This is a genomic window from Roseobacter sp. EG26, assembly GCF_049830555.1.
In the GTDB taxonomy this organism is placed as follows: domain Bacteria; phylum Pseudomonadota; class Alphaproteobacteria; order Rhodobacterales; family Rhodobacteraceae; genus Roseobacter.
In genome coordinates this window covers 173,015-229,443 of record NZ_JBNBLH010000005.1, presented here as the reverse complement: position 1 = coordinate 229,443, position 56,429 = coordinate 173,015, and the positions used below count along the sequence as shown (strand labels likewise).

The window sequence follows — 56,429 nt, the reverse complement described above, 5'->3', positions numbered from 1 at the left end:
GCAAGGTCTTGGCGCTGATGGGGGATGGGTCATTCGGGTTCACCTGCGGGGAGCTTGAAACCATCTGCCGGGCGCGCGCCAATATCACCTATGTCGTGTTTTCCAACAGCGCGTTCGGGTGGATCAAGGCCAGCCAGAAAGATGATAAGGGCGCGCGCTACCACAATGTGGATTTCACCCGTGTGGATCAGGCTGCGGTGGCTGCGGCCTATGGTGTCATCTCCTGGAAGGTGGAGGCCCCTCAGGACCTCGAGGCGGTGATGCGCAGGGCGATTGCTCATGAGGGCCCGTCTCTGGTCGATGTGGTGACCCAACCCCTGGAGGAAAGCAATGCACCTGTGCGCCGCTGGATGGGGTGATCTGCCCCCTATCAGAGAATCGATTGACGCTATGAAATCTGTGGTCAATGTGATCTCGGGATCGGTTCAATAGGTGGGGCATGGCTCAAAAAATCGTTATTATCGGCGCAGGCATCGTGGGGGTCTCCACCGGTATCTGGTTGCGCAGATATGGGCTGGATGTCACGCTACTCGACCGCGCAGCGCCAGGGCAGGGCACCTCTTATGGCAATGCCGGTGTTCTCGCCGCCTGTTCGATGGTGCCAGTAACCGCACCCGGTCTGATCTACAAAGGGCCTGGGATGCTGCTGAACCCGGATTTCCCGCTGTTTCTCAAGTGGCGATATCTGCCGAAAGTTGTGCCTTGGCTGATGCGCTATCTGAGCCATGCCAATGACGCGGATACGCGGCGCATTGCGCGGGGCCTCACGCCGATCGTCAGCGACGCTGTGGAACAGCACAAGGCGCTGACCCGCGGGACGGAGGCTGAAAGCTGGGTCACTGACAGCGAATACCACTTTGCCTACAAGGATACCGCCGCCTTTGAAGCGGACAACTATGTGTGGTCTTTGCGCCGTGATGCAGGGTTTGAACCGATATTGCGTGCAGGCAAGGAGGTGCAGGAACATGAACCCAATCTTTCCCCTGCGATTGGCTGTCTGGCCACAATGAAAAATCATGGGTTCATTCGCGACCCCGGCGGTTATGTGGCGGCGCTGGCCCGCGTTTTCCAGAGCGAAGGTGGGGTGATCAGCACAGCGGAAGTGGTCGATTTCGACATGGCCGACGGCGTGATCAAAGGGGTGGTCACCAAGGCGGGCCGACTGGTCTGCGACCGCGTTATTCTGGCAACCGGCGTGTGGTCAAAACCGCTGATGAAAAAGCTTGGGATTTCTGTCCCGCTGGAAAGTGAACGTGGGTATCACATCGTGTTTGAAGGTGCGGAAAATGGCCCCCGCGCCCCGATGATGGTCACCAGCGGTAAATTCGTGGCCACCCCCATGGCGGCGGGGTTGCGCTGTGCCGGTGTGGTGGAGTTCGGCGGGCTTGAAGCCGGTCCTTCGAAAGCGCCGCTTGAGTTGTTGCGCCGGAAGGTTGCCGAGGCCTTCCCTGATCTGAACTATGCAGGTCAGCAGGAGTGGCTGGGGCATCGTCCTGCGCCAGCGGACAGTCTGCCGTTGATCGGAGAAGTTGCCAATTCAGGCGTGCTCGCGGCCTTTGGCCATCACCACATCGGCCTGACGGGTGGCCCAAAAACCGGCCGTCTTGTGGCGGGGATGCTGACGGGACGTGGCGCAAACATCGACTTGGACATTTACAGCCCGAATAGGTTTTCGAAGGGCTAGACATCGGCTTCCCTATCTTCAAAAGTAGTTTGCAAAGTTTTGGGTGTAACTTTGCAAACCCATAATTCGTTGAAAATATTGAGAGTAACGTCTGGTCGGTTGCTCCTCGACCGCTAGGGCCGGGTTTTCGGGGTCGATAACGCGCAAATTGCCGCTTCAAAAAACACGCTGAAATTCAGGCGTTGACATACCTGATTAAATCTATCAGGTATAAGGGGAGTTCCAGCCACCCCAATATCATCAGGGGAAGCCCGACATTGTAGCGATGAAAGGACTTCCAGGATGGCTAGAGAAACTCGAGAATTGACTGATTTCCAGACAAGCCCAAGCCCACAGTTCGGCGGCACTTCGATTTTGGCGGAGCTGTTATGGCAGACGGATCGGCTGGCGGGCTTCAATATGGAATGGGTCATCGATCGGCTCGATCCGCCAGCGGGGCGTAAATGATGTCCTTTCATTCCGTCAATGAACGCCCGCATCCCCCTGCCCAGCAGGCACCGACATATGATGCAAGCGAACTGACCAAAGGTGGTGGATTGGCTCAAATCATCTATGAGGATAAAATCTACGTGTTGCGGATCACGCGCGCCGGCAAGCTGATCCTGACAAAATGAACGAAAACACAGAGAGACGCGGCGGCGCGGCGGTTGGCTTCCTGACAGAGCTAACCAGTATCGAGGCGGCTTCCATCATCTATCTCAGATTATGGAGCGAAGGGCCGCAAAGGCAGGCGGAGGTCTGCAGCGATCTTGCAAGATTTTTGGGGGACGCGCATGGGCTCAAAGCCATGCGGGTTTTCGAGCAACTGTTGGAACTTTGCGGTCGGCACGGACGTCGTCCGCTAATGCGGCACGCAGTGGAATGCCGTTGCATTGGCGCAGATGAGGCTTGTTTTGCCAATTTCGTGGCGATTGCTGCGGAAGGCGATCGTGAAGACGCATTGCTCATCGCCACGCTGCTGGTCCGTCCGGATGTCGCCCCGCTTGTTGCGTCATTGGCATCGGATTTCGGCCTTGCTTTGAAACGGATGGACATGAAATCTCCGCGCGACATGGCACCAGATGGCCACGCAGGGGTTACAATTCACTGACCTATTGCAAATGACTTGGGACGTTGGGTCACGCCCGGCTGCGGCGTTATCGACACGATTGCCGCCGAAAACCCTTCAGATCATCTCGGTGGGCGGTCCAAAACGATCCAGCAATCTTTCCTTGATCTGGTCGCGCGCCTGCCGATAGCTGACAAGCTTTGCTTCGCGGCTTTCTCCAAGCCCGGTCGGGTCGAGGATGGGCCAATACTCCACTTCAAGATGATAAAACCGCGTCAAATCGAGCGCCCTGCGTTGCGATGCAGGGCTCAGCGCGATGACCAGATCAAAAGAGCCAAGATCATCTCCCCAGTTTTCCATTTCGTCAAAGCTGCGGCTGCGATGGCGCGACAATTCCACATCCATCTCCTGACAGACCGCAATGGAAAACCCATCAATCTCCATGTCATTGGTGACGCCTGCAGATTGGACATAGGTGCCGGTGCCATAGAGCTTCTTCATGATCCCTTCGGCCATTGGCGAGCGCACTGCATTGTGATCGCAGCAAAACAATACCGACTGAGGAAGCTCGTTGCTCATTCAGCCCCCGAAGTGCAGGACGCAGATCAGCGTGAACAGGCGCCGCGCGGTGTCGACATCAACCTCCGCTTTGCCTTCGAGGCGTTCCTGCAGCACGCGGGAACCTTCGTTGTGAATGCCGCGCCGCGCCATATCAATGGTCTCGATCTGACTGGGGGGCAATTTCTTTACAGCTTCAAAATAGCTTTCGCAAATCTGGAAATAGTCCTTGACCACCTGTCTGAACGGCCCCAGCGAAAGGTGAAATTCCGCAGCCTTTTCAGCATCTTCCGTGTTCACGTCAAAGACGAGCCGCTTTTCCTTGATGGCGAGCCCCACATGATAGGGACCGGGCGGGATGTTGCGACCCTCACGATCGGGCAGCACAAAGGTGTTGTCTTCCAGCAGGTCAAACATGGCGACGCGGCGCTCTTGTTCGATTTCGGGTGTGGGGGGAGGCAGGCCGGAATCGTCGAGGATGATATTGGAAATACGGGACATGATGGGATTCTTTACACGAAAAGCGAACTGGCAATGCTTAGCGCAGGTCCTTGCCCAAGAGCAATGACCAAGGCGGCGGTCACGAAGGATCGTTCAGTTTGCGCAGCCTTGCGGTGACCGACAAACCGTGGGCTTCAAGGCTTTCGGTCTGCGCAAGCGTTTCAGCAGCCGGGCCAATGGCCCGCAGAGCGCCCGGCGTCATCCGCGCAAGCGTAGTGCGTTTCATGAAATCGAGCACGGACAAGCCGGAGGAAAAACGTGCTGATCGCGCGGTGGGCAGTACATGGTTGGGCCCGCCGATGTAATCGCCGATGGCTTCAGGCGTCCATTGACCCAGAAATATCGCACCTGCATGGGCAATCTGCGCGCTCAGAGCATCAGGATCGGCCACGCAAAGTTCGAGATGCTCAGGGGCAATCCGGTCCGACAATGCCGCCGCAGTTGGCAGATCGGGGACGATGATGACGGCACCGAAATCGCGCCAGCTTGCCGATGCAATCGCGCGTCGGTCAAGCGTTTGCAGGCGGGCCTCAATCGCATGCGCAACCGCTTGGCCGAAGTCGGGATCAGTGGTGATCAGGATCGACTGCGCGCTTTCATCGTGTTCAGCCTGGCTCAGCAGATCAAGTGCGATCCAGTCGGGGTCATTATCCGCATCGGCAATCACCAGAATTTCGGAAGGTCCGGCGATCATGTCGATACCCACCTTGCCAAAAACGCGCCGTTTTGCGGCGGCAACAAAAGCATTGCCGGGTCCGGTGATCTTGTCGACCGGTGCAATGGTCCGGGTTCCGTAGGCCAGCGCTGCAATCGCCTGCGCCCCTCCGATACGGTAAATTTCGTCTACGCCGGCCAATTGTGCCGCCGCCAATACCATCGGATTGAGCGCCCCGTCCGGGGTCGGCACCACCATGGCCAGCCGTGGCACTCCGGCGACCTTGGCTGGGATCGCGTTCATCAGCACTGATGAAGGGTAAGAGGCGAGCCCACCAGGCACGTAGAGCCCGGCGGCCGCCACCGGGGTCCAGCGCCATCCCAATGTGGCCCCTTCCGCATCGCTCCATTGCGCATCCTCGGGACGTTGCCTTTCGTGATAGGCCCGAATGCGGTCTGCCGCCAGCGTCAGAGCGTCGCGTTGTTCACGCGGTACAGAGGCCGCGGCGGCGTCGATTTCATCCTGTTGGATCTGCAATGTTTCACAGGTCAGCGAAAGTCGGTCAAAACGCTCGGTCAACTCTATCACCGCCGCGTCGCCCCGCGCGCGCACATCTGTAATGATCTGTGCAACCACGTCGTCGACATCGGGGCTGTCTTCCCGCTTTGCGCTGAGCAATTGCAGAAAAGCCGCCTCAAAATCAGCGTCATTTGCGTTCAGAAAGACGGGCATTGTCGGACCTCTGACGGGCCACCCCAAGGTTCATGGCAGGGGGCGGGAATGAGCAGGAAGGGTGGGGTTACTCCGGGTGGTGCGGGGCTTTTTTGGAAGGGGCCACATAAGGTTTGGTCACGTCTTTCAGGGAGGCTTCGAGCGCCTCCACGGATAAGCGGATCGCCCCGTCTCCTGCCAGTGTCAGCAAAACATGACCTGCGGGCGCGTCGATTTCTTCGAAGACCACGGACAGAACCGACAAGACGGTATCGGCGTCCTTGCGGTCGATCCCATTGCTGGCAACGGCGCTCACGTTCTCGAAAACCAGCAAGGATTGCACACGTTCGGGCGCCGCCGTCCGCGCGGGGCCTTCTTCCCAGCGAAACCGGTTGATCAGCAGGGCAAAGCGGCGGGTCGTGCGATCCCAGCGCATTTCAGTTGCGGGAAACACCGCATCCTGCGCCAGAGCCGAGAGGACGGAGAGGTCGTCGGTATCCAGAGCCCCAAGATTGAGCGGCGTCTCACGGGCGTCTTCAAAGCGTGCGTCTGTCATGTTTCGGTGATCCGTTCGATGTTTGCGCCCACGCCGGACAGTTTGGCGACCACATGTTCATACCCACGGTCAAGATGGTAGACCCGACCGACGCGGGTTTCACCTTCGGCAGCCAACCCGGCCAGAATCAGAGACACCGACGCTCGCAAATCCGTTGCCATGACGGGCGCGCCTTTGAGCTTCTTCACGCCCTTTACGGTGGCTGTGCCGCCTTGTACGTCAATATCCGCGCCCATACGCATCAATTCGGGCGCGTGCATGAAGCGGTTCTCGAAAATCCGTTCCTCCAGCACTGACGTTCCGTTGGCGGTACATAGCAACGCCATCATCTGGGCCTGAAGATCGGTGGGAAACCCCGGGAAAGGTTCGGTGGTGACATCCACCGCACGAATGTCGCCGTTGCGGCTTTTGACGATGAGCCCATTGTCGGTCTCGGCGACGTCGATGCCGGCCGCATCAAGCTTTTCGCAAAACGCTTCGACCAGCGCCATCCGCCCGCCCAAAAGCTCCACCTCGCCACCGCAGATGGCAGGGGCCAACATGTAGGTGCCCAACTCGATGCGATCCGTGACGACCGTGTGGGTCGCCCCGCCAAGACGGTCCACCCCTTCAACGGTGATGATCGACGTACCCTCGCCTGCGATGCGCGCGCCCATGGTGCGCAGACATCGGGCGAGATCAACGATCTCAGGTTCGCGGGCGGCATTGTTCAAAACGGTCGTTCCCTTGGCAAGCGTCGCGGCCATCAGAGCATTTTCGGTGGCGCCGACAGAGGCAAATTCGAAATCAACTTCGCCCCCTTTCAAACCGCCTGGCGCCTTGGCGTGAACGTAGCCATCCTTTAGCTCAAGCTGCGCGCCCATGGCCTCCAGCGCCTTGAGATGAAGGTCGACGGGACGTGCGCCGATCGCGCAGCCGCCGGGCAAGGAGACAACCGCATGCCCTTCGCGCGCCAACATCGGGCCCAGAACCAGTATGGAAGCGCGCATCTTGCGAACGATGTCGTAATGGGCGGTGTGGTTGCTGATCGTATGGCTTGAAAGCGCGATGACCCGACCTTCCTGCAAGGAGGTCACCTCCGCGCCCAGCGATTGCAGTAGCTGCGTCATCGTCCGGATGTCGCTGAGGCGCGGGGCATTGATCAATGTGAGTGGTTCATCGGTCAGCAATGTGGCCGGCATGAGTGTCAGGCAGGCATTTTTTGCCCCCGCAATCGGAATTTGCCCGCTCAGCGGGCCGCCGCCTCTGACAAGAATGGAATCCATACGCTTATGCGTCCTTATTGTTGCCTGCGCCAGCAGACGTGCCTGTATCCCGCGCTTGATCTTTGGCCCGTGCACGACTTTGGGCCTTGCGTCGGGCAAGATTCGCCTTCAGCGCGGCTTTTAGCCTATCTTCGCGTGTCTTACCCGATTTTGCGGGTCTGCCGGGTTGATCTTCCTGCGCCATGACGCTTGTCTAACGCAGGCTGCGGGGAGGGTCCAGATTAGGCTTGCACCGATCCGCTTTAGGGTCTAATCACCCGCCACGTCGGCGCTGCTGTAGCTCAGAGGTAGAGCACTCCCTTGGTAATGGGCAGGTCCATTCCAAGTTCGTGTGTTCGAACAGTGAGTTAGAGGGGCGTGGTGAAAATTAGTAGGGTATTAGTAGGGCGTATGTCCTGATGCTCTGAAATGGATAGGCTGCTGTAGCTCAGAGGTAGAGCACTCCCTTGGTAAGGGAGAGGTCGAGAGTTCGATTCTCTCCAGCAGCACCATAAGCCACTGATTTTTTAGTTAAAATTCCACGAAATCGACCGCAAGCTTTACCTAGTCGGCTTCCCAATCAGCGTCGCAATTGATCTGGATAGAAAGCACGCTCGTCTGTGCTGCAACTGTTCACCGTCGACATCGCGGCTTGCAATCAGTCCTTAGGTACTTTCATTTCCAGAATGCGTTCGGAAATGAGTTCAACGGGGCCGCGCAACCTATCGACGTTGATGATGATGTAACCGCCAGTCACGTCTGCGGATGAGCGATGGTTCAGCAACCGTTTGAGCGCGTAATGTGGAATGTCGAGGCTTTCAGCAATGGTGATGTAAGTTCTGCGCAGGTCGTGCAAGGTGAAAGTTACGCCTGAGGCTGCAGCCACCCGTTGTGAGAACTTCTTAGGCTCGACAATGTGACCTGCTGGGCCATTCCCGGGAAACACCCATGGCGATGAACCCGCGTTTTGTTTTCTTTCTCGGAGCAGCGCGAAGAGGTAGTCAGACACAGGAAGTATCAGTGGATCGCCGTTCTTGGTTGTCGGCAATTGCAGCTTGCGCTCGTCAAGGTCGATGTTTTCCCATCGCAGGCTTGCGACCTCGTTGCGGCGCATCCCGGTGAACAATGCGAGAAGCAGGAAGTCGCGCGCGTATTCAGGCTCTTGCATCACAGCGGCCCACCACGCTGGAAGTTGTTTGGCCTCGATAACCGTTTGACGTCGTCGTTCCTTGTTCCAAGCTCTTGCCTGACTCAGAATACTTACAGGATTGGGCGGTAGATTTTCTTCCGTTGCCGCGATGAAATTGTAGACAGCGCGAAAATGACGGAACGAGTCATTTGCAGTGATTTTCCCGTTATTGCGCGACATCTCTTGGTGTTTTTTCAACACCATCTGTCGAGTGATTTCGTTGATTGGCTTTTTCGCCCACGATCTGAGGTAAATGAATCCTGTGCGCGAGTAGTTCTCTACCGTCGCGTCGGCCAGATGTGGTCTGGCTTCAAAGAACGTGTTGAAAACCTTCTCAACTGTCATCCTTTTTACAGCTTCTTTGCGTTTCTCAGCCGTCGGATCAACGCCGTCTGCCATGTCGCCCAGAATGACCAGAGCTTTCTTGCGAGCGATTTCTGGCGCGAACACGTCGGCCCTCCCGATCGTCACGCGTCTTGTACGCCGGTTTACCTGTCCTTCAGCAAAAAACACCTTGGACTTTGCTCCAACTCTCAACCCAAAGCCGGAAAGCATAGTGTCACGATAGAAAACCTGCCCATTCTTGGGAAAGGGAACTTCATCAACAGCGCGGCGCGTAAGACGTAAACTTGGCATAGTGACCCTCCTTTTGGCCACATGTCATTATAAGCACATCCAAGGAAAAAGCTCGACTTTTCATCTGGTTATGTAATCGCAGGATACTGCGTCTGGTAAAATGAAAGGCTATCCAATTCTACGGCGATAAGAGAACGATACCGCCGTAGCTCAACTGGTGGAGCAATTGCTTCGAAAGCGATGACTTGGGGGTTCGAACTCCTTCAGTGGCACCACTCTTTCCCCCACTTCCAACAAAATTTAAACACTGGAATCAACGTCTTCGACAAGCCTGTAAGGTGACGATTACGCTTTCGATTTCTAGACATCCAAGCTAGGCTGCGCTCAGGATTGGCAAAATTGTCAATCTCGGGGCGTAGTAACCCCTCCCGTAGCGGTCGGTGCAGACCGTAATGCACCTCCTCGAACCTTATGGTCGGGGAGGCACTGGCGTATGTCCAGGGCTTCGGCCTAAAGGCCAGCGCGGTTGTCTACGGGCGGCTTACTAACTCCCCGGCTGCCAGAGGTAACTCTGGTGGCCGATTTCGTTAGTAGAGGAGCCATTATGAGCAGCAGTGATTTGAAAAAACCGGGAACAACCGTCGTCGGAACCTTTGTGCGTTCCCAGATTGTGATTTTGGAACTTTTTGCCTTTGGCTTTGCCCTGCATTTCCTCCAGCAGAGCAATGTGAACGCGCAAACCATCGTGGCAATGCTGCTGTTTTGTGTGTTCACTTTCACATTGATCACAGGCAAGGGCTTTCCGCACTTTCGTCATCGTGGCAAAGCACTGCTGTTTCTGATCATCGCCGGGTTTTTCTCGCTGCAAGGAGCGGTGATGTTTGGCGAACAACGTGAAACGCGCTGGGCCGAACTGCGCGAAAGCGATCCTGCCGCGTACCTCACTGAATTACACGACGCCGACGAAGACAGATGGTTCGCCGAACTGCGTGAACTCGACCCGGAATCCTATGCAGCAGAGGCAGCACAACGCGCCGCGCAAGCCCAAGCCGACCGCCTTGCCGAATGCTCGAATGAAAAGACCGCTCTTGCCTATGTCATGATCCAAGAAGATGTGCGTCGGTCACTGCGTGCGCCATCGACGGCAGAGTTTCCGGGTCGATATGGTGCAGGAACACGGAATATGGGAAACTGCGTGTATCAGATTGTCGGCCAATTCGATGCTCAAAATGGATTTGGCGCGATGATACGTGGCACATTCACTGGCACGACCGAGTATTTCCCAGATAGTGGCAGCTGGCGGACACTGACGCTGGATGTGCAAGGGTAACCATAAGCCCAAGGCACCGGCACACGTCCTCTGGCGTCCGTCGAGCGTCTTGGAGGGCCACATAGGCGCATACCACCAAATACTCAAACCAGCCCCCACAGCGTCGGTTTTGCATGCCTCCATTTGGCGCCAGGAGAAAAGAAAAAAAGAACAGATAGTATAGGTAGTATGGGTAGTATAGGGTGTATCGGCAATTTTGGTGACCACTAGCCCAGCACAAAAAAGGGGCAGCCGAAGCCACCCCGTTTGCATATTTCACCTATATCAAAATGGCGCTCCGCCCCCACCCTCAAAGCCGCTGTAGTCATGAGTTGGTTCGACATCGCCAAGCCACTCGTTGGTCTCCTCCGACCAAGGGATTGGCTGCCCGATATAATCTTCGAACATTTTTCGACAATCCAGCAAGGGCGGAAAATGGTAACGCATTGAGCGCTCAACCATCGGTTCGCCGAGTTTACTGTAACCTGTGATGAATTTTCCGCTTTGCACCTTTCTTAAGTTGGAAAACATTTTGCCAAGGTCGCGACCGAACAGGGTCTCATGTACGAATTGTGCACCCGGGTGGGTGCGTTTCATTTCCGAATACATGGCCGCAATGGTCGTGATACCGGGTCCGTTTCCGGGGGCATTCGGTTGCGGGAGGTATCCCGCGTCCAGTACTTGGTAGATGTATTTCTCCTCCGGTCCTTGGGCCTGAATAATTTGGTCGAACAATTCAGGCGTTCGGATCGTTTTCCGAGGATCCGGGCCTTCGGTAACATCCCGTTTCAGCAGTTCATGCAGCATTGCTTCGTAACCACCAGCTTTCATCTGTTTCATGATTTCAGAGAAGTAGGCTTTGTCTTCACGCCTTTCGTCAGATACTTCGAAAACTTGCCAGCGGCGGTCACCGATGTCCGCGGGGACTACCGAACTCTCGTTCGAAGTGACCATGAAAATCATGTGATTATCGAGCAAAAACGGATCTACTCCCTTCCGTTCGATCATGATCTGAGGTTCGGTCAACATGGTTTTGATAACCCCCGCATTTTTGCGATCACCACCGAATATAGCCTCATCAACATAGACAAACCTCCGCCCTTCTAGATGCTGATTAAAGCGGCCTCTTACATGGTCGTCTTTCGTGATCGACACAAAGTGCGGCTTCCATATGTGACCATAGGCGTTGGCAAGGACCCCTTTCCCAGTTCCCGGCAGGCCTTTGAGTACAGGGGCAGTTCCGATCACCAGAGAGGGCTCTTGGACCCCCAGCGCCATCCAGTTCAACATCCAGTTGCAGTAGTCATGATTGCCGCCGCAGACGTTTTCGAGAATGTGCGCTTTTAGATTGCTCCAGTCCCCAGGTTTGGGATTCACTGCGAAGCCGCGCCACATGTTCCATACATGCCCATTGTGTCCGGGAGGCAGGGAAGGATCAAAATCCATTTCGTGGTAATGTGCAGCAAGGCGATGTTGTAACCAGAACCGTGATTTCGGCCGCCAAGTCGTATTGCCGTTGTCGTCTGTTACAGGAAACTTTTCTGGTGCCAACCGGTCTTCAAAAGCTCCTTTGCCCAACCATGACAGCACCTCTGTGCTGGTGGTTTCCTTGAGAATAACTCTGGTCGAGGAACCATATGTCAGAATTCCAAACCGCGAGTTCATTTCCCTAACAATAGGATTGGAAGGGCCTTCCCAGCCGCCATCCTTGGCAAGCTGGAACACAGTACCAATCGTTAAACTGCCGTCAGGTTCAAGCCCGCCCCACGTTTCAACGGACTTTTCGTAACCGTCGTATTTGGCCGATGACTTCGACCATTCGTCCCAGATTTCGAATGCAGCGGCGCCGAGGCTGTTTTTGCCTGCGAAAGCAACTTTGATCCAGATTTCACGATCGTCCGCATCGATAAACTTCAGCGCCTCGCGAAATTCGCTCTCATCACCCGGCAACACTTCATTTGAAATTGGAATGGATGATTTCTCCTTTTTAGGTTTCGCCGGTTGTTCCTTCTTTGGCGCTGGCGGCTGGTAGATAGCAGACACATCAGGGTTAAAGAGGCTTTCAAGTGCGGGCGGGGTGAAATCCTCCCATGCTATCGGAATCAGATCGGCGCTCAGAGGCACGGATTTCCGCGCATAGGGTAAAGCAACAAGGTTACCCAAACTGCCGTCACGGACGCGGTCATTCTTGGGAAACACTTCAACTTCTGCATCCAGCACACCTTTTGTGCCATGCTTATAACCGCACGTTGACACAAGATGACGAAGGAATGACTTCATCAACAATGCCGATTGCGGCGCTTGCCATACCAACCAGATGTGGAGCCCTGCACCACCGCCAGAACGGCAGCACAAAGGTTTCAACCCCATGCCAATCAACTTGTCCACGACGGGTTTCGCAGCCTCTACCATATCATCCCAATTCATGGATTTGTCATGATCGTCGAAGTCGATAACCGCAACTTGTGTTTGCTCTCCCAAAACGAAATAGCAGCCAATCGGTTGGTCGCCAGTCAGATGTGCTATTATCACCTCCGAAGACGAGGCTGCCTCTCGCGGTTGGTATTTTGCCTTGCCCTTGTGATTGTAAATTGCGTGTACAGTCGGGTTTCCAAGTTCAGCAATTCCTTGAACGAGTGTCACGACGCCGGGGAGAGTTTTTTTCGTCTCAGACATCTGCGCCTCCTTTCGGATCGCAGGTCATATCGGCCATCCAGCTTTCGACATCGATACGGCGATACAAAATCTTGCCCGTGCGCCCACCGGATTTGAAGCGCATAAAGCGCGGCCCGTAACCAAGTAAACGGCCCTTATTGAAATAACTTGTGCTGAATCCGGTGATCTCCGGCAGCTCTTTTGTAGTCAGAAATTCTGATTGCGCGGACATGGTGTCCTCCTTTGTCATTTGTTGATGACGAGGACATTGAGAACATTTAGGCGCAAATTCTTGCGGACGAAAAAAACAAATCTCCGCAAGACCAAATGGTAATATTATTCATTCAACTTGGTTTTGATTCCGTGTTTGGCTAGTTCAGCACAGATACTCTCAAGAGATTGAGCTTCCTGAGAATCAACCACATCGTCGTGCTCTACCGCCATATATTTGTAGGTCATACTGCTGTTGATCTTTGGCCGGTTCATTGAGCCTTTATGGTATGTTCCGTTGAACTTCTCTCTCAACCTATTGGCCGTCCGAATGATGTCATCTTCATCATATGTGCTTGGGGCAAAGTTCTTTGCTGCTTCGTAAGCCAATGCGTGAGGTTTACGAACCTTTGGGGCCTCTGGAGGGTCAGGGTTCTTGTAATGCGTGATTCTGTGCATGTCCCGAAAGCACTCATCTCTATGCTGCAATGCTCCCATATACCGCAAAGACTCAAAATCAGAGTCACTTGTCACTGCATACTTCGAAACGCCCTTCCCGACTAAAGCGTGCATGGCCTTGTTCACGCGAGTCGTCTCGCTTTCTTCGCCGAAAGTGTTTGCCTTAACAATCGCGCGCAATAGCTTTTCTAAAATATCCGGGTCACCTGATATACCATAAAACTGTTCCCCGTCATTTTCAGATTCATCATTATTTTCATTCTTGGGCATGTGGTCGTACAAGTCGCTTCTGCTGATTCATCAATGCGCCATTGTACTACACGCGCGCGCGCGTGAGGGCGCAACCGGATGATCACCGGTTAAACACATAAATTTCGTCTTTTCTATGGTCAGGGATGCGCCCGGCCTCCTTCGGAGTGGGTTGATCAACGCGCCCATTGCGCTGTGGGCCGTCAACGAGCCCGATGACCCCGCCCGTCAGTCACGCGGCTCTTTCAGTCCTGGGATGCGTTTGCCACCAACTCAACCGGTTCACTCAGACGCTCGGCGTTCACCACGATATAACCGCCAATCACATCGCCATTGGTCCAGTGGTTCAGCAGGCGCTTTTTCCACTATATCATCACCGAACCAAGCAAATCACTTTTCTTTTCCATTGCCCTGAATCCCTTTGCCATACATAACAGCTAAAATAGCCATTTTGGATCAAAAGCTGCATGAAGACCCTATCCGCTCGCGAAGCAAAAAACCGCTTCGGATACCTGATCGATACGGCAAGACAGGAACCTGTATCCGTCGAAAAGCACGGCAGACCAGTCGTCGTTGTTCTGAGTATCGAGGACTATCTGCGTCTTACAAACGGTGCTTCTGACCAAAGCGTTGGAGAGTCAGGATGACGAGCAAGGCCGCTTATCCCTTAGTTGACGTCTTCGCCGGGCCGGGTGGTCTTGGCGAAGGCTTTTCCTCGCTCATACGCGGGACAAAAGATGCTTGCTTCAGAAGCGTGATTTCGGTTGAACAGAATGAGTTTGCACACAAGACCTTGTTGCTCAGGCACTTCCTAAAGAACTTCAAGGGGAGTGAGCCGCCAGATGACTATTACAACTATCTAAAAGGCAGCATCAGCTTGGAGGAGCTGTACGAACTGCATCCAAAACAGAAAGAACATGCGGAACGGTCGGCAATTAGGATTTCACTCGGTCCAGACAACCATGAGCGTGTCCGAAAGCTGATTTCTGACAGGCTGCAAAAAAATAAAAAATGGGCGCTGGTTGGTGGCCCGCCATGTCAGGCTTATTCACTGGTGGGCAGATCAAGGATGATGGGCGATCCGGATTTCGAAAAGGATGCACGTCACTTCCTATACAAAGAGTACCTCCGCATCATCTTCGATCACGCGCCTCCCGTTTTTGTCATGGAAAATGTCAAAGGTTTGCTCTCAGCCCGCGTCAATGGCGAACTGGTTATCAACCGAATTGTTTCCGACCTTACTTCACCAAAGGATGCCCTTGGGATATCGTCCAACGGGCTTGGCTACCGGCTCTTTTCTCTTTCAGAAGAAGAGCTGCCAGGTCTTGGAGCCGATCCTCGAATGTTTCTGGTTCGTGCAGAGGAATTCGGTGTGCCGCAAGCAAGACACCGGATGTTCATCGTTGGTATCCGAAATGATATTGATGTGCGGCCCGGGCAGCTTATCCCACACAAACCGCCGACACTGAAACAGACAATTGGCAATCTTCCAAAAATCCGCAGCGGAATCTCGAAGGGCGGTGATAGCTATAGCAAGTGGCGGGGAGAGATCGAAGGGCTTAATCTTGCGTTAGTCCGAAAAGAACTTAATGGTCATGAATTTGCCAGTGATCTGGCGGAACGAATGGCGATCGACCTTGCAAAGCCTCTCATGGCGCTGGAAAAGTCCTCCTCTATATATCCAGCTCGCCCAAGTTTCTCCCATGAAGTTCTGGACAGTATCTACGATCGTGATCTTCCGGTGCTTACCAGCCATGAATCCCGTTCGCATATGCCGTCAGATCTCCGGCGCTATGCCTTTGCCGCATCCTTTGCGTCTGTCTCAGGGAAAAGCCCGAAACTGTCCGATTTTCCAGGCAACCTTTTGCCCGCTCATGCAAATGTCGAGGATGGTAGAGCCGGGAAAATGTTTTCCGATCGTTTTCGAGTGCAGTTACCAGATCAGCCATCAACGACGGTGACCTCCCACATCTCAAAGGACGGGCACTATTACATCCACTATGATCCGAAGCAATGCCGAAGTCTGACAGTAAGAGAGGCAGCACGCCTCCAAACATTTCCTGACAATTACCACTTCGAAGGTCCACGCACTTCACAGTATCACCAAGTCGGTAATGCTGTGCCGCCCTACCTCGCTCGACAAATTGCTGCGCTCATCGCAGAAGTTCTTGATCAAATGAAAGACGAGGATGCGTGACGGACCGGATTACGAAGGAACTACGCAGCTGGAACATGTCCCGTATCAGGGGCAAGGATACCAAGCCTGAAATTCTCCTCCGAAGCCTTCTCCATCGCGAAGGTTTCCGTTTTAGACTTCACGCTCCGGGTCTTCCTGGCAGGCCTGATATCATTCTCCCAAAATATCGGACCGCTATCTTTGTGCATGGATGTTTCTGGCATCGCCATGAGGGATGCTCAAATGCGACGATGCCGAAGACCCGCACAGATTTTTGGACAGAGAAATTCCGCCGCACGGTAGAGAGAGATCAAGTAAAGCAGTCTGAACTGGAGTCGCTAGGCTGGCAGGTGCTAACGGTTTGGGAATGCGAGTTAAACGCCGATCCAAGTCGATTATTGAGCGTGCTTGTCAAGCAGTTACCTGACGCAAGCTACGACAAATAGATATGTACATTTCACGTACATTTTAAAAATGTAGCTGACAGTGGATTGACTCACATATCGTGTATATTTATGTAATGTACACGAAAGAGGGAGTCTCAAATGCGCGATAAACGCAAAAAATTCATTGACCTGGCAGAGTCGCGGGTAAACCGAGCGATCAAAGACCTCCGTTTGATCGGCAATCTCGCCAACAAGAACTCGTATGAGTATTCGGAGGACGATGCCCGTAAGATTGTGCGTGCGCTCCAGAAGGAACTGGATTCAGCAAAAGCCCGCTTTCTCGGTGACTCAGGTGGAAAAGACACAGATTTCAAACTGGAAAAATAATTATGACAGCGACGTGGGAATTCAATAAGGCAGATCCTTCGAGTGTCCGGATAGGCGTGACGCAGCGGGACCAGTTTAACAACGACGATGTCGGACTAGCCGAAGCGCTGGTTCGGGAAGTCATCCAGAACTCTTCGGATGCAGGCAGCGAAGATGCGCCTGTGAAAGTCAGCTTTCGGCTAAAGACACTGAGCAGCGACCAGTCAAGTCAGCTTGATGGGCGGTTTCAGGATCTACTTCCGCACCTAAAAGCTTGCGGACTTGGCGTGCCGGAAGAGGATCTGACCCGCGTTCTAGTTATTGAAGATTATAATACAAGAGGTCTGACTGGCAGCTTCGTGGAGCTCGACAAGGGTAACTTTGACAATTTTTGGCGAGCCGTGGGAGAGTCCGAAAAAACTGGGCAGAAAGGTGGTCGATGGGGACTGGGAAAGCTGGTGTACTCATCTTCATCAAAGATCAGCACATTTTTTGGGCTAACAGTACGCAGCAATGACAGCGGCCCGTCAGTGATGGGACAGGCTGTCTTGAAGAACCACTCAATCGATAATGTCTTTTTCCCGGCGCACGGCTTCTGGTTTGACGGACGCTCCGACAACGGGCTCCAACTACAGTTGCCTGTGCAGAATATTAAAGAGGTCGCTCAATTCAAGGCGCTCTTTGGAGTAGAGCGCACTGATCAAAAAGGTCTCAGCGTTGCCATCCCCTATCTGATTGACAGCATTACGGATGCCACAATTCTCGCTGGCGTGGTCAACAACTATTACTTCCCAATACTCGCAGGGCGGCTGGAAGTTGAGGTGGGCGATGTCCTTGTGAATTCCGCCACTTTTATGGATGTCGCGGCGAACGTCGGGAAAACAGGCCCCTCTGTTCCGTTTGAATTTGTAAATGAAATCAGCAACGGGCTTGGATCACAGGAGGTGACTGAAGCATTGGCCACAATAGGAGATACCAGACTTTCTTCCCAACACCTTTCCACCGAACAGGTCGAGACAATGAAAGCGGCGTTCTCCGGAGGCGGTCTCGTCCACCTTCGTGTGCCCGTCGTCCTGAAACCAAAGGGGAATACAGAAAAGACAGGGAAAATCGATCTTTTCGTGCGGGCGCTAGCTGAAGAGGAAGCTCCGTTCTCTCTGTTTGCCCGTGGTCCTATTACCCTTCCCGGCGAACGTCATTTTGCTGGTGCAGTGGCACGCGGCGCGATGATCGCAAATGACGATGTAGTGGCAGAATTTCTGGGAGACGCTGAAAATCCGGCCCACACGGCCTGGAACTCCAATGCGGAGAAACTCAACGCAAATTGGGATCATCCGAAGAAAACACTTTCGGCAATCAGACAATCGCTGCGTGATCTTTACAACATGATCGCCGATCAGAAGGAAACACAAGACGACGACGCCCTGATTGACTTCTTTTCAATAGCTGACAAAGCTCAGGCATCAACCGGCAAGAAGAAGCGCATAAAAAAGCCTACGGTCGACATAGAACCACGCGAAGCGGCCATCCGCATTCGACCGGTGACGGGAGGCTTTGAAATCCTTTCGGGGCCAGGAGCTCAAAAGTGGACTTTTCCAAAGCGTATTCGTGTTCGGATGGCCTATGATATGATCGGAGCTGATCCATTTAAAAGAGTCAGCGTCTTCGATTTCGATCTGAACAACACAAAAAAACTGACATTTGAAACAACAAATGGCGAGATAAAGATTGCTAAGGCCAACATCCTATTCTTTGATGTTACCGAGGCTGATTTCCTTTTGAAAGCCAGCGGTTTTGATGTGCAGCGTGACCTGATCGTAGATGCGAGGGCGTCGTAATGAGTACAGCAAAGCGGCGCATCAACTCTACTGGACGGAAGCGCATCGGTCGAGAGTGCATAGAAATCAGCATGCTGGAAACCGGCGCAGATGAACCGCTGAAGGCGAAGATCGACCTGAAGCTCGTGGATCAGGGGTTTCCAGCAGATGCGCGTATCGCGGTTGAAGCCTATCATCGATCTTCCGGAATGCGCTTCGACTGTGGAACCGTAAGCGCGCCCAATGTCCCGGATGTGCTGGTTCTAAGCGAGGTGGAACAGAGCGCGTCCGTTCTGTTCCGTTTGAAGGTGGTTGATAACGGGGACGACCCAGGAAAGCTGCTTGGCTCAGCTGAACGACTAAAGCCCCGGGATGAAAACGACAGCGAAAATCGTCGCAGCATCTTTCCAATACGGTATCGGAATCTTCGGCACGATGTTTGGAAAGTCCAGATTGAACAGGGAGATAGCCCGGTCCTTATCGTAAACAAAAGAATTCCAGGATTCTCTCACAAACTCTTAGAAAGCCCGATGATGCAGGGTCTGTTGCTTCCGGCAGCTTTACGGATTGTTCTCAGTGAACTGGTCCGAGCTTCGGAGACTGGCGAAAGCGAAGACGAACCCGGTTGGAAGGAAGAATGGCTGGAATACTGCCGCGGAGAACTTGGGGCTGAAGGTGATCCACGCGAATTTACCGACGAGAACTCTAAGGCCGACTGGATTGACGATGTTGTAATGAGGTTTTGTGAAAATCTGTCTTTGATTGAAAAAATAAGAAACGCGCCGGAGGAATAAGATGAGTAAGAAGTTCAGAAAGCTCAATGAAGCCGGAATTGCCGCGTTCAATGATTACATCAGAGAGGGTGCAGAAGGTTCACCGCCGATTCAGTTGCTGGACAATCCCGAGACATCTGCTCCACTTCCGTTCACGATCCAGCCCGGCACAGCTGAGTTTGATGACCGGTACTTGTTTGGCGTTTATCTCAACACGCTTCTGAAGGAGTCTGATCCAACTGCAATCACCGGAGACACCGGATTGTGGAGCGCTCTTGCCCTAGTGTGGTTTGACCGGCTGTGCCCGCCGGATGCGAACGGTAACCGGTTACCGAAACAGGAATATCTATACGTTCTTAGTTCCGACTACCGTCACTATTATCGGCACTTGGTGCGCTCGCCATGGCAGTTGGTGAAAGATCATGGCGAGGCGTCACGCTTTCTTCTCATCTCGCCCCGCAAAAAGACACATCCCCTCAGTGTGCACGGTGAAATCATGGAACAGTTTGGAGGCCGTCAGCAGGTTCTTGGTAGTCGGTCGATCATCAAAGCGGCAAACAAGCTGTATTTTGATGTCGACAAGCAACGACCGAGGACTGGTGTTGCGGGCAACGGGCGGGGCAGCGCACGTCGCTTTGGTCTAGTTCTTCGACAACTGGACTTGACCTACGACCCGGAATGCATGTCTGACAGTGCATTCATCGGTATTTTGCCTGAAGAGTTCGAGAAATGGCGAAAGCAGATGGCTGCAGGACAATCAAAAGCGGCGTGAAGGCATTTGATTAGTCTTTGAAACAGGAAAACGGCGAGTGGCAGAGAAAAATAAGAACAAGAGATCATCAAATGCTCCGTGGAGCGATACCGAACTCCAAATTTCAGTGGACGCCTATCTATTCTTGCTTCGGCTTGAGGCCGCGGCTGTCCCTTTCTCTGCGATGGAGCAGGAAAAGCAGCTTAGTTCCGGGCCGCTTGCAAACCGAAATGAGGCGTCAGTCAGATACCGTTTGCGGAACATCTCACACGTTCTGGAAGAGCGGGGAGAAACACCTCTTAGCGCGTATTCCGCTGCGCCGCAGGTCGGAAAAAACGTAAAGGCTAGAATACAAAAGCTACTTGATGAGCGAGAAAGTACACTTCGGTCTGTACGTCAGCTGGGTATGGCCAATGATTCCGGGGTTGTTGATCTACGAGATGTTCTGGCAGGATTGAATCAGCTTAGAGATATGATTTCCTCTCTTAAGCACGAACCGCAGGTCATCGCAGGAATAGGCCACAATAACCCGCCGGAAGACATCGTCATAGGCGTGGAGGACTATTCCGAGGCGATCGAGGCGATTTCCCATATCGAAGACGCTGTCAAAGGAGACACCCCTGACATCAGCGTTGTAGCAAGCAGCACGAGTATTCTAGTCAAGCTTGGAATGAAATCTGCGCTTTGGTTGGGGCAACGGCTCACTGATTTTGCAAAGGCTGGAGCTATTGCGGCCGGGACGAGTGCTGGGTTGTCACTGTCTGGGATAGGCGGAAAGATCGTTGAAGCATTGCAGCAGGTCTTTGCGTATCTATTCTGATGTTTTGCCATCGCAATATATGGTGCAGAGCTGTTGAATGCACACGAGGCAAAGGCAAGAAAAAATGGAGTTGATGAAATAAGGGGGGAGTGTCCTCGCCAAGGTCCAATAGAATTCTGGTGGAAATTTGGGTTTGAGTCGCCCCCACTTGACCAACAGCCTGCTGCCTACATTCCAATCAAGAAGGTTTTAACCTAGCGAACCCGGTGCTTCTCCGCGGGCCAGTCGAACAGGCGTCATTTTTTTGACTAGAAACGCCGTGCGTGGGCATGATGCGCACCGATTTACGAGATTGCTTTTGGGACGGGTTCAGTGCATATCCAGAGAGTCTTTGCGAATTCCCAAGGGCGGATACATCTTACGGAGATGGGTTCGCGGAACTCGGCGCGCACCCATGAACTTCGGTTAGTTATTTTGGCAGCTTGGTCCAGCTGTTAAGTGCGTCATCAGGTATTTGCCATCGGCGAATATCTCCATTTGTCGGGTTCCGCTTGTTCCAATCTGACGCGTCCCATAACTCCTGCACTTCCTCGACGGAAAGAACATACATTTCAACCGCAATTGGATCGGGCAACTCTGTCGGCTTTCTCGGCGCAGAAATGAAGACCCAAAATTCGCTGGCTTCTTCGTCTGGCCTGGTACGAACGAACCACGTTGGCCGTTTCTGTCGATCAGTCTTGACTTCAATACTAAAGGAAGCACCACCGGGACTGCACGCCATCAAGTCGCATTGACGAGCGTTGTTGTTAGTCGGTTCCACTTTATAGCCAAGTTCATCTAACCGATCGGCAACAAGTACTTCGCCAATAGCGCCGGTCGATTTTGCTAGGATTTTCTCGAGAAGCCGTGGGTGTTGCCGTGCAATTCTTTGTATGTCCAAAGACCAAAATCCTTAATCTGAGGGTCAGCGCTTCACGCCATCATAGGCCCACCTCAACCAAGTGCACAGGTTTCTCGAAACAACTTTCAAATCCCTTCGGACCAGGAGCGGCCCACTCTCCTCAAGCGCAGAGAGCCGTCGATGGGGGTGGGGTTGCCAGGGTTGGCTCTGTTTGCCGGTTTTGGTGCGGCCCCTGGCAATGGCACAGCCAGTTAACAAAACTGCGCTTACGCGCGTAAGGTTGGCTACGTGATCGCCAAAAACAGAATGCCGTCTGAGCGGTCCACTATGTTGGCTTGGGTTCAATGTGCCGCCTCTTTTTGGCGAGAACCGCTAAGCTCCGAATCTGCTCCGGGTTCTCTCAATGAACGGTCCGATCTGATCCAGCGGGTCATCTCCTCTATCAGCTCTGAGAGCCAACTCCTTCAATAGTTCTCTTCCTACCCTAACCGTGGGATTTCCCTTGCGTACCAATTCGGGATCGAACTCGACCGAATGAGACCACATGCGGTTTCGCCGAATCCATTGTTGGATGCCTCTTGGAGCATCTGCCCTTCGAATACAGAAATCTGCGGTCATGCCTGCTAGTAGGTCTGCCAGTTGGATGGTTGGGTGATCTTCTGACGATCCAAACTCTATTGGAGCAACGAGGTTCCCCCGGAGCTCTCCCGATGTTCGACCGTTTGTTACTGGAACTGATTGATCTTTACCAACCCAGGCGTCGAAAAAGTCAGCCATCGGAGCAAGCGGCTTCGAGTCGTCGCACAAGACCCTAAGTCTTGGATGGCGATGCCCCCACCACTGAAACAGCAAACTGAATAGAGACGACGAGGTTAGGTCCAGTGCCCACTTCCCTGTTTCGTCATTTTCTGGGCGTAGGTGATTTGTTTCTGCGGCGATTTGAGCACCATACCCCAAACAGAATTGCTGGATGCGCTCCATCTCGATGGAATGTTGGCCCTTCGCATTGAAAATGTCTGGGGCATCAGCAGGATCAAAAGAGCGCATGAATGCTTGCATTTGAGACGTTAGCCCAGAGTAGTCAGCCCCACTGTTCCGCATCAAATAGAGTATCGTGTTCATCATGTAGCGGTGAAAATCAATGCGATAAAATGCAAGGCTGTTCGCTGCTAAAACGGGCTCGAAAAAGTACTCAAAAAACTTTCCGGCTAAAGCCGCACGCTTGTCAAACGTAACGACTCTCGATCTCCGATCTGAAATCTCGCAAATTCTATTCGATAGCTCCTCCCAGTCGCGGCGCTTTTTAAGTCGAGTGGCTTTTAGCTCGCGACCCTGAAGGCCGAAGTCGGCTTTCAGCTTCGCCAAAAACTCACTCGCTGCCGGGGTCGACAGATCGTGAGAGGCATATACAAAATAAGGTTGGTCCTCATTGAGTAGATCGGGGCCCGTGAAGCCCGACTCATCAAAGGAGATAAGCGTTTCAGCTTCTTCAGTGTCGGTCATATACGAAACCTCGTGCTGGGCACCCGCCGGACTGAAACTCGGCAGTCAGGGTGTCGGTCAATTAAAAGTTCAAACTACTGAACGAGCAAGCTTTAAGCTAGCATCATAAAACCTATTGGGTGGAGTTAGAGAAAATGACCACGGTGGTTTGCTGGAAGTCAGTTGACGGGGGCAGGCGCGAAACCCTGCATCTTTGCGCGGATAGCCGGTTCGGCGATGGCGCTGGCAAAAACTGGGACTGTGGAAGGAAGTTGTTTTTTTCTAGAGTGTTTCCGGATGTGTTCGGCTTCGTGGGTGAGGCGCTTCCGCCGCAGACAGCGCTTGGCCAACTCGTAGAAAATATCGACAGTTCATCTCTAGGGACGCGCCTGCCTGACCCGTGTCAACGAATGGCCAAATACAAATCATACCTTGATGCCACTATCGGGACCTTTCCCAAGACTCGTTCAGTACAAATCCTATTTGCTACGCGCGATGACCGCGCATCCTCGCCATCTCTTCACTTGTGGAGCATCATGTTCAGCTCAGCAACGGGGCCGGGGGAAAGTCAAAAGATATCTACTGGTGGATCAAAAACAGAGTTTATCGGAGCGTTCGGTTCTGGTGAACCCAACTTCATGAAGATTTATTCTGACATACGTTCAAAGCCGCAAGGCACCGCCAGCCGTGCTGTATATTGGGCATTTGTTGACCATTTGGCTGCGGGCGCAGACAGGTATACGGGCGGTTCGCCACAGATCGTCCGTCTTGGAAGTGCCGGAGCGGCATTTCCGGTTGGAATTTCGCACAACGGAAAAAGATACTTATTCGGTTTTGAACTCGATGCCACGCAGCTTGAGGAAACAAAGATTGAAGAGTGGCACGACGAGTTGTATCAGTTTGTGAATCCTGTATCGGGGAAGCTTCGATCAAACGCCCAAAGAATAGCTCGACCAAAGTGACATCAAGCACGACACGATCGAGTTTACATAATGGACCTTATGCACACCGAAGTATAAGTCACTAAAGCGGGCAATCCATTATGTAGAACAGCTACTTTTGGGACCCAAACTCAAAAAAATGATAAAAGCTAATGTGGCAGAGATATTTCGAATCAAACGAATCAAATCGCTTTGGTTGTCACAGCTGGTCAGAATGAAAATCTCGAATACACTTCCATTTTTTCCAAAACAACTTTCGCCGAATACTGTCTATTTACGAAAGCTCAGTAAAGGATCAGCAAAAAACAGTAAACGTTACGTGCTTGCCACGGGAGGTTCCGCACCGAGGTAAGCTCTCAACGCTGGATGAATTGTCAAACTTGCGGATTTCAACTCCCGCAGGGAGATGATTCTCTCCTCCATTGAATAGACTACTCGGTCACTTCGCTGGATCCCCAAAATACCGCAATCATATAATGCTTTGACTTTATCATTCGTGCTCCCAAAGGAAAACCATTTGTGACCACCCAGAGATTCCGTTATGTGCTGCTCACCCGACAAGTTTGCCACGCGCTCTCGAACCTCATTGAAGTGAAGCTCGAATGAGCTGTCTTCGAGCACGTACTTCGCAAACAAGTCAATTCCAGGGTAAATGTCTTGATATTCAGCACATACATCAGAAAATTTTTCAGAAGAGAAATCATCAAAAACTCGCTCAAAGTGAGTCCAAGTGATCTTTTCACTATCTGAAGTAGTTGCAGCCGCTAAGTTGCACAGAAAAATAAAGTCGCGCGGCCCATTTCTACATAACTTAACTAGCTCAGCTATCCTATGGTTCCACGATTTTAGATCGCCCAAGCTAAAAAACGAAAGCCAAACACGATAAAGAGCTTGCTCGTCAGGGTACCCATCTTCGTTGCCAAGATCGACTGAAACTCGGTCAACGTGATAGGATACGATCCTTTTGGCCAACATTGTTTTGTATTGATACTCGTTCCATTCCAAGAACTCAAATTGATCTCTAACCTTGTCGTATTCCCTCCGTTTCTCGGACATGATTTTCCAAAGCCCAAGCTTCATACAAAGCAAGACGTGAACGCTGCCACCAGTACTTTTGTTTAGATCTGAGACTGCCCGAACAAGGCCCTCGATAAAGACTGGGTTCTCTTCAATTCTATCGAACACTTCTTCTAGGTCATCGATTTGGATGTAAACTCGCCTGTCACCCAGTGCACTCAGGAAACTCTCTATCAATTCACCCAACGACTTATTAATAATTGCATTGGATTGGCTTGAGAAGAGTTTATCGAGACTAATGGTTGCGCCAGAGATCGATATTTCAACGCCAGAAACATTCTTTGCTAATGTCTTTATCTTTTTGAAAGTGGACCCGACTACTACTGCAAAATCAGTCCAATCAAACTTATTCTCTTCTTCCAGGAGGGAGGCGATTTTTGTGAGCAAGTAAAATTGGATTAGGTGCGAAGCTCGTCCAGATTTTACTTTTATTTCGCTTGCATCAATGTCAAAGACATTCTCCCGTTCGTTGAATCCAACTACGATATCGTCGGCGTCTTGTTGGCCTTCGAGAAAGCTCCTGAAGTGTGTTTTTCCGTATCCCTTGGGCGCAACAAGGACGCACTTTCCAGCTACCCGGTCGTTAAACTTCATTCTTTCTTCAAAAGGTAGTCGAACATGAAGATCACTTCGGAGCGTCGAAGGAATTTCTATATCGTCTAGTGGTCCGAAGAAGTTGTTTGCGAAGTACTCACGTGTCATCTGTAGCCGAATATATGCTGAGGTTTGTCTTCTTTAGCTTCTTTACGCTTACAAGTAGCGAAATAAGTATCTGAATATCTTGGTCAGCGAGAGAAGGTGCTTTCAATTTGATCGCGGATGAAAATCCATCCATCGCCCTATCTTCCAGAGGATTTTCCTCTCGCACAAGATCCACAAAATCTTGATATTCCAGCCCCTTACTGGACATGTAGTCCTTGCAACCTTCAAAAATACTATTGTCGAAGGACTTTGCATCTTTCGCTGCAGCTCTTGCGCGAGCTTTGATTTCGACCATTTCATCGCCATCATACACCACAAACTCAAGTGCGGTCATCCAGCTTAGGTGACTTCCGATAGCATCGCGACTCACAGGATTGCCGTTGAACTTAAGCTGTTTGGGGGATTCTGCCTTTACATGCTCGTAAATCTTGTCGAACTCTACTTGGGAGTCACTAATTGTGCACACTATCCCATTGAGAACCCTCATTTTATCGTACAAGTTAGCAGCCATGCGGTCTCTACCCTTATTCCCCAGACTTCGGATATTGTTCTAAGATGGCAAGTTTCCGAAGTTCGTCATCTTCCTTAAGTTTTTTTCTGGTTCTTGTCAAAATGTTAAGTCAGTTGCCAAAAATCTTTGGGCACCTTATAGTACGTACTTCTTATGCTATGACACAATATGTAGTGGCTTCGGTATATGAGCGAGCCCTTAGGATCCGCCACAAGCGAAATAGTATTGTAAGCGCCCCGGTTTTGATTCAATCAGAAAGCCAATATTTTTTGGCAAATTTGCAAACCAGAAGACGTAACAAGCCCTCAAGCAAGGCAAATCAGGGCCAGCCCACCACGTAAACGGGTTTTGAGCGCTAGTAAGGCCCAACCGATTCCGGTTCGACACACTCCGTGCGCGAACCTGACCATTTATCGAAGTCGTGGCAGTCAGTAGGAAGTAGGAACTGGAAAGCGAGACTCCCCATCTGAATTAGCCCGCCGTTATGCTTAGGAAACAGAGCACATAGTGGCAAACAAACACCTCCAGTCCTAGGAAACACAGGATAAAACTAAGTTTTTGATGCTACTTAGTAACTTGGTTCCTACGTCTATTTTCGGCAAGGCTTCGATGCGCGTTACTTTCGCAGCCGTCTCATTTTGTGGACAACAGCTACCCCACACTTTGCGCGGCAAGCAGTTGGAATCTGATGTGCGTGGTAGGTCGCCAACTCCTTCGGAGCGGGACACGCAGTTGGGCGGCCTGTCTCGACACCCGTCGATGGGGCGGGGTCACTAGTAGGGGATTAGTAGGGGAGCGGAGTACAACCAGGGCTAGCCAGATGCGGCACCGTCCAAAACCGCCTCGCCGAAAAGCTCATTTATAGCAATTAGTTATGCAAGCAGGAACAACTTTGTCAATTCACGTCCAACTTGGTCCAAGAGTTTTGAAAACACATTGGTAAGGGAGAGGTCCGGAGTTCAAATCTCCGCAGCAGCACCATCAACTAGCCACGACATTCAACTACGACACGCCCGTGGCTTATAGCGACAGCTTGTGCAGCAGGCGGCCCACTCCGGACCTCCATCACGTGACCTCAATGCTTTGGTGCGTTCCGTCAAACCGGACCTTCGCTGTGCCTGCACAAGCATGGCCTCAAAGGATGACCGCAACGCGGACTTCGAAACCCGATCGCTTTCCAACATGCGAGAACTCGCGGTGTTCTCTATCCGGGGACTCCGCTGAAATTTTCTATCAACAGTAGAGATTCCTCACTAGGCTAGTCCGCATATTCATTAAATGAGATTGACGAACCATGAGATTGGCCAAACTGAGAATTCAAAACTACCGATCCATCCGAGACACGGGTGAAGTTCGTGTTGAGCCGTTGCAGGCACTGGTTGGTGAAAACAATTCTGGGAAGAGTAATTGCTTGCGCGCCCTTCAATGCTTTCTCACGAGCGGCGCTGGAGGAATGGATGTCGAGCACTTCAATGATCCGGCTTTGCCGTGCTTGATCGAGTGCGAGTTTTCCGGGCTTGGCGAAGACGAGGCAAGGCGTCTCAGACCGTACTTATTGGGGGACAAGGTCATCCTGAGAAAAGAGCTTCGAATTCATGTAGACGAGGCAAAGGGGCGTGCGTCAGTAAAGTCAGAGTATCATGGGTATCAGGCGGAGCCACGTGATCCATGGCTATCACTTTCGAAGATTGAAGAGGAACACGGCAATCGGCCCAAATGGATTGAGATCATCGCTGAAAAAGGCCTCCCAGACTATTTCTATAGTGAGCCCGGAAAAGCAAACAAGACGAGTTACCGAGCTGGCCTAGAGCGATATCTTCAAGAAAATGATGTCGATTATGATGAGCCTGAACTCGGCAATACGCAAGCGCTAGGCATCCCGCAGAACCTTCTTTCATCATTGCCGGAACTTTATTTGCTACCGGCAATAACCGACTATTCAGATGAGATCGATCGCCGATCCTCTAGTACAGTTTTTCGGAGACTTATGGCCGACCTCTCTGATCGAATAATCAGTACAGATCCACGCCATCAAGAACTTGAAAACGCCCTGAATACGGTTAGGGCGCTGCTAAACCGAGGAGCTGAAGAGGGAGCGCCTGAACGACTAGAAGCTCTTAGTGGCGTCGAAGACTCATTGCGAGACGTGATGATGAAACTGATGCCAAGCGTTGAGTCGGTAAGGTTGGAAGTACAAGTGGAACCACCGAAGGACATTTTTTCCCGCGGTGTAGCGATACGGATTGACGACGGAAAACTCACTGATGTGCTCGATAAAGGGCACGGTATGCAGCGCAGCGTTGTGTTCTCGCTCCTACAAATGCTGATAGACACTTCTCGTCAGAACGGTGGTGCTGCTTCCAGGCCGATCATTCTGGCTATAGAGGAACCGGAACTTTATATACATCCGCACAGCCAGAGATTGATCTTCCGAGTACTCCGAGAGTTCGCGGGGGTCGGAGAAGATGATGCAGAAGCTGCCGGCAGCGACCAAGTAATCTACACTACTCACTCCTCAGCATTCATTGAAGTCTGGAACTATCAGCGTAAGGGCGGAAATTTGTACCTGATACCGAGCAGACTGTAATGCCAAGCTCATCCACTGACCTGCCCAAAGCCTCAGCAAAGGCTGGAATAAGAAAGCGTTCCGCATTGCCCTCCACGAGCAGCACCCCACGCGCGAACAGGATTTCAGCGCGCGTTACGTCCAAGTATCTTGCGATATCGTCCACTTCCTTTGCTTCGAGGCTGATCGATTGCGTCGCATATCCTTTCGTTGCGTTGTCGCCTTCATCCTTAAGCAGCACAATTGAACTCAAAGGCGCGACGCTTGCTATGTGCGGCGAGTGAGTTGTCAAAAGTATCGAGAGTGGTGCACCGTTCTTTTGCGCTTCGGTGAAGACGTGGCGATAAACAGACCGCTGAAGATGCGGATGCAAATGGGCTTCAGGTTCTTCAATCACCAAGAAAGTATGGTCGCGATGATTTTCTTCGATGAGTCTTTGTAGTTCGAGAGACTTCAGTGTGAGAAACACCAAGTTGGCCGATCCAAGGCTCACATTACTGATCCCGCGCTCACCATTGTCGATTAGAAGGCGCACAGCTCGGTATAGCTGCCGTTCATCTCAATCTCCCACGCTGCATCGCAGCTTCCCGGACGCGGACGACAGATAATTTTCCTCCGAAATGCATGTGGTCCAGCGGCAAAATTCACAATGTCATGCAGGACGCGGCTTTGAATACGGACCTTCGTCACAGGCATTCGCCGCCATCGATGACAAGGGCATGCCCCGTCATGAATGTCGAATGATCGGATGCAAGGTAAACAATCGCATCCGCCATTTCTCCGACCGTACCGAAGCGTCCCATCGGGATTTCGTCCGCGATATAGGCCTCCAGCTTGTCACGTCCGCCCATCTGGATCTCGAAGCCCTGGTTGAACGGTGTGTCGATGAAACCCGGGCAGAGGGCATTCACCCGCACATTGTCCCTGCCGAAGTCCTTGGCAATCTGCCGCGCCATCGCCACGGCGGCGTGTTTGGTCGTGGCATAGGCGATCATCTCGCTGTCGTACTGTACACCCGATCCGGAGGCCGTGATGATGATGGAGCCGCGCCGCGCCGATTTCATATGTGCCATTGCGGCTTTGGCCGCGACAAAGTGCGAGCGCACATTCAGCCGCCAGGACGCGTCCATGTCATCGACTGTGACCTGTTCCAGGGTGCCTTCGATCTGAAGGCCGGGGTGCGAGTGCAGAACGTCCAGACGGCCATGTCGTGCCGCACAGGTGTCGATGGCCGCCGTAAGTTCGGCGTCGTCCCCCACATCCAGGGTAATGGCATGGGCGGTGCCTCCTTCGGCGGTAATCCGGTCTGCCACAGATTGTACCGCGTCGGCGTTGATATCGGCCAGCGTCACATCTGCCCCCTCGCGCGCCATCGCAATTGCCCCCCCGGCACCAATGCCGGAGGCAGCACCCGTGACAAAGGCGACCTTGTCTTTCAGAAGCATGGGGCATGTCCTTTCACTTGCGATCTCCTCGTCGCAGGATCAGCTGCGCCACGATCAGTAGGACGAGCGAGGCGAGCATCACCATCGTACCAATGGCGTTAATCTCCGGCGTTACACCGCGCCGGATGGACGAGAAGATGTAGATTGGCAGGGTTGTCTCGGAACCAGCGACGAAAAAGGCGATGATGAAATCATCAAAGCTGAAGGTGAAGCTGAGCAGGAACCCCGCCAGCACCGCAGGCGCGATCAAGGGCAGCGTCACCTGACGAAAGGTACCGAGCGGCGTGGCGTAGAGGTCAGCAGAGGCTTCGCCAAGCGACTTTTCCAATGTGCCCAGCCGTGCGCGCACGATAATGATGACCAGCGCCATCGTGAACATTGTATGGGCCGCGATCAGCGACCCCCTTCCCATGGAAAGCGTCGGAGCACTGTCGGCGTCCCCCCACAGGCTTTCCAGCCAGGGGTTCATCACATCAAAGACGGTCACCAGTGCGATCAGCGTGGCAATGCCGATCACGATGCCCGGGATCATCACCGCGATGTAGATCAGCGCGTCGAAAATGGCGCGGGCCGGGCCGCGCAGACCCTGCAGGCCAACCGCCGCGAGGGTGCCCAGAATACTGGCCAGGGTCGCCGTGATAAATGCCACGATCAGGCTGGTCTCCAGCGCGTCCATCACAAAGGGGTTGTTGAGTGCGCGCCCATACCACTGGATCGAAAAGCCCTGGAAGTCGCTGGCATGCCGGCCCGCGTTGAAACTGAAAAGCGCAATGATTGCGATGGGTGCGTAAAGGAACACATAAACGGCGAGAGAATACAGTCGCATGTCTGGCCTCACATCACCGCGACATCTTCGCGGCCGGTCTGAAGCCGCGCGATGAGGCGCATGTAAATTGTGACGGTGATCAGCATGACGACGATCAGCGTGAAAGCAACCGCCGAGCCATATGCCCAGTTGCGCGACTGCAGGAACAGGTCCACGAGCGCATTCCCGACAAAGAAAACTTTGCCCCCGCCAAGCAGCGCGGGGATCAGAAATTCGCCCATCAGCAGGATAAAGACGAGCATGCAGCCGGTCGCGACGCCCGGCACCGAAAGCGGCAGCGTAACCCGGAAGAAGGTCGTCATGGGGCGGGCGCCAAGGTCGCTGGATGCCTCGAGCAGTCGCATGTCCAGACGGTCGAGTGCGACATAGATCGGAAAGACCATCAGCGGCAGGTAGCCGTAGATAATGCCGATGGTGACGGCAAAGGGGGTGTAGATCAGCCGGACGTTTTCAATGCCGATGCTTCCCAGCAGCGCAGGCAGTCCTTGTCCGCCGAGGATGTAAATCCAGGCGTAGCTGCGGATCAGGATTGAGGTCCAGAAGGGCACGATGACCAGAACCAGCAGCAAGGTTTTCCATTTAGGGTCGGTCCTGACCGCCAGCTGATAGGCCAGCGGATAGGCGATCAGCAGGGCGGCGAGTGTGCCAAGCGGTGCGAGGATCAGCGTGTTTTTGAACGCCGTCCACCGCGCCGGAAGGTTCGCATATTGCTCCAGTGTAAAAGCGGGGACATAGCCGCCCGACGGCCCCCGCTCCCCAAAGCTGAAAACGAAAACGAACGAGAGCGGCAGCACGAGCATCACGAGAAGCAGCGCACTCGAGGGGGCGATCAGCAACCAGTTCCGCGCGCGCTGTGTCATTCCCGTCCGCCCGCCTCAGGCCGATTTGAAGCGCGCGAGAAGTTCGGCGCGGTTCGGATCGGTCAGCGTTGCCGCCGCCCCGAATTCGAGCGCATCGAGCTTTTCGGCCGCCGGATAGAGGATCGGATCGTTCAGGATCTCTTCGGGCAGCAGCGCATTGGTGCGGCTGTCGGCCACAGGATAGCCATGCGCCAGAACCTCGCGCGCGTTCACGTCCGGATCGAGCATGAAATTGATCAGCGCATAGGCGGCTTCTTTATGCGGCGCACCTTTTGGGATGGCATAATAGTCGCTCCACAGCTCGCCGCCTTCTTTTCCCAGCGCAAAGGCAATCTCAGGGATATCGGTGTTGAGCTGCTTGCCATCGCCGGTCCAGCAGATCGTCAACCAGGCATCGCCTGAGCGCATGGCCGGCTGATAATCTGACGTGATCGCAAAGAGATGCGGTTTGACGTCGATCAGCAGTTTCTCTGCATCTGCCAGCTCTGCCTCGTCGACCGAATTGAACGAATAGCCGTTATAGTTCAGCGCGGCACCGATGGTGGTGAGCTGATAGTCATGCACCATCGTCCGGCCCGAATAATCGTCCATCGTGCGGTCAAAGAACTGCTTCCAGCTGTCGAACGCCTTGCCACCGTTGTGCGATGTGTTGATCGCCATACCGGTGGTGCCCCAGTTCTTGGGCACCGCATAAACGACACCGTCGACGATGCCCGCATCCGAAAAACGCGCGTCAAAGGCCGCCGGATCGTAGTTTGGCAGTTTGGACAGGTCGAGCGGTTCGATCAGGTCCTCCTCGACATAGGTCGTGATCGTGTAGTTCGTGGGCACATACACGTCCCAGCCAGACCCGCCGGCCTGCAGCTTGGCCAGCATTTCCTCGTTCGAGCCAAAGACATTGACCTGCACCGCAGCACCGGTTTTGTCTGTGAAGGCGTCAAAATTTGCCTGATCGTGATAGTTTGGCCAGGTCGCGAGGATCGCGCGGTCACCGATACCCTGGGCAAATGCCGGACGGGGCCGCAGCCCCGGCATCGCCGCACCCATGACCGCTGTCGCGGCTCCCAGACCGGTTACACCGAGGAAGTGCCTGCGCGTGACTGAGCCTTTCTCATAGCGGCGCAGTTCTTCCATGAATTTCTTTTTGGAAATTGTGTCGTTTGTCATGTCGTTCTCCCGTTGGCAGGTGTCATGGTCAATCCGCCCTTAGGATCAGGGCGGCGTCTGGGTTCCAGGCGATGTAAGCCTGTGTGCCGGCATCCAGTGGCGGTTCACGGTCCTCGGCCCGCCGGGAGGCGAGGACAATAAAGGTGCCGATCTCGTCATGTCGCACCACGTATTCGGTGTGTTCTCCCAGAAATATCCGGTTCTGGACCGTGACCGCATGGCCGCAATCAAGCTGGTGCCGCGAGATGTTGATCTGTTCGGGCCGCAGGCTGAACGTGCCCGTCGCACCCTCTTCGATGCCGGGGCCAGCCTGACCGGAGAAACTGTGCCCCGAAACGCCGGTGAAGTCCGCGCGTGTGCCTGTGATGCGCCCGATGCGACCTTCCAGAAAATTCGAAGAGCCCACGAAATCAGCGACATAGCGCGACGCCGGTGCATCATAGAGCTCTCTGGGCGTTCCGATCTGCACGATACGCCCGTCGCGCATTACGCAGATACGATCCGACAGGGACAGCGCTTCTTCCTGGTCGTGCGTGACCAGAATGAAGGTGATGCCGAGCTGGCGCTGAAGGTCCTGCAACTCAATCTGCATGGCTTTTCTGAGCTTGCGGTCGAGCGCTGCCAGCGGTTCGTCCAGCAGCAGAAGTTTCGGCTCATTGACGATCGCGCGCGCCAGGGCCACGCGTTGTTGCTGACCGCCCGACATCTCCCAGATGCGCCGCGCGCCGAAATCTCCCAGTCGAACGACCTCCAGTGTCCGCGAGACCTTTTCCGCGATCTCGGCGCGCGAAAGCCTGGGCCGTCGCTGGCGCAATCCATAGGCCACATTGTCGAAAACGCTGAGATGCGGAAACAAAGCATAGCTCTGAAAAACCATGTTTACAGGGCGACGGAAGGGTTCGAGCGTGTTCACCACCTGGCCGTCGATCAGAACCTCGCCTTCGCTCGGCGTCTCGAACCCGGCCAGCATGCGCAGCGCGGTCGTCTTGCCGCATCCGGACGGGCCGAGGAACGACAGGAACTCACCGGATGCCACACTCAGGTTCAGATCGCGCGCGGCCTCGACATCCCCAAAGCGTTTTGAGACGTGCCGCAGCTCGGCAACGGCCGCGGATGCGTCGTTCAGCACCCCCCGGTCATATTTCATATCTGCTGCATCTGAGGTCAAACATCCACCCATGGGCCATATGTCGGCCTGACCAATCGTCGGACGAATGCCGCTGTTGTGTAAATATGCCAATTGTTATAGATGAGAATGCATATATCGGATGAAATGGGTTGCCGCAGATGGAGTGGGTCGAACACGCGGCATGCCTTGTCGAAACACTGAAGACCCCGCGGTTCCCCGGCGCTCTGGCCGAGGCGCTTCAGGCGATCGCACCCTATGACTACACGGTGATCTTCGGGTATGTCGGGTCATCGAAACCTCTGGCCCTTTACGACGATTTCCCGCCAGAGCGGCACCGGCTGCATGTCACCGAATATCTGGAAGGCCCTTATCTGCTCGATCCCTTCTTTCTGGCGACCATCGACGACACCGAAGAAGGCCTTTGGCGATTGCGGGAGATAGCGCCGGATCGTTTTTATCAAGGCGAATACTATCGTAGCTATTATGGCCAAACCGGACTTGCCGAAGAGATCGGCTTTCTTGTCTATGCCGACCGCAGCCTGAACGTCGTAATCTCGCTCATGCGCAAGAAAAAGCGGTTCTCAAATGCCGAAATCAGGGCGTTGAAGCGCATCTGGCCGATCATCCGTGCAACATCCGAAGCGCATTGGCGCGGCTTCGCGCGTGACGACGAGGACGGTGAGCAGCAGACGCGTGAAGAACGCATCGAACAAGCCTTTCACTCAATCGGACAGGGCGTGCTGACCCCGCGCGAAAGGGAAGTCGTCGAAATGACGCTCAGGGGCCACTCCGCCGAGGCTACGGGCAACGAACTCGGAATCTCGCCCGGAACCGTCCGAATTCACCGGCGCAACATCTACGTGAAGCTGCGGATCGGCTCGCAAGGCGAGTTGTTCTCGCTATTCATTAACGCGATCCTGAACGATAGTGCCGACAAATCCGCGCGTGCAACAGCGCAGCTATAGTCGAACGGCCGTCTACAAAAAACTGTCTCTCGCGGCCCAATGCTGCCGTCCAACTGGCGCAGAAACGTTGCAGTGCAGCGATTCCCCAAACCAGTCATTCGCCGCATCACCGATTTTCCGGCCCGTGCAACTGTCTAAATAACGTAGAAGCTTCTGCAGCTAAGTGGTTTGCTTTGTTACGGCGGGGCAGGATCGCCTAGATCAAATTGACATGTGTACCGCTTTCGCTGCTGAAATAATCTGACATGATTAGCTTCACGCGCCACACAATCGCAGGACTGTTCGCTGGCAAGGCGGCCTTCGACCCGCACCGCAAAGCGTGCCTTTGCTCCGGTTATGATTGAAGCAGTCAGGCCCGCAGCTTTCGCTCATTTGAGTTCATGTAAAGGCTGATCCGTTTCTAGGATCTAAGTACGTGAACCGTACAATGGGCATGGCGCACAACAAGTGCCGCGGTCGAACCCAAAAAGAACTCCTTCATTCCCGGTTTGTGCGACGCAAGTACGATACAATCGATCCCGTGGGTATTCGCGAACTCCGTGATGGCGCGACCTGCCGATTGGCTTTCTAGAATTACAGGGGAAATATCGGATTCGCCCCGCAGCCGTTCGGCGAGTCGTTCTTTGGCTTTCTGAAACGACTTTTCAGCGACCCCCTGTTCCATGTAATACATGATCTGCTTATTCGGTGGTTCGTGAATATGTGCCGCGATGATCGTCCCACCCTCGGAGATCAACGCGCGTGCCGCTGCGAGTGCTTTTTCGCTTATGCCGTGTTCCAAGGACAAGGCCACTAAGATTTTGTTGTACATTTCAGACTCCCGTTTTGGGTCTTGGTTCTTGTTTGCAGGTTCGTGTTTCCGGATGTGATTGCGCTCAGACGTTGCCCGGAAGCTGTGTGGATGCACCCCAAGTCTTGCTTGGGGTGCACTTTGTTGGCGACCCGATTTCTTGGGTCTGGCTGACGCGATCAGCCGAGGAACAGTTCTGGTAGGAACAGTGCCAGTTCCGGGATGAAAGTCGTCAACATCAGTGTCGGAAGCCAAGCAAAGACAATGAAGATCAAGGTTGGCCAAAGCATGCTTGAGACCGGTTCGTCACAGACCTGAGCCCCCAGATAAAGTAGCGGGGCGGTTGGTGGTGTGATGTTCGCCATGCCAAGGTTGACACCAATCACGGCGGCAAAGTGGATCGGATCCATCCCGGTGCTTTGCGCGATAGGCAGCAGGATCGGCGTTGCCAAGAGCAGACCAGAGATATCATCCATCAGCATCCCGATCAGGATCATGACGACATTGACCATCAGCAGGATTACGATCGGATTTTCCGAAACAGAGTACACCAGATCCTTGGCCAGTTGCGGCGCACCTTGCGAGATGAGATTGTCCGAAACGATCAGGACCATAAAAATCATGACCATAACCACGCCAATCGTCACACCAGAGCCCTGGATCGTTTGGGCCAGGGTTTTCCACGTCAGACCACGGTAGAAGTAGATCGCAATCGGGATGGAATAGACCACAGCAATGCCCGCCGCTTCGGTTGGTGTCATGATCCCCCCATAGATCCCCCCCAAGATGATCAGAGGCATCATGAGCGCTGGTCCGGCCAAGCGCGCCTGGACGCCGAATGTCGGCAAAAACGGCTTGGGACGTTCGGTCAGGTTGATGTTGTCGTATTTCCGCAGGAGGAACTGGTTCACCACAATCAGTAGCGAAATCAGGATGATCGCGGGGATGACTGTGGACAAGAAGCACTTCAGAACGTGTTGCTGCGCAACCCATCCATACAGAATGTGCGATGAACTCGGTGGAATCAGCAGACCAAGAGGGCTGGCTGCCACGATTAGGGCCGCCGACTGCCCGCCCGGATAGTTGGCCTTCTTGAGATGCGGCATCATGATGCCGCCAATGCAGGTCAGCGTCGCATTCGCACTGCCGGAAATCGAACCGAACACCCCGCATGCCAGGACGCCTGCAGCACTCAAACCGCCCTTGATGTGACCGATAAACATTTCGGCTAATGACACAAGTGGCGCGGCAATCTTGCCCTTTTCCATGATCGCGCCAGCAATCATGAAGAGCGGAATGGCCAAAAGGACCAAGGTACGAATGCCGGTGGAGCCTGTCGGCAGATAGCCGGTGATAGACTGGTCACCCACCATCGCGATGAAGATCAGTACTGCACCAAAGGCGATATATACGCTGACCCCGAGCAACAGCATCAGGCAGACGATTGTGAGACTTCCCGCGATAATCATTTTGAGGCTCCTTTGGCCATCTCAGAGCGCAGCGGCAGCCCGAGTCCTTTGCGGATGTGAACGTATAGATAGGCAGCTGTGAAGATTGCCATGAAACCGAAGGCACACATGATCGCTATGCGCCAGGACACAAAGGGAATGCGCAGCACCGGGGTTGCCCTAAGTCTTGGGAATGAAAAGTCGTCCAAAAGTGAGACGTAACAGGCGTAAACGAGAAATAGGATTACGATCAGTTCGACCAGCAAGACAACGAATCCACGCCACCAGATCAGGCGAGGATCCTGAATGACGATCCCCAGGATATCGGCATTGATGTGCAGATTTCGCGCGGAAGCCAGCACAGCACCTGCAAAAAAACCGACGATACTCAGCCCCAGCAGCCATTCCTCGTAGGCAAAGAGGTCGCCTCCAAACCCGTATCGGATGACCACGACGGCGCCGAATGTGAATGCCATCAGGAAACCGCAAAACATCACGATCTGGCGCATGACGAACGCCACACCTTTCAACGGGTACCCAATAAGCGGCGGCAACTCATCCGTGATCTTCCTTTGTGTTTGATGATTTTCACTTTCGATGGCCAGCGTCTGCTCGCCTTCTGAATGAGACATTTTTCCCTCCCTGGTATGCGAAAAATGGAAAGGGCCGGCTCATTGGCCGGCCCTCGCCTCGGGTCGTTATTGCTTTGCTGCCAGCAGGCGATCGATAACGTCCTGGCCGACACTTTTTGCCATCGCGGGCCAGACCGTCTCCTGGACGTGTGCAGCCATTGCCGCCTGCTCTTCGTCAGACAGGCGCAGGATGGTGTAGCCTTTCTCGACCAGCTTCTGGCCAAAGGCTTCGTCGTTTTCCCGGTTGTAGGCGAAGAAATCTTCCGACGCCTTTGCCATCGCGGCTTGCAACGCGTCGCGCTGCTCGTCGTTCAGCTTATCGAGCGTTCGTTGTGACGCATAATAGGTCGTCAGCTCAGAGATCGAGTTGTACTCGACGAAATGCGTGCCGACATCAGACTGCGCAAAGATCGAATAAGTCGCAGTCTTGGTGCAGCAGATTGCGCCATCAACGATGCCCGACTGAAGGGCGGGAAAGATGTCGCCCCAGGCCATGGTTGTGGCCTGATACCCGAGGTTTTCGACCATGGACTTCACAACGCTGGACGACCAGACGCGAATGTTCATGCCCTTGTCGCCAAAATTGTTCCAGTTGTCAGGCTCCTGAGAGGCTACGATACCAATGAACCCTTCGGGGTTCTGGGCCATCACGCGGACACCGTATTCATCGGTGATCTCTTGTAGGACGGTGTTGAACTCAGACCCCATGTTGAGCAGCGTGTTTTCCATGTCATCCCAACCGCTCAGCAGGAACGGCATCGACAGGAACTCAAGGCGCGGATCGGTGTCTGCGTAGATGAACGCGGCTGCCAGATCGATATTGCCACGGGCAACATCTTCAAACAGCGCTTCACCAGATCCAAGCTGGTTGGCCGGGAATATTTCGACCGTCAGCCCGACATTTGCCGCAGCCACATCCGCTGCGACTTGCTCCATCATTTTGGTGCCTTGGTGGTCGATCGGGAACACGCCCGCAAACCGCAGTTTCATGTCATCGGCGATTGCTGCTGTTGACATCAGTGCACCAAGGGCGCCGTACACCAGACTTTTGGTGATTGTGTTGATACTCATTAGGTTTTTCCTCCTTGTTGACGAGTAACGCCCGCCCCGCGATATGCGGTGGCGGGCGTCAATTTGCTTTAATTCAGCAAATCTTCCGGAGCCTTGAACTCGTACCCGAGATCATCGGCCACAGCCTTGTAGGTCACCTGTCCAAAGGCCACGTTCAGGCCATTCATGAGGTGACGATTGTCTGAGAGCGCTTTTTTCCAACCGTTGTTAGCGATGGCCAACGCATGGGGCAGCGTGACGTTGTTAAGCGCGTAGGTTGATGTGCGGGCTACAGCGCCCGGCATGTTGGCCACGCAGTAATGAACCACGTCATCCACAACGTAGGTAGGCTCTGCGTGTGTCGTCGCCTTGGAGGTTTCAAAACATCCTCCCTGATCGATTGCCACATCAACCACAACGGCGCCGGGTTGCATTTTGCTGATCAGTTCACGCGTCACAAGCTTGGGCGCAGCCGCACCGGGGATCAGGACGGCACCGACCACAAGATCGGCATTGCACACCTCATCTTCCAATGCTGCCTTGGTTGAATAGACAACCTTGGCCGAAGCTTCGAAGTGGTTCTCCAGCTTTTCCAGAGCTTCGGGGTTCCGGTCCAGAATGGTGACATCGGCATGCAAGCCCACGGCCATCTGAGCTGCGTTGAAGCCAACGACGCCCCCGCCGATGATGACAACCTTGCCTGGTTTGACGCCCGGCACACCGCCCAGCAGAACCCCGCGACCGCCATGCGCTTTTTCCAGCGCGGCCGCACCGGCCTGAACCGACATACGGCCTGCTACCTGGCTCATCGGTTTGAGCAGCGGCAACCCGCCATTGCGATCCGTCACGGTTTCATAGGCTATGCAAACCGCACCGGAGTTGATCAGATCCTTTGTCTGCTCGGGATCTGGTGCCAGATGCAGGTAGGTGTAGAGGATCTGGCCTTCGCGCAACATTGCGCGTTCAACGGCCTGCGGTTCCTTCACCTTCACGATCATTTCCGCATTTGCGAAAATCTCGTCTGCCGTTTCGGCAATTTCGGCACCAGCGGCGATGTAGGCATCGTCATCTGCGCCGATGCCAGCGCCGGCATAGGTTTCAACAATCACGTTGTGACCATTGGCAATCAGCTCGGCCACGCTTTCGGGGGTCAGACCCACGCGGTATTCGTGGTTTTTTATTTCTTTGGGGACACCAATGAACATCTTATTTTCCTTTGATGAACAGTTACTTCGCTGTCGGCATGACAAATTCGGCACCTTCAGAGATGCTTTCCGGCCAGCGCTGCATGATGGATTTTTGTTTGGTGTAGAAACGCACACCTTCTTCGCCGTAGGCGTGCATGTCGCCGAAGAGGCTTTTTTTCCAGCCGCCAAAACCGTGCCAGGCCATGGGTACCGGGATGGGCACGTTCACCCCAACCATGCCGACCTGAACCTGCTTGCCAAACTCACGCGCCACATTGCCGTCGCGCGTAAAGAGTGACACGCCGTTGCCGAATTCATGGTCGTTGATCAGTTGCAGACCTTCAGCGAAGCTGGCGACACGCACACAGGACAGAACCGGGCCAAAGATTTCTTCTTTGTAGATTTTCATGTCCGGTGTGACGTTGTCGAAAAGCGTCCCGCCCAGAAAGAAGCCCTGTTCGTGGCCAGCCACTGTGTGCCCGCGACCATCGACGAGAAGGTCAGCGCCCTCTTCGACACCCGCATCGATGTAACCGACGATCCGGTCACGCGCTGCCGCTGTCACAATCGGCCCCATTTCGGCATCAAGCTCGACACCGTTTTTGATCTTCAGGGTTTCGGCGCGCTCTTTCAAAACAGGCATCAGCTTGTCTGCTGCATCGCCCACTAGGAGCGCCACGGAAATCGCCATGCAGCGTTCTCCTGCGGACCCATAGGCAGCACCGATCAATGCATCGGCGGCCTTCTCCATATCCGCATCCGGCATAACCAGCATGTGGTTCTTGGCCCCGCCAAGTGCTTGTACCCGCTTGCCGTGGTGCGCGCCGGTTTCGTAGATGTAGTTGGCGATCGGAGTGGAGCCCACGAACGACACGGCTTTGACGTCCTCGTGTTCCAACAATGCGTCAACAGCAACTTTATCGCCTTGCACGACGTTAAAGACACCGTCCGGGAAACCGGCTTCTTTCATCAGCTTTGCATAGAGGATTGAGGCCGACGGATCGGTTGGGGACGGCTTGAGGATAAAGGTATTGCCCGCAGCGATTGCGACCGGGAACATCCACATCGGCACCATCACCGGAAAGTTGAAGGGCGTGATGCCTGCAACAACGCCAAGCGCCTGGCGCGTGGTCCAGTTGTCCATGCCTGTCGAGACCTGCTCGGTATAGTCGCCCTTCAGAAGTTGCGGGATGCCGCAGGCGAATTCGATAATGTCGATGCCGCGCTCGACTTCACCTTGCGCGTCAGTAAAAACTTTCCCGTGCTCGTGCGTGATGGCCAACGCCAATTCATCCTTGCGCGCTCGCACGAGGCCAAGAAAGTTATTCATGATCCGGGCCCGGCGGATCGGCGGGGTGTTGGACCAACGGGGAAAAGCCGCTTTTGCTGCAGCGACTGCTTCCGCAACTGTTTCGGCGGTCGCGAGTGCAACCTCACCCGTCTGTTCTCCCCGCGCGGGGTCAAATACGGGCTGTGTTCTTTCGCCTTCCGGGCGTGTGATTTGGCCACAGATATAGTGACCGATCAATTCGATCGGGGTCGCATCTTTCATGATGTCGGTCCTTTAAGTTAGCGGATAAAGATCATGGCAATTCACTCAGAATTTGCTCAAGTATATGGAACATTTCAGTAATTTCGGGCTCCGTGATGATCAACGGAGGTGACAGCGCGATGATGTCGCCTGTTACGCGGATCATAAGCCCTGCATCCCAGGCACGTTTCATCGCCTCGAATGCGCGCGCACCCGGCGCACCGTCACGCGGGGCAAGCTCAATCGCGCCGACAAGACCGAGGTTACGGATGTCTATGACATTCGGAAGATCTTTCAGCGCGTGCAAATGATCTTCCCACGGCTGGGACAACAGCGCGGCGCGTCGGAAAAGATCGTTCTCTTCATAGCTCTTGAGCGTTGCCAGAGCCGCAGCACAGGCTACTGGATTTGCTGAATACGTATAGCCGTGGAACAGCTCAATCGGGCCGTCGGCGTTTTCCATTGCCGCGTTGTAGATCTCGTCGCGAACAATCACAGCACCCATCGGGATCACACCATTCGTAAGCCCTTTGGCCGTTGTGATGATATCTGGTGTGACGCCGAAATAGTCGGAGGCAGTGGCAGCACCAAGGCGGCCAAAGGCCGTGATGACCTCGTCGAAAATCAGCAGAATACCATATTTGTCGCAGATCTCGCGCAGCCGTTTCAGGTACCCTTTGGGCGGCAACAGAACCCCTGTTGAACCGGCCATTGGTTCCACGATGACAGCAGCGATTGTCGATGCATCATGCAAGGCGACGATGCGCTCAAGATCGTCAGCCAGTTCGGCACCATGCGCCGGGCACCCGCGCGAGAACTGGTTTCTTTCCAGATCATGCGTGTGACGAAGATGATCAACACCGGTCAGCAAAGACCCGAAATACATCCGGTTCTTGACGATGCCACCGACAGAGATGCCACCGAAACCTGTTCCGTGGTACCCGCGCTCTCGACCAATCAACCGGGTGCGCGCACCATCGCCACGCATCCGGTGATGGTGCAGCGCAATCTTGAGCGCTGTATCGACGGATTCAGAACCGGAATTGGTGAAGAACGCGTGGCTCATGCCCTCCGGCATCAGAGAGACCAACTTGTTGGCCAGCTCGAACGCCGGAGGGTGGGAGAACTGGAAATTCGGCGCATAGTCGAGTTCGTGCACCTGTTTCTGTACGGCCTCGACAATCAAGGGATCGCGGTGACCGGCATTCACGCACCATAACCCGGCTGTGCCGTCCATGACTTTGCGGCCGTCCGTACTGGTGTAATACATTCCCTCGGCCGAGCTGATCATACGTGGCTCTGAAACGAAATCACGGTTTGCCGTGAAGGGCATCCAGAAGGAAGCCATATGGTTTTGCTTGTCGAGCATGATCGTTTTCCCAAACCCAAAATAGGTGTTATTTTCCATAATCTTGCAGGAAGCGCGTTTCTTGGGGAGCCAGTTTCTTAGGAATATGCAAGTCATTGAAATTCGTCCCGCTTTGCGTCAAAGTGCTTTCGATCGAAAGCAGGAAAGCGCATGACGGACAAAAGCAGCGTTGATCTGGATGTGGCGAAACGGCTACGCTTGATTCGAACTTCAAAGGGGCTTAGCCAACGTAAGATGGCGAGCCTCGCAAACGTCGGCAGTGGGACGATCTCGCAGATTGAAAGTGGCGCAACTCAACCCTCCGTTGCCCTGCTGAAGAAAATCCTGACCGGCGTCGACGTCAGCCTTGGCTTCTTTTTCAGTTTTGAGCTCACAGACGAGGAGACCTTCTACTTCCCAAAAGGCAGCATGCGGAATCTTGGATCACACGGCGTGTCGTACCTGCTCGTCGCTGGGGAGCGCCGCGACCGTAAGCTGCAAATGCTGATTGAAGAATACGCAGTTGGCGCGGACTCCGGGCGAACGCCTCTGTCCCATGAAGGTGAGGAATGCGCCGTAGTTGTCGAAGGTTGGCTGGAAGTAACAGTGGATGGTCAAACCCGCGTCCTCGGGCCGGGCGACGCCTACTACTTCACTAGCTTGCTTCCGCACTACTTCAAGAACGCTGCCGATGTACCCTGCAAGGTCATCAGCGCATGCACGCCGTCGTCCTTCTAATTGCCCAAGCACATTGAACAGACAGTCTCTTGCAAGCCATCCCACACCTGCTGTGACACACACACGTGTCCGGACCGCCTTCGATAGCGGCCCATACCGGTCATTTGCCTCTAATGCTATGCTGCAATGCAGCTTCCCGAAAGCTGAGATTCAGACACGGCAATCATTTACGAAAGCGCAGGTAAGAATTGAAGCCTGACCAACGTTGCAGATAGGCGAATTTTTGGAGCGTTTGAGGCGTTGGATATCGCAGCAACGGGCAAAGATCTCCGCTGTCTCAGGAGTTCCCTTGCTGTTGTGCGTATGTGGCGCTTGTTTCTCGCTTTCTGCTTCGGGCCCAGCAATCACATAAACACCGTGCCGTTCCCGGCGCAGTCGTCGAAGCAGAGATCGCGAACGGAGCGGGTCGACTTAAAGATCGACTTAGATCCGTAGTCTTTAAAATTTATTATACATTTGTATAAATAAATAGTAGAACTGTCGTGTGGCTTCGCGAATCGAGGACCAGAATGACGCCTGAATTCACCATTGAATGCCTCCTGACTGTCGATAATCATCTCGGCGAAGGGCCGATCTGGGACGTTGAAGACCAGTGCCTCTACTGGGTGGACAGCACCGGCCGACGGGTTGGCAAGGACGCGATTTGGCGGCTGGAACCCGCGACGGGCGATGTCAAAAGCTGGCCACTGGATGCCGACGTTGGCGCGATGGCGCTGCGTACTTCCGGCGGGGCAGTGCTCGCACTATCCGATGGCTTCTATACATTCGACTTTGAGACCGGTCAGGCCAATCTCATCGCGAAAGTCGACGACGATCCGACACGGGCACGCCTCAACGACGGGAAATGCGACCGCCGCGGCCGTTTCTTTGCAGGCGGCATGGATGACAAAGAAGAACTTGGGATCTGCAGCTTGTGGCGGCTCGACCCAGATTTGAGCCTGACGAAAGTCGACAATGGGATCATCTGCTCGAACGGCCCATGCTGGAGCCCGGATGACACGGTTTTTTACTTGGCAGACACGTTCAAGAACGAAATCTGGGCCTACGACTACGACCTCGACACTGGAGCGGTTTCGAACCGGCGCGTGTTTGCCTCGACGGCCCATGACGCAGGCTTCGCCGACGGGTCGACCATAGATGCGGAGGGATATCTTTGGAACGCCCAAGTCATCTCTGGCGATCTTATCCGCTACGCGCCTGACGGAACCGTCGACCGGAAGATCTCGATGCCAGTGAAAAACATAACATCGGTCATGTTTGGCGGGCCGGAGCTTGACGAAATTTACATCACATCGATGGCGCGCGTTAGCCATCCGGCAACGCATGACAATTTCGCTGATGAGACCAAACCGCAATTTGCTGCGGGCGGGCTTTTTCGCATTTGCGGACTTGGCATAAAGGGCGTGCCCGAGCCGCGTTTCGCGGGTTGAGACTACAGGGAGGAAATTATGAAACCAGCACCCTTTGACTATCACAGGCCCGAGGATTTGCAGAGTGCGCTTTCGTTGCTAGGCACTCACACAGATGCGAGCATTATTGCTGGCGGGCAGAGCCTCGTGCCGATGATGAATTATCGGCTGGCTCAACCTGAGCATCTGATCGACATCAACCGCCTGTCTGAGCTTGATTACATTCGTGAGGACGGCGATCAGATCACGATCGGTGCCCTAGCGCGACACGATGCTATTCATGCTTCTGAGCTCATTGCAGAACACATGCCGCTCATTTCACATGCGTATGAATGGATCGCGCACAAAGCGGTACGCAATCGCGGGACACTGTGTGGCAACCTCTGTCACGCTGACCCGGCATCGGAAATGCCGGCGATTATTCAGGTGCTGGAAGCAACGCTGATCCTGGCACGGAACGGATCGTCAAGAGAAGTTCCCGCCAAAGAGTTCTTCGTCGGGACCTATGACACCGTGTGCGAAGAAGACGAGATGCTTGTGGAGCTTCGCATTCCCAAACCCACGGCAGGCACCGGATGGGGCTTTGAGGAAGTCAGTATGCGCAAGGGCGACTTTGCCTGGGCCGCCGTCGTCTGCTTGCTGCGCGTCGAAAATGGCCGGCTTGACGATGTTCGCATCGCGGTATCCGGGGCCGCGGAAACCGCGCTCCGCCTTCCCGGCCTCGAGGTGGCGCTGGCCGGACAGGCCCCCTCATCGGATATCTTCGAGAATGCCGCGACCAAGGCCGCAGACGCGCTGGCACCGTTCGGATCGGCTACGGTCAGTGCCGACTATAAGCGTGATCTCGTACGCGCGCTTTTGCCTCGTGTGCTGTCTGCGGCGACCGCGCGCGCAAGCTAATTGGGAGGGAAACAAATGAACACGACGGCAATCGAACTTGAGGTCAACGGAAGAAAGCACTCGGCAAATGTTCCGCCACGAAAACTTCTAAGTGATTTCGTCCGCCAGGATCTTGCGCTCCCGGGCACGCATGTTGGCTGTGAACATGGCGTTTGCGGGGCTTGTACCATCCTCATGGATGGCAAGGCTGTGCGCGCCTGCTTGATGTTTGCGGTGCAGGCCGACGGCGCGTCGCTCACTACTGTTGAAGGCCTGAGCAAAGCGGAAGAACTGCACCCGATACAGCATGCGTTCTGGGAAGAGCACGGGTTGCAATGCGGGTTCTGCACGCCAGGCATGTTGGCAGCTGCACACGAGTTGCTGTCCGAGAATAATGACCCGACGGATGAGGAAATCCGGGAGGCGATATCAGGAAATCTGTGTCGCTGCACAGGTTACGAATACATCATAGACGCGATCCGTACTGCGGCAAAGAAGCTGCGTGTGACGCAGGCGAGTGGCGCCTCGCAGAATGCATGATCGTCGGCAAGGGAGGAAAACCATGAGTTCACATCTGAAAAGCAACGTCATTCCGCCGAGCCGTCAGCGTGAAAAGCCCCGCGCGGGCATGACCTGGATTGGTCAGAGTATGAAACGCGTGGAAGACCCTCGTATATTGGTCGGCAAGGGCGGTTACGTCGACGACGTGGTCGTCCCAGGCATGGCTCATGCGGCGATGGTGAGCAGTCCGCACGCCCATGCGCGCATTGTCTCGATCGACACATCCAAGGCCAAGAATCTTCCCGGTGTCATTGGTGTCTATACCGGCGCCGACTTGGCGACTGTCGTCGATCCCTGTCCGAGCTTCGCCTCCCCTCCCATCACTCAGCATGCCATGTGCATGGACAAGACGCGTCATGTGGGCGAGGTTGTTGCGGCCGTCGTGGCCGAGGACCGCTATATTGCGGAAGACGCCGCCGCTCTGGTCGAGGTCGAATACGAAATACTCACCGCGAATGTCGACATCGAGGCCTCGCTGGAGGCCACGGGAGCTGCGGTGCTGCATCCCGATGATCGCGAGAGCAATCGCGCGCTGGACGAAAGCTTCAGTTTCGGTTCGGTCGAGGATGATTTTGCCGGTGCCGACAAGGTCATCAAGCGGCGCTTGCGCTGGAACCGCTCATCAGCGCAAGCCATCGAGACCTGCGGTGTGGTGGCGGAATACGACGCTTTCAAGGGCGGCTACACTATCCACGCCAACACGAACTTCTACAACTTTATCCCTTTTGTCATCGGCGGCAGCCTTCGGGTGTCCCCGGGTGAGTTGCGGCTGATCCCGGTTCTCACCGGTGGCAGCTTTGGGTCCAAGGTGTTCATCCACAAGATCATCATCCTGACCGCCGGACTTGCGCGTCTGTCCGGAGTGCCGGTGAAATACATCGAAGACAGGCTCGAGCATTTCACCAATTCCGATAGCCACGGGTCGGATCGACTCTATGATTGCGAACTTGCTGTCATGAACGACGGCACGTTCAAGTCGATGCGGTTCACGGTGCTAGATGACTATGGCGCTTATCTTCAGTTTGGGGTCGGTACACACGGGAACGCCATGGCGCAGGTCACCGGACCTTACCGGATCGAGAGTTTCGCGATGCGCGTGATCGCCGTGCTGACCAACAAATGCCAGCAAGGTCCCTATCGAGGGTTCGGATCCGAGGTCACCAATTGGGTAATGGAACGCATGGCGGACGCGGCGGCGGAGGAACTGGACCGTGACCCGGTAGACCTGCGCGAGCAGAACATGATTCAGCCGGACGAGTTCCCTTATATGATCACGACCGGCAACATCTATGACAGCGGGAACTTTCAGGAAGTGTTGGCACAGGCCAAAACCCTGTTCGACCTCGAAGGTTGGAAAAGGAAAGCTGCCGCCGCGCGTGCGGACGGACGCTGCGTCGGGGTCGGTGTGGCAACCTGCATGGAACGCAGTGTCTATGGTCCTACCGAGTGGTGGTTCCTAAATAAAAAGGAAGAGCCGGGCTTTACTCTGACCTCGACACCCGAGGGGATATCGGCGCGGTTCGATCCATCAGGCAAACTCTTTGTGACGCTCAATTCCTGCATGGTGGGCACCAGCCCCGAAACGGTGGTGACCCAAGTCCTGGCCGAGCGGCTGACCGTCGCGCCAGAGGATATCGTGTTCAATTACGCCGACAGTCAGACAGGTTTCAACGGTGTCGGCCCGCAAGGCAGCCGGTTCACCGCAATGGTAACCGGTGCCTGTGTCACAGCCTCGATCCGGCTGGAGGAAAAAATGAAGCGGTTTGGCGCGCATATGCTGCAACGGCGACCGGAAGACGTTGAGTTGCGCGGTGGAATGGTCGCGGTGAAGGACGGCCTGGAAGATCAGGCAAAGAGCTTTGCCGAAATCGCACTGATGTCGAGTTTCTTCCGCCTCAGCTTTCCAGACGAGGAGGCGTTTGACAGCGGGCTTGAGACCACGGCGGTCTACGACCATCCCATCTCGGCAGAGCCGCATCCCGACCGTGAGCATCTGGGGATTTTCTATCCCATCGTCGGGCATATCTGTCACATGACCGCGGTTGAAGTCGATCCCGAGACAGGAAAAGTCGAGATCCTCGACTACGCGGCGGTACATGACAACGGCACGATCGTGAACCCGCGCACGCTTGGCGGACAGGTTTGGGGCGGGACTGCAAACGGTATTGGCACCACATTGACCGAGCATTTCATCTACGATGAGGACGGCCAATTCACCAATCCTAACTTTGCTGAGTTCGCCCTTCCCTCGGCACATGAAATGCCAAAAAATCTGAAGTTGGGACATGTCGAGACCCCCAGCCCCTATACCGAATATGGCATCAAGGGCGGCGGCGAAGGCGGACGCTTAGGCGCGCCCTCTGCACTGACAACCGCGATTGAGGATGCGCTGCGCGAAAAGGGCGTTAAGATATCGGCATTGCCGGTGACACCGCCTGTGCTTCGGGGCCTGATCCGGAACGCCGACGCCGCGGCCACCGCTGCGGACTAGACGAGGACACCATGGCTGAGCCGAGACCAGTTATCATAACTTGCGCCGTCACCGGTGCAATCCATACGCCATCGATGTCCCCCTATCTGCCAGTGACGGCTGCAGACATCGTGGCCTCTGCGAAAGAGGCGGCGGAGGCCGGAGCCGCGGTCCTCCACCTGCACGGGAGGCACGAGGAGACGGGTCAACCGGATCAAAGCGTGGAAGCCTTCCGGCGGATCGTCAAGCCGCTCTCGGCAGCGACAAACGCCGTGTTGAACCTCACGACCGGCGGCAGCCCCTATATGACCGCAGCCGAGCGAGTTGCGCCGGCACGTGATCTGGCACCGCGTCTTGCCTCTCTCAACATGGGTTCGATGAACCTCGGACTCTTCCCGATGCTGAAGCGCTACACTGAATTCCGTAATGACTGGGAACGGGCGCATCTGGAGAACAGCCACGACCTTGTCTTCCGGAACAGTTACAGTGACATCTCGCATATCCTGAAGACATGCCGCGAGAACGGCACGCGGTTCGAATTCGAGTGCTACGATACCTCGCACCTCTACAATCTCGCACATTTCGCCGAGAGCGGTGCAGTGGAACCACCCTTCTTCGTGCAAACCGTCTTCGGCCTCATGGGCGGGATCGGTACTCATGTCGATGACATCACCCATATGCGCCGCACTGCGGAGCGTCTCTTCGGGGCCGACCTCGTTTGGTCGGCACTTGGCGCAGGGGCACATCAGATGCGCATCGCTGCCATGGTCGCTGCGTCGGGCGGTCATGTCCGCGTCGGACTGGAGGATTCGCTTTGGTCGGGACCGGGCCGCATGGCCAAGTCGAATGCAGAGCAGGTGCGGCAGGTGAAAAAAATACTCGAAAGATTAGGCCTCCGCGCCGCGACGCCCGAAGAGGCTGCCGAGATACTGGCGCTCTCACCGACGATGTTCGACAAGAAAGGTGCCACGTGATGCAGAGCATCGACGGATTGGGAAACGAGATCAGCCTGGAGACGGCTTTCGAGGCAACGCCGCCGACCCCGAAGCGACAGACAGGAAAGAAGCCTGGTCGCCCGAAAGGAAAATCTTCGGACCAAACGCGCGAGCGTATCTTGGACGCCGCCGAACGGTTGTTTGCAAATGAAGGCTATGACGGCGCAACCCTGAGGGACGTCGCCGCCGCAGCGGATGTGCAGCTCCATGCGGTCGGATATCACTTCGGCCCGAAGGATATCCTCTTCGACACGGTGATCTCCCGACGTTCGGTAATCATGACCGAACTCAGGATGAACGCGCTGAGCGCTGCCAGGCGCGCCGCAGTCGGCGGCGTTGTCCCGATCGAAACGCTGGTGCGCGACTACATCAGCCCGTTTGTTCTCTCTGCGGGAGAAGGAGACCGGGGATGGCGCACCTATGCTGCTCTCATGGGGCGCCTTTCAAATTCTCCGCTGGGCACAGAGATTATCGCGCGACACTACGATGCAACGGCGCGGGAGTACCTAAAAGAGTTTAGCCGCGCCCTCCCGGATGTGATCGAGGCGGATGTGATCGAAGGGTTCTCGGCTATGGTCGCCGCAATGCTAGGGCTCTGTGCCGATACCGGTCGACCCGCCCGATTAGGGCAATCAAAAATCGCGCATCGCAAACCTTCTGATAGCCTGGAAACGCTCGTCAGGTTCCAGACGGCGGGGTTCAAGTCACTGGGAAATGTCGATGACTGAACTAGAGATCCTGCGCGCCATCGAGAAAAGGTTGCTATGGTTCGCCTGCTGGATGATCCACAACGCCAACCATATCCGCGAAAAGGATGAGATCAAGGTTGGCGGCCACCAAGCGTCATCAGCGTCGATGGTGACGATCATGACAGCGCTCTACTTTGCCGCCTTGCGGCCCGAAGACCGGGTCGCGGTCAAGCCGCATGCTTCTCCAGTCTTTCACGCGCTTCAATACTTGATGGGCAACCAGACCCGCGAGAACCTCGAGAATTTCAGAGGTTACGGCGGTGCCCAAAGCTATCCAAGCCGGACAAAGGACGTGGACGATGTGGATTTCTCCACCGGCTCGGTTGGGCTTGGCGTCGCCATCACCGCATTCGCGTCGATGATTCAGGATTATATCCAGGCCAAGCCGTGGGGTGCGCCGCGTAACGAAGGGCGGATGATTGCATTGGTTGGTGACGCCGAACTCGACGAGGGCAACATTTATGAATGCCTTCAGGAGGGGTGGAAACACGGTCTGCGAAACACCTGGTGGGTGATCGATTACAATCGCCAAAGCCTCGACGGGATGGTCCGTGAAGGGTTGTATAACAGGATCACCGACATCTTCCTTGCCTTCGGTTGGCAGGTGGAGGTTCTGAAGTACGGCGCGCTTCAGCGTGCGGCGTTCACGCGCCCGGGCGGGGCCCAATTGCGCGACTGGATTGATACCTGCCCGAACGCTGTTTACTCGGCGCTGATCTTCCAGGGTGGTGCAGCCTGGCGAAAACGCCTGCTTTCCGATCTGGGTGATGACCCGGACGCGCGCGCACTGATCGAAAGCTACGATGACGATGCGCTTGCCACTCTGATGGAGAACCTTGGCGGCCATTGCATGGAGACGCTCATATCCACTTTTCAGGGCATCGACCACGACCGACCGGTGGCCATCATCGCCTATACCGTGAAGGGCTGGGGCACACCTCTGGCTGGCCACAAGGACAATCACGCCGGATTGATGACCGAAGTACAGATGGACGAGTTCAAAACACGTATGGGTGTTCGGTGCGGTCATGAATGGGATCTCTTCGAAGGCCTCACCGTTGACGAGACCGATCTCAGGAACTTCCTTAGCACAGTCCCGTTCTTCGCCGAAGGTACGCGCCGTCGCCACGCCGCGCGCGTCCCAGCGCCAGCCCTGCCTGCACCGACTGAGGCCTCGACGTCGACCCAGGCGGCGTTCGGTCGACTTCTCGACGTGCTCGCAAAAGGTGACAGCGACCTTGCAGCCCGGATTGTCACAACCTCGCCTGATGTGACCGTTTCCACAAATCTCGGGCCATGGGTGAACAGGCGTGGCCTGTTCGCGCGTAAGGATGTCCCCGACACCTTCCGCGATGAGCGTGTGCCCAGCACGCAGAAATGGCGGTTCTCACCCGACGGACAGCACCTTGAACTGGGGATTGCCGAGATGAACCTCTTCCTGCTTCTCGGCGCAGCGGGCTTGTCGCATTCCCTGTTCGGCGAGAGGCTAATCCCAATCGGTACGCTTTACGATCCCTTCGTCAGCCGCGGTCTCGATGCGCTCAACTATGCATGCTATCAGGATGCGCGTTTCATCATTGTAGGCACACCATCAGGCGTCTCCCTGGCATCTGAAGGCGGTGCGCATCAATCCATCGCGTCACCTCTTATCGGGATGAGCCAAGATGGATTAGCAGCCTTCGAGCCGGCCTTTGCGGACGAGTTGGCGGTGATTATGGAATGGGCATTCGATTATCTTCAGCGCGACGGCGAAGGCGATCCGGACGAGCGCACCTGGCTTCGGGACGAAACAGGCGGATCGGTCTATCTAAGGCTCTCTACACGACCTGTCGAGCAAATGCGGCTGCCGATGAGCGACGACCGGACGCAGGGCATCCTGGATGGGGCGTATTGGTTAAAGGAGCCGGGGCCGAATTGCGAGGCCGTGTTGATTTATCAGGGTACTGTCGCAACGGAAGCAATCGCTGCCGCCGGTCATGTGGGTGTCGACCGGCGCGACTTGGGCGTGCTTGCAGTGACGTCGGCTGACCGTCTGAATGCCGGGTGGCAGTCGGCACAGCGCCAGCGCGCAGCCGGGAACAGTGTCGCGCAATCGCATATCGAGGCGCTTTTGTCCCGTGTTCCGCGAGAGGCAACGCTGGTTACCGTGATCGACGGTCATCCAGCGACGCTAAGTTGGATTGGTGGCGTGCGTGGGCACCCGACGATCAGCCTTGGCGTGGAACATTTCGGCCAGACAGGCACGGTTGCTGACCTGTATCATCACTTTGGAATCGACCGGCACGGTATCCTGTCGGCGCTCGACAGGCTCAGCATAGGTCGACCAATCAGTTTGGGGCTTTACTAGGCGCAGAACCTGCATCGAAGAAGGGAGGTGCCGATATGGAGATAAGGCGGCTCGATCACGTCAATATCCGCACCAGCAAGCTCGACGAGATGATCGCGTGGTACGAGAAATATCTTGGCCTGAGGAACGGACACCGACCGGAATTTGGCGTTGGAGGCGCATGGCTTTACAAGGGTGACCACGCGATGGTGCATCTGGTTGAGGTTGACAAGGAATGCGCATCGGTCGAGCCGAAAGTGGAGCATTTCGCCTTTACGGCGACGGGTTATTCTGAATTCGTCGAGCGGCTGAAAACGCATGGTATCGCCACTGAAGTGGCGCGCGTTCCGGGCTTGCCAATCGTTCAGGTCAATTTGGAGGATTGCGACGGCAATCACATCCATGTCGATTTCCCGACGGATGAAGTTTGACCAGTGCGACCTATTTGGTTTCCATGAGTTTCCAGGCCCGGCGGCCTGGCAACCTTATACAATTCTCCTGTACACTGTTTGTTGAACCGCGAGGCCATGCCTAGGTAATCCACGGCAAGAAGTCTGCGGTCGGGATCGGTTTTTCCGGCGCTGCGGGCCAAATGCAGGCCCCGCTTGGATCGCACCAAACTCGCAGGTCGTCGTCCTAGCCCAGCAACACAGTTCTTAGCAGCCGGCCCAAACCCGCTGTTGCTTAGTTTGCGCGACGCTGCGCTGCAACTTCCCGAATGCAGTCCTTGGGCAACTTTCCAAATTTTCGTCTCATGTCCCCTCTTCGTAGCGCTTTCGTTCCGCGTCCGCTGCGCGGCGCCACTCGGTTCGTAGCAGGTCCATGCGCCTTGGAATGCCGCGTTCCAGCACTTCTGCCTCGATGATCCGTTCGGTACGGAAGTAACGAAATCCCTCGCGCAACTCGCACCAAGCGGCGATAATGCGGCTTGTGTCCCGATATCCCAAAAATATTGGCCAGATCATCCGACGGGTCTTCTGGCCTGAGTTATCTGCATAGGTCAAAGCAATCTTTTTGCGGCGCCGAATAGCCAACCGAATGTCGGCCGCACCCAACACTTCATCCGGCTGATCAACAGGTGCCACACTGACGACCGGTTCAAGAAATGAGGTGCGATACTTGTCCGGAGCTACAGTTTCCAACTTGGTGATCAGTTTTTCAGCGGCCAGCGCCAGCTCGGGCTCGCCCCGGGTCTGTACCCAAAGTACGCCGAGCGTGACTGCCTCGATCTCGTCCGGGGTCAACATCAGCGGCGGCATGTGAAAGCCAGGTTCCAACACATAACCGACCCCGGCCTCTCCATTGATCGGCACACCTTGGCCGATCAGCGCAGCAACATCACGATATACCGTGCGTTTGGTCACACCCAGTTCAGTTCCAATCGCCTGGGCAGAGATCGGCCCGTTCGCGCGTCTCAGAATCTCAATGACTTCAAATAGCCTGTCGCCGCGCCGCATGTGATCTCCTTTCAATGAAGCCGATCATACTGACATTATGCTGACAACACGCTGTCAGCATAGATGCGGTAGAAACAGGAAAGACACCAAAAAGTGGAGATCAAGATATGAGACGTTTCGTTACTCTTACACTCGCCGCAGTCCTACCTACTGCACTCGGCGCCGAACAAGCGAAGTCTGCAGATCCCGCACCGATCATGGCTATGGGCGCCTATGTCCTGACCGACGACATGGAGGGGTCAGAGGCCTTCTACCGCGCCCTGTTCGAAATTGACCCGGCAATCGGGCTGCCGGATTTCGTGGCCTTCGACGTGGCTGGTGGCTGGTTCGCAATCGCGTCGCGGGACAAATACGCACCGGGATCCGAGGCCGGCTCGGGCGCGGTCCCCTACCTGCAATCTGCCGATCTGGAAACCCTACAAGCCCGCGCCACCGCCGCCGGTGTGACTGTGCCAGACATTATCGAAGAACCGGGCATCCATCTGCTCAAGATCACGGACCCAAATGGTCAGCTGATCGAGTTTTTCAAACTGACCAGTCAGTGATGCGCACGATAGGCAACGCAATCTCAAAGGACATCGCACCATGCAGGTGAACTATTCCGTCGTCGGGACCAACGACATGGCCGTTACGACCAGTTCTATGACCAGCTCTTTGGGCACTCAGGCGTGGAGCGCGTCTCGCCCGCTGACAAAATGACATATTGGCTTGGATCGGATTTTGCCTTTGTCACCGCGATCCCATTCGGTGAAAATCCCGCTACGCAGTGCCACGAAAACATGGTTGGCTTCAACGTCGAATCAGCCGAAGAGGTCAAAGACTTCACTCCTTGGCTATCGAGCTTGGCGGAACCAGCGAAGGCGCACCGAAGTAACGTGGACCACGCCTCTCGGCCTATGTCAGGGATCTGAACAGGAACAAGATTTAACTCTCCGCTTAACGGAGCTTCGAGCGGCCCATACGCATATTTCGATTGAAGGGAGTAGAATTTGAAACTAGTTGTTTTGGGCGCGAACGGCCGGACTGGTAAGCTTGTGCTGCAAGCTGCGCTTGCAAAGGATATGGACGTCACAGCGGTCGTGCGTTCTGCTGACAGAGCACCCGACCTCCAACATGCAAGACTGCAAGTCGTGGTCGGTGATCCCTGTGATCCCGCGTTCCTCGCGTCAGTGTTTCATGACCATGCCGCTGTGATTTCGGCCTTGGGGGGTCGGTTGCCTACGAAAGCTGCAACATCGGTGTATTACCGTTCCGCTGACGCCATCGTCGATGCGGCTTCCGCGACAGGCCTCAAACGGGTTTTGGTGATCTCGACAGCGTTGCTGTTCCCAGACCAAACACTGCTCGGAAGAATCCTTCGGATCGTTGTTCCGAACGTCGTGCACAGCGCCGGGCGTATGGAGAATATCTTGAACAGGTCTGACCTCGAATGGACTTCGGCCCGTGCAGGATTCCTCAATGACGTCCAGGTGTCTGCGTACCGTGCTCAAAGAGAGACTCTACCCGCCCACGGAACTGCAGTTTCCAGATTGGCCCTTGCGCAATTCCTGATCGATGCGATTGAAGATCCCGAGACCCAAGGAGCGGCATACGGCGTGGCGCAAGCAAACATATGACAAAAATCACCTTTGCGCGCCTCTCCACGATCACGGTT

At 54.8% G+C, this 56,429-nt stretch carries 56 protein-coding genes and 2 tRNA genes (2 of these 58 running past the window's edge); 31 read left to right on the top strand and 27 right to left on the bottom strand.

Translation table 11 applies throughout. The features are described from left to right. From ACOTTU_RS13315 to ACOTTU_RS13295, 5 genes are all read left to right on the top strand, one after another. Positions 1-359, top strand: the final stretch of a protein-coding gene (locus tag ACOTTU_RS13315; protein ID WP_425658685.1) for a thiamine pyrophosphate-binding protein. It extends 1,333 nt beyond the left edge of the window; only the last 359 of its 1,692 coding nucleotides appear in the window; its start codon lies beyond the left edge, outside the window; its stop codon occupies positions 357-359. 80 nt (positions 360-439) lie between these two features. After that, positions 440-1,684, top strand: a complete 1,245-nt coding sequence (locus ACOTTU_RS13310; RefSeq protein ID WP_425658683.1) for an NAD(P)/FAD-dependent oxidoreductase — start codon at positions 440-442, stop codon at positions 1,682-1,684. Positions 1,685-1,966: 282 nt separating this feature from the next. Next, positions 1,967-2,131, top strand: coding sequence for a hypothetical protein (locus ACOTTU_RS13305; RefSeq protein ID WP_298920522.1), 165 nt, complete (start codon positions 1,967-1,969; stop codon positions 2,129-2,131). Further along, the gene (gene hemP / locus ACOTTU_RS13300) at positions 2,131-2,298 is read left to right on the top strand and encodes a hemin uptake protein HemP (protein ID WP_425658966.1); all 168 of its coding nucleotides are present in this window, start codon (positions 2,131-2,133) and stop codon (positions 2,296-2,298) included. The genes ACOTTU_RS13305 and hemP overlap by 1 nt, the downstream gene beginning before the upstream one ends. Then, positions 2,295-2,774 carry a hypothetical protein gene (locus ACOTTU_RS13295; RefSeq protein ID WP_425658681.1) on the top strand — a complete coding sequence of 160 codons (480 nt, stop codon included), beginning with the start codon at positions 2,295-2,297 and terminating at the stop codon, positions 2,772-2,774. Before hemP ends, ACOTTU_RS13295 begins: the two co-directional genes overlap by 4 nt. 75 nt (positions 2,775-2,849) lie before the next feature. On the opposite strand, the gene ACOTTU_RS13290 is transcribed toward ACOTTU_RS13295, so the two are convergent. The 5 genes from ACOTTU_RS13290 to murA form a co-directional block, all read right to left on the bottom strand. Next, positions 2,850-3,311 (bottom strand): low molecular weight phosphatase family protein, encoded by a 462-nt coding sequence (locus ACOTTU_RS13290; RefSeq protein ID WP_298920528.1) that lies wholly within the window; start codon positions 3,309-3,311, stop codon positions 2,850-2,852. Further along, positions 3,312-3,791, bottom strand: coding sequence for a UPF0262 family protein (locus ACOTTU_RS13285; protein ID WP_298920530.1), 480 nt, complete (start codon positions 3,789-3,791; stop codon positions 3,312-3,314). Positions 3,792-3,870: 79 nt separating this feature from the next. Beyond that, positions 3,871-5,178: a histidinol dehydrogenase gene (gene hisD / locus ACOTTU_RS13280; RefSeq protein WP_425658678.1), complete on the bottom strand. Its 1,308-nt coding sequence runs from the start codon at positions 5,176-5,178 to the stop codon at positions 3,871-3,873. Positions 5,179-5,245: 67 nt separating this feature from the next. After that, on the bottom strand, positions 5,246-5,713 hold the full coding sequence (locus tag ACOTTU_RS13275; RefSeq protein WP_425658677.1) for a DUF2948 family protein: 468 nt from the start codon (positions 5,711-5,713) through the stop codon (positions 5,246-5,248). Beyond that, a complete protein-coding gene (gene murA, locus ACOTTU_RS13270) occupies positions 5,710-6,978 on the bottom strand; it encodes a UDP-N-acetylglucosamine 1-carboxyvinyltransferase (RefSeq protein ID WP_425658676.1) in 1,269 nt (422 codons plus the stop codon). The genes ACOTTU_RS13275 and murA overlap by 4 nt, the downstream gene beginning before the upstream one ends. A 416-nt stretch (positions 6,979-7,394) precedes the next feature. On the opposite strand from murA, the gene ACOTTU_RS13265 reads away from it, so the two are divergent. Beyond that, positions 7,395-7,469: transfer RNA gene (locus ACOTTU_RS13265), tRNA-Thr, on the top strand. Positions 7,470-7,615: 146 nt separating this feature from the next. Here ACOTTU_RS13265 and ACOTTU_RS13260 read toward each other — a convergent pair. After that, the gene (locus ACOTTU_RS13260) at positions 7,616-8,782 is read right to left on the bottom strand and encodes a tyrosine-type recombinase/integrase (RefSeq protein ID WP_425658674.1); all 1,167 of its coding nucleotides are present in this window, start codon (positions 8,780-8,782) and stop codon (positions 7,616-7,618) included. 142 nt (positions 8,783-8,924) lie between these two features. Here ACOTTU_RS13260 and ACOTTU_RS13255 point away from each other — a divergent pair. Beyond that, positions 8,925-8,997, top strand: a tRNA-Ser gene (locus ACOTTU_RS13255). Positions 8,998-9,326: 329 nt separating this feature from the next. Beyond that, positions 9,327-10,052: a hypothetical protein gene (locus tag ACOTTU_RS13250; RefSeq protein WP_425658673.1), complete on the top strand. Its 726-nt coding sequence runs from the start codon at positions 9,327-9,329 to the stop codon at positions 10,050-10,052. A 264-nt stretch (positions 10,053-10,316) separates the two neighbouring features. On the opposite strand, the gene ACOTTU_RS13245 is transcribed toward ACOTTU_RS13250, so the two are convergent. The 3 genes from ACOTTU_RS13245 to ACOTTU_RS13235 form a co-directional block, all read right to left on the bottom strand. Next, positions 10,317-12,707 (bottom strand): DUF5906 domain-containing protein, encoded by a 2,391-nt coding sequence (locus ACOTTU_RS13245; RefSeq protein ID WP_425658671.1) that lies wholly within the window; start codon positions 12,705-12,707, stop codon positions 10,317-10,319. Next, positions 12,700-12,918 (bottom strand): helix-turn-helix transcriptional regulator, encoded by a 219-nt coding sequence (locus tag ACOTTU_RS13240; protein ID WP_425658669.1) that lies wholly within the window; start codon positions 12,916-12,918, stop codon positions 12,700-12,702. The genes ACOTTU_RS13245 and ACOTTU_RS13240 overlap by 8 nt, the downstream gene beginning before the upstream one ends. A 104-nt stretch (positions 12,919-13,022) precedes the next feature. Next, entirely contained in the window at positions 13,023-13,625 is a 603-nt protein-coding gene (locus ACOTTU_RS13235) for a hypothetical protein (RefSeq protein ID WP_425658667.1), read from the bottom strand. Positions 13,626-14,071: 446 nt separating this feature from the next. Here ACOTTU_RS13235 and ACOTTU_RS13230 point away from each other — a divergent pair, with 446 nt between their 5' ends. The 8 genes from ACOTTU_RS13230 to ACOTTU_RS13195 all read left to right on the top strand — a co-directional run bounded on the left by ACOTTU_RS13230 (position 14,072) and on the right by ACOTTU_RS13195 (position 20,693). Continuing rightward, on the top strand, positions 14,072-14,251 hold the full coding sequence (locus ACOTTU_RS13230) for a type II toxin-antitoxin system Phd/YefM family antitoxin (protein ID WP_425658666.1): 180 nt from the start codon (positions 14,072-14,074) through the stop codon (positions 14,249-14,251). Further along, the gene (locus tag ACOTTU_RS13225; RefSeq protein ID WP_425658664.1) at positions 14,248-15,801 is read left to right on the top strand and encodes a DNA cytosine methyltransferase; all 1,554 of its coding nucleotides are present in this window, start codon (positions 14,248-14,250) and stop codon (positions 15,799-15,801) included. Before ACOTTU_RS13230 ends, ACOTTU_RS13225 begins: the two co-directional genes overlap by 4 nt. Beyond that, positions 15,798-16,226: a very short patch repair endonuclease gene (locus ACOTTU_RS13220; protein ID WP_425658662.1), complete on the top strand. Its 429-nt coding sequence runs from the start codon at positions 15,798-15,800 to the stop codon at positions 16,224-16,226. The genes ACOTTU_RS13225 and ACOTTU_RS13220 overlap by 4 nt, the downstream gene beginning before the upstream one ends. 99 nt (positions 16,227-16,325) lie before the next feature. Further along, positions 16,326-16,553, top strand: a complete 228-nt coding sequence (locus ACOTTU_RS13215) for a hypothetical protein (protein ID WP_425658661.1) — start codon at positions 16,326-16,328, stop codon at positions 16,551-16,553. 2 nt (positions 16,554-16,555) lie between these two features. Continuing rightward, complete coding sequence (locus ACOTTU_RS13210; RefSeq protein WP_425658659.1) at positions 16,556-18,370, top strand: hypothetical protein; 1,815 nt, start codon at positions 16,556-16,558, stop codon at positions 18,368-18,370. Continuing rightward, positions 18,370-19,143, top strand: a complete 774-nt coding sequence (locus ACOTTU_RS13205) for a hypothetical protein (protein WP_425658657.1) — start codon at positions 18,370-18,372, stop codon at positions 19,141-19,143. Before ACOTTU_RS13210 ends, ACOTTU_RS13205 begins: the two co-directional genes overlap by 1 nt. A gap of 1 nt (position 19,144) precedes the next feature. After that, complete coding sequence (locus ACOTTU_RS13200) at positions 19,145-19,894, top strand: hypothetical protein (RefSeq protein WP_425658656.1); 750 nt, start codon at positions 19,145-19,147, stop codon at positions 19,892-19,894. A gap of 37 nt (positions 19,895-19,931) precedes the next feature. Beyond that, entirely contained in the window at positions 19,932-20,693 is a 762-nt protein-coding gene (locus ACOTTU_RS13195) for a hypothetical protein (protein ID WP_425658654.1), read from the top strand. 409 nt (positions 20,694-21,102) lie between these two features. Here ACOTTU_RS13195 and ACOTTU_RS13190 read toward each other — a convergent pair whose 3' ends face one another. Further along, positions 21,103-21,573 (bottom strand): hypothetical protein, encoded by a 471-nt coding sequence (locus ACOTTU_RS13190; protein WP_425658652.1) that lies wholly within the window; start codon positions 21,571-21,573, stop codon positions 21,103-21,105. 333 nt (positions 21,574-21,906) lie between these two features. Next, positions 21,907-23,037, bottom strand: coding sequence for a DUF3800 domain-containing protein (locus ACOTTU_RS13185; RefSeq protein WP_425658650.1), 1,131 nt, complete (start codon positions 23,035-23,037; stop codon positions 21,907-21,909). Positions 23,038-23,171: 134 nt separating this feature from the next. Here ACOTTU_RS13185 and ACOTTU_RS13180 point away from each other — a divergent pair, with 134 nt between their 5' ends. After that, positions 23,172-23,978 (top strand): hypothetical protein, encoded by an 807-nt coding sequence (locus tag ACOTTU_RS13180; protein WP_425658648.1) that lies wholly within the window; start codon positions 23,172-23,174, stop codon positions 23,976-23,978. A 294-nt stretch (positions 23,979-24,272) separates the two neighbouring features. Here ACOTTU_RS13180 and ACOTTU_RS13175 read toward each other — a convergent pair whose 3' ends face one another. Both ACOTTU_RS13175 and ACOTTU_RS13170 read right to left on the bottom strand, forming a co-directional pair. After that, positions 24,273-25,628, bottom strand: coding sequence for a P-loop ATPase, Sll1717 family (locus ACOTTU_RS13175; RefSeq protein ID WP_425658647.1), 1,356 nt, complete (start codon positions 25,626-25,628; stop codon positions 24,273-24,275). Positions 25,629-25,725: 97 nt separating this feature from the next. Further along, on the bottom strand, positions 25,726-26,247 hold the full coding sequence (locus ACOTTU_RS13170) for a hypothetical protein (RefSeq protein ID WP_425658646.1): 522 nt from the start codon (positions 26,245-26,247) through the stop codon (positions 25,726-25,728). 1,300 nt (positions 26,248-27,547) lie between these two features. On the opposite strand from ACOTTU_RS13170, the gene ACOTTU_RS13165 reads away from it, so the two are divergent. Then, entirely contained in the window at positions 27,548-28,834 is a 1,287-nt protein-coding gene (locus ACOTTU_RS13165; RefSeq protein WP_425658644.1) for an AAA family ATPase, read from the top strand. Here the strand turns inward: ACOTTU_RS13165 and ACOTTU_RS13160 are convergent. The 6 genes from ACOTTU_RS13160 to ACOTTU_RS13135 all read right to left on the bottom strand — a co-directional run bounded on the left by ACOTTU_RS13160 (position 28,770) and on the right by ACOTTU_RS13135 (position 34,279). Continuing rightward, positions 28,770-29,348 (bottom strand): ATP-dependent nuclease, encoded by a 579-nt coding sequence (locus ACOTTU_RS13160; protein ID WP_425658642.1) that lies wholly within the window; start codon positions 29,346-29,348, stop codon positions 28,770-28,772. The genes ACOTTU_RS13165 and ACOTTU_RS13160 overlap by 65 nt on opposite strands. Positions 29,349-29,499: 151 nt before the next feature. Then, positions 29,500-30,258: an SDR family NAD(P)-dependent oxidoreductase gene (locus ACOTTU_RS13155; protein ID WP_425658639.1), complete on the bottom strand. Its 759-nt coding sequence runs from the start codon at positions 30,256-30,258 to the stop codon at positions 29,500-29,502. Positions 30,259-30,271: 13 nt separating this feature from the next. Next, entirely contained in the window at positions 30,272-31,084 is an 813-nt protein-coding gene (locus tag ACOTTU_RS13150; protein ID WP_425658637.1) for an ABC transporter permease, read from the bottom strand. Positions 31,085-31,092: 8 nt separating this feature from the next. After that, positions 31,093-31,944: an ABC transporter permease gene (locus ACOTTU_RS13145; RefSeq protein ID WP_425658635.1), complete on the bottom strand. Its 852-nt coding sequence runs from the start codon at positions 31,942-31,944 to the stop codon at positions 31,093-31,095. A gap of 15 nt (positions 31,945-31,959) precedes the next feature. Next, positions 31,960-33,111 carry an ABC transporter substrate-binding protein gene (locus tag ACOTTU_RS13140; RefSeq protein ID WP_425658633.1) on the bottom strand — a complete coding sequence of 384 codons (1,152 nt, stop codon included), beginning with the start codon at positions 33,109-33,111 and terminating at the stop codon, positions 31,960-31,962. A gap of 28 nt (positions 33,112-33,139) precedes the next feature. Further along, positions 33,140-34,279: an ABC transporter ATP-binding protein gene (locus ACOTTU_RS13135; protein WP_425658632.1), complete on the bottom strand. Its 1,140-nt coding sequence runs from the start codon at positions 34,277-34,279 to the stop codon at positions 33,140-33,142. A gap of 119 nt (positions 34,280-34,398) precedes the next feature. Between ACOTTU_RS13135 and ACOTTU_RS13130 the strand changes: the two genes are divergently transcribed. Continuing rightward, positions 34,399-35,205, top strand: coding sequence for a LuxR C-terminal-related transcriptional regulator (locus ACOTTU_RS13130; RefSeq protein WP_425658631.1), 807 nt, complete (start codon positions 34,399-34,401; stop codon positions 35,203-35,205). A gap of 400 nt (positions 35,206-35,605) precedes the next feature. Here ACOTTU_RS13130 and ACOTTU_RS13125 read toward each other — a convergent pair whose 3' ends face one another. The 7 genes from ACOTTU_RS13125 to ACOTTU_RS13095 form a co-directional block, all read right to left on the bottom strand. Next, the gene (locus tag ACOTTU_RS13125) at positions 35,606-36,016 is read right to left on the bottom strand and encodes a universal stress protein (protein ID WP_425658629.1); all 411 of its coding nucleotides are present in this window, start codon (positions 36,014-36,016) and stop codon (positions 35,606-35,608) included. 158 nt (positions 36,017-36,174) lie between these two features. Continuing rightward, entirely contained in the window at positions 36,175-37,464 is a 1,290-nt protein-coding gene (locus ACOTTU_RS13120; RefSeq protein ID WP_425658627.1) for a TRAP transporter large permease, read from the bottom strand. Beyond that, positions 37,461-38,075: a TRAP transporter small permease gene (locus ACOTTU_RS13115; RefSeq protein ID WP_425658625.1), complete on the bottom strand. Its 615-nt coding sequence runs from the start codon at positions 38,073-38,075 to the stop codon at positions 37,461-37,463. Before ACOTTU_RS13115 ends, ACOTTU_RS13120 begins: the two co-directional genes overlap by 4 nt. A gap of 66 nt (positions 38,076-38,141) precedes the next feature. Next, positions 38,142-39,146, bottom strand: coding sequence for a TRAP transporter substrate-binding protein DctP (gene dctP, locus ACOTTU_RS13110; RefSeq protein ID WP_425658623.1), 1,005 nt, complete (start codon positions 39,144-39,146; stop codon positions 38,142-38,144). Positions 39,147-39,214: 68 nt separating this feature from the next. Next, a complete protein-coding gene (ald, locus tag ACOTTU_RS13105; protein ID WP_425658621.1) occupies positions 39,215-40,330 on the bottom strand; it encodes an alanine dehydrogenase in 1,116 nt (371 codons plus the stop codon). 22 nt (positions 40,331-40,352) lie between these two features. Further along, complete coding sequence (locus tag ACOTTU_RS13100) at positions 40,353-41,864, bottom strand: CoA-acylating methylmalonate-semialdehyde dehydrogenase (protein ID WP_425658619.1); 1,512 nt, start codon at positions 41,862-41,864, stop codon at positions 40,353-40,355. A 31-nt stretch (positions 41,865-41,895) separates the two neighbouring features. Beyond that, entirely contained in the window at positions 41,896-43,251 is a 1,356-nt protein-coding gene (locus ACOTTU_RS13095) for an aspartate aminotransferase family protein (RefSeq protein WP_425658617.1), read from the bottom strand. 111 nt (positions 43,252-43,362) lie between these two features. Between ACOTTU_RS13095 and ACOTTU_RS13090 the strand changes: the two genes are divergently transcribed. From ACOTTU_RS13090 to ACOTTU_RS13050, 9 genes are all read left to right on the top strand, one after another. Continuing rightward, the gene (locus tag ACOTTU_RS13090; RefSeq protein ID WP_425658615.1) at positions 43,363-43,929 is read left to right on the top strand and encodes a cupin domain-containing protein; all 567 of its coding nucleotides are present in this window, start codon (positions 43,363-43,365) and stop codon (positions 43,927-43,929) included. A 509-nt stretch (positions 43,930-44,438) separates the two neighbouring features. Further along, complete coding sequence (locus tag ACOTTU_RS13085; protein ID WP_425658613.1) at positions 44,439-45,359, top strand: SMP-30/gluconolactonase/LRE family protein; 921 nt, start codon at positions 44,439-44,441, stop codon at positions 45,357-45,359. 18 nt (positions 45,360-45,377) lie between these two features. Further along, the gene (locus ACOTTU_RS13080) at positions 45,378-46,238 is read left to right on the top strand and encodes an FAD binding domain-containing protein (RefSeq protein ID WP_425658612.1); all 861 of its coding nucleotides are present in this window, start codon (positions 45,378-45,380) and stop codon (positions 46,236-46,238) included. A 15-nt stretch (positions 46,239-46,253) separates the two neighbouring features. Further along, the gene (locus tag ACOTTU_RS13075) at positions 46,254-46,757 is read left to right on the top strand and encodes a (2Fe-2S)-binding protein (protein ID WP_425658610.1); all 504 of its coding nucleotides are present in this window, start codon (positions 46,254-46,256) and stop codon (positions 46,755-46,757) included. A 22-nt stretch (positions 46,758-46,779) separates the two neighbouring features. After that, positions 46,780-49,269 (top strand): xanthine dehydrogenase family protein molybdopterin-binding subunit, encoded by a 2,490-nt coding sequence (locus ACOTTU_RS13070; RefSeq protein ID WP_425658608.1) that lies wholly within the window; start codon positions 46,780-46,782, stop codon positions 49,267-49,269. A gap of 11 nt (positions 49,270-49,280) precedes the next feature. Next, complete coding sequence (locus tag ACOTTU_RS13065; RefSeq protein WP_425658606.1) at positions 49,281-50,222, top strand: 3-keto-5-aminohexanoate cleavage protein; 942 nt, start codon at positions 49,281-49,283, stop codon at positions 50,220-50,222. Then, a complete protein-coding gene (locus ACOTTU_RS13060; protein ID WP_425658604.1) occupies positions 50,222-50,971 on the top strand; it encodes a TetR/AcrR family transcriptional regulator in 750 nt (249 codons plus the stop codon). Before ACOTTU_RS13065 ends, ACOTTU_RS13060 begins: the two co-directional genes overlap by 1 nt. Next, positions 50,964-53,339 (top strand): transketolase, encoded by a 2,376-nt coding sequence (locus ACOTTU_RS13055; protein ID WP_425658603.1) that lies wholly within the window; start codon positions 50,964-50,966, stop codon positions 53,337-53,339. The genes ACOTTU_RS13060 and ACOTTU_RS13055 overlap by 8 nt, the downstream gene beginning before the upstream one ends. A 35-nt stretch (positions 53,340-53,374) precedes the next feature. Then, on the top strand, positions 53,375-53,749 hold the full coding sequence (locus ACOTTU_RS13050) for a VOC family protein (protein WP_425658601.1): 375 nt from the start codon (positions 53,375-53,377) through the stop codon (positions 53,747-53,749). A gap of 321 nt (positions 53,750-54,070) precedes the next feature. Here the strand turns inward: ACOTTU_RS13050 and ACOTTU_RS13045 are convergent, their stop codons facing one another. Next, positions 54,071-54,775 carry a helix-turn-helix transcriptional regulator gene (locus ACOTTU_RS13045; RefSeq protein ID WP_425658600.1) on the bottom strand — a complete coding sequence of 235 codons (705 nt, stop codon included), beginning with the start codon at positions 54,773-54,775 and terminating at the stop codon, positions 54,071-54,073. A gap of 107 nt (positions 54,776-54,882) precedes the next feature. On the opposite strand from ACOTTU_RS13045, the gene ACOTTU_RS13040 reads away from it, so the two are divergent. The 3 genes from ACOTTU_RS13040 to ACOTTU_RS13030 all read left to right on the top strand — a co-directional run. Beyond that, the gene (locus tag ACOTTU_RS13040; protein WP_425658598.1) at positions 54,883-55,320 is read left to right on the top strand and encodes a VOC family protein; all 438 of its coding nucleotides are present in this window, start codon (positions 54,883-54,885) and stop codon (positions 55,318-55,320) included. Between the two features lie 444 nt (positions 55,321-55,764). Further along, on the top strand, positions 55,765-56,391 hold the full coding sequence (locus ACOTTU_RS13035; RefSeq protein ID WP_425658597.1) for an NAD(P)-dependent oxidoreductase: 627 nt from the start codon (positions 55,765-55,767) through the stop codon (positions 56,389-56,391). Next, positions 56,388-56,429 carry the 5' portion of a GNAT family N-acetyltransferase gene (locus tag ACOTTU_RS13030; protein ID WP_425658595.1) on the top strand. 435 nt of this gene lie beyond the right edge of the window, so only the first 42 of its 477 coding nucleotides appear in the window; the start codon lies at positions 56,388-56,390; the stop codon falls past the right edge of the window. Before ACOTTU_RS13035 ends, ACOTTU_RS13030 begins: the two co-directional genes overlap by 4 nt.

Excerpts from the sequence above, each read along its gene's own strand:
- ACOTTU_RS13310 (WP_425658683.1), top strand. The coding sequence starts at position 440 with ATGGCTCAAAAAATCGTTATTATCGGCGCAGGCATCGTGGGGGTCTCC.
- ACOTTU_RS13305 (WP_298920522.1), top strand. The coding sequence starts at position 1,967 with ATGGCTAGAGAAACTCGAGAATTGACTGATTTCCAGACAAGCCCAAGC.
- hemP (WP_425658966.1), top strand. The coding sequence starts at position 2,131 with ATGTCCTTTCATTCCGTCAATGAACGCCCGCATCCCCCTGCCCAGCAG.
- ACOTTU_RS13295 (WP_425658681.1), top strand. The coding sequence starts at position 2,295 with ATGAACGAAAACACAGAGAGACGCGGCGGCGCGGCGGTTGGCTTCCTG.
- ACOTTU_RS13290 (WP_298920528.1), bottom strand. The coding sequence starts at position 3,311 with ATGAGCAACGAGCTTCCTCAGTCGGTATTGTTTTGCTGCGATCACAAT.
- ACOTTU_RS13285 (WP_298920530.1), bottom strand. The coding sequence starts at position 3,791 with ATGTCCCGTATTTCCAATATCATCCTCGACGATTCCGGCCTGCCTCCC.
- hisD (WP_425658678.1), bottom strand. The coding sequence starts at position 5,178 with ATGCCCGTCTTTCTGAACGCAAATGACGCTGATTTTGAGGCGGCTTTT.
- ACOTTU_RS13275 (WP_425658677.1), bottom strand. The coding sequence starts at position 5,713 with ATGACAGACGCACGCTTTGAAGACGCCCGTGAGACGCCGCTCAATCTT.
- murA (WP_425658676.1), bottom strand. The coding sequence starts at position 6,978 with ATGGATTCCATTCTTGTCAGAGGCGGCGGCCCGCTGAGCGGGCAAATT.
- ACOTTU_RS13260 (WP_425658674.1), bottom strand. The coding sequence starts at position 8,782 with ATGCCAAGTTTACGTCTTACGCGCCGCGCTGTTGATGAAGTTCCCTTT.
- ACOTTU_RS13250 (WP_425658673.1), top strand. The coding sequence starts at position 9,327 with ATGAGCAGCAGTGATTTGAAAAAACCGGGAACAACCGTCGTCGGAACC.
- ACOTTU_RS13245 (WP_425658671.1), bottom strand. The coding sequence starts at position 12,707 with ATGTCTGAGACGAAAAAAACTCTCCCCGGCGTCGTGACACTCGTTCAA.
- ACOTTU_RS13240 (WP_425658669.1), bottom strand. The coding sequence starts at position 12,918 with ATGTCCGCGCAATCAGAATTTCTGACTACAAAAGAGCTGCCGGAGATC.
- ACOTTU_RS13235 (WP_425658667.1), bottom strand. The coding sequence starts at position 13,625 with ATGCCCAAGAATGAAAATAATGATGAATCTGAAAATGACGGGGAACAG.
- ACOTTU_RS13230 (WP_425658666.1), top strand. The coding sequence starts at position 14,072 with ATGAAGACCCTATCCGCTCGCGAAGCAAAAAACCGCTTCGGATACCTG.
- ACOTTU_RS13225 (WP_425658664.1), top strand. The coding sequence starts at position 14,248 with ATGACGAGCAAGGCCGCTTATCCCTTAGTTGACGTCTTCGCCGGGCCG.
- ACOTTU_RS13215 (WP_425658661.1), top strand. The coding sequence starts at position 16,326 with ATGCGCGATAAACGCAAAAAATTCATTGACCTGGCAGAGTCGCGGGTA.
- ACOTTU_RS13210 (WP_425658659.1), top strand. The coding sequence starts at position 16,556 with ATGACAGCGACGTGGGAATTCAATAAGGCAGATCCTTCGAGTGTCCGG.
- ACOTTU_RS13205 (WP_425658657.1), top strand. The coding sequence starts at position 18,370 with ATGAGTACAGCAAAGCGGCGCATCAACTCTACTGGACGGAAGCGCATC.
- ACOTTU_RS13200 (WP_425658656.1), top strand. The coding sequence starts at position 19,145 with ATGAGTAAGAAGTTCAGAAAGCTCAATGAAGCCGGAATTGCCGCGTTC.
- ACOTTU_RS13185 (WP_425658650.1), bottom strand. The coding sequence starts at position 23,037 with ATGACCGACACTGAAGAAGCTGAAACGCTTATCTCCTTTGATGAGTCG.
- ACOTTU_RS13180 (WP_425658648.1), top strand. The coding sequence starts at position 23,172 with ATGACCACGGTGGTTTGCTGGAAGTCAGTTGACGGGGGCAGGCGCGAA.
- ACOTTU_RS13175 (WP_425658647.1), bottom strand. The coding sequence starts at position 25,628 with ATGAAGTTTAACGACCGGGTAGCTGGAAAGTGCGTCCTTGTTGCGCCC.
- ACOTTU_RS13170 (WP_425658646.1), bottom strand. The coding sequence starts at position 26,247 with ATGGCTGCTAACTTGTACGATAAAATGAGGGTTCTCAATGGGATAGTG.
- ACOTTU_RS13155 (WP_425658639.1), bottom strand. The coding sequence starts at position 30,258 with ATGCTTCTGAAAGACAAGGTCGCCTTTGTCACGGGTGCTGCCTCCGGC.
- ACOTTU_RS13150 (WP_425658637.1), bottom strand. The coding sequence starts at position 31,084 with ATGCGACTGTATTCTCTCGCCGTTTATGTGTTCCTTTACGCACCCATC.
- ACOTTU_RS13145 (WP_425658635.1), bottom strand. The coding sequence starts at position 31,944 with ATGACACAGCGCGCGCGGAACTGGTTGCTGATCGCCCCCTCGAGTGCG.
- ACOTTU_RS13140 (WP_425658633.1), bottom strand. The coding sequence starts at position 33,111 with ATGACAAACGACACAATTTCCAAAAAGAAATTCATGGAAGAACTGCGC.
- ACOTTU_RS13130 (WP_425658631.1), top strand. The coding sequence starts at position 34,399 with ATGGAGTGGGTCGAACACGCGGCATGCCTTGTCGAAACACTGAAGACC.
- ACOTTU_RS13125 (WP_425658629.1), bottom strand. The coding sequence starts at position 36,016 with ATGTACAACAAAATCTTAGTGGCCTTGTCCTTGGAACACGGCATAAGC.
- ACOTTU_RS13120 (WP_425658627.1), bottom strand. The coding sequence starts at position 37,464 with ATGATTATCGCGGGAAGTCTCACAATCGTCTGCCTGATGCTGTTGCTC.
- ACOTTU_RS13115 (WP_425658625.1), bottom strand. The coding sequence starts at position 38,075 with ATGTCTCATTCAGAAGGCGAGCAGACGCTGGCCATCGAAAGTGAAAAT.
- dctP (WP_425658623.1), bottom strand. The coding sequence starts at position 39,146 with ATGAGTATCAACACAATCACCAAAAGTCTGGTGTACGGCGCCCTTGGT.
- ald (WP_425658621.1), bottom strand. The coding sequence starts at position 40,330 with ATGTTCATTGGTGTCCCCAAAGAAATAAAAAACCACGAATACCGCGTG.
- ACOTTU_RS13100 (WP_425658619.1), bottom strand. The coding sequence starts at position 41,864 with ATGAAAGATGCGACCCCGATCGAATTGATCGGTCACTATATCTGTGGC.
- ACOTTU_RS13095 (WP_425658617.1), bottom strand. The coding sequence starts at position 43,251 with ATGGAAAATAACACCTATTTTGGGTTTGGGAAAACGATCATGCTCGAC.
- ACOTTU_RS13090 (WP_425658615.1), top strand. The coding sequence starts at position 43,363 with ATGACGGACAAAAGCAGCGTTGATCTGGATGTGGCGAAACGGCTACGC.
- ACOTTU_RS13085 (WP_425658613.1), top strand. The coding sequence starts at position 44,439 with ATGACGCCTGAATTCACCATTGAATGCCTCCTGACTGTCGATAATCAT.
- ACOTTU_RS13080 (WP_425658612.1), top strand. The coding sequence starts at position 45,378 with ATGAAACCAGCACCCTTTGACTATCACAGGCCCGAGGATTTGCAGAGT.
- ACOTTU_RS13075 (WP_425658610.1), top strand. The coding sequence starts at position 46,254 with ATGAACACGACGGCAATCGAACTTGAGGTCAACGGAAGAAAGCACTCG.
- ACOTTU_RS13070 (WP_425658608.1), top strand. The coding sequence starts at position 46,780 with ATGAGTTCACATCTGAAAAGCAACGTCATTCCGCCGAGCCGTCAGCGT.
- ACOTTU_RS13065 (WP_425658606.1), top strand. The coding sequence starts at position 49,281 with ATGGCTGAGCCGAGACCAGTTATCATAACTTGCGCCGTCACCGGTGCA.
- ACOTTU_RS13060 (WP_425658604.1), top strand. The coding sequence starts at position 50,222 with ATGCAGAGCATCGACGGATTGGGAAACGAGATCAGCCTGGAGACGGCT.
- ACOTTU_RS13055 (WP_425658603.1), top strand. The coding sequence starts at position 50,964 with ATGACTGAACTAGAGATCCTGCGCGCCATCGAGAAAAGGTTGCTATGG.
- ACOTTU_RS13050 (WP_425658601.1), top strand. The coding sequence starts at position 53,375 with ATGGAGATAAGGCGGCTCGATCACGTCAATATCCGCACCAGCAAGCTC.
- ACOTTU_RS13045 (WP_425658600.1), bottom strand. The coding sequence starts at position 54,775 with ATGCGGCGCGGCGACAGGCTATTTGAAGTCATTGAGATTCTGAGACGC.
- ACOTTU_RS13040 (WP_425658598.1), top strand. The coding sequence starts at position 54,883 with ATGAGACGTTTCGTTACTCTTACACTCGCCGCAGTCCTACCTACTGCA.